Consider the following 57671-nt stretch of genomic DNA (forward strand, 5'->3'; position numbering starts at 1 on the left):
AAAACTACCTGCTGAGACTCCTACTAATTCAAAGCTCTACACGGCCACTCTGAGCCTGTCGAAGGTACAGTCGACAAGCGAGCGTAGTCGAGAAGTGTCACTTCGAGTGCCGAACGAGGTCTGCGACCGAGACCGGTGTATCGAGAAGCCTGGAAAACGACGAATATACTAACTACTAAGACTTCTCGATACGCCTGTAGCTCCGCTAGCGCTCTGCTTCAGCCACTCGAAGTGACAGTCAACTGCTGACTAATTCTAAATGTGGAGTGCAGAGTGATGAGTTAGGAGTTATTTTCTATTTCGTATTTCGTATTTCTAATTTTTTATTTTCGGCCTTCCTGAGTGATGCGACTCAAGGAGCATCGTATCGAAGGGTCTACTTCTCACCTCTCACTTAAATGACCTATTTCGTATTTCGTATTTCGTATTTCTAATTTCCCTTTGCTACTAGAAAGCTTAGGCTTAAGCTCAAAAATCAATAATAATAATAATAGAAATAATAATAAGGAATAAAAAAAGACGCCTTAGCGTCTCCTTTTATCTAATATCTGATGTCTTAAATCTAGCGTCTATTTAAAAACTTTTCTTAAACCGCTCCCACAGGGATGGTTTCTCCTGCCCGTAGGCATAGCCGTATTTATTGCCATATCCAAAATTGGCGGTTTTCACATCGTTGATCACAAAACTGACATCATGCAGTTTCCCGTCGTTTTGCGCATCAACAGCAAAATTAAGTAGTTTTTTCTCGGTATAGCCGGCACGGGTAACGTAGAGGATCAAATCGGCATATTTGCTGATCAGGAAGGTATCGGCTACCAGCATCGAAGGCGCCGTATCTACGATTACATAATCAAATTGCTCCCGCAATTCGGCAATCATCTGCCCAAATTTCTTCTGTCGCAAAAGTTCTGATGGATTGGGCGGAATACTCCCCGACAGGAATAATTTCAGCTTGGGATGAAACTTGGAATCGTGTACCAGTTTCTCGAGCGTATGATCGTTACTCACCAAATAGTCGCTTACCCCGAGTAAACTCTTCGACTGAGAATCATAGCGCTGCAACTGCGGATTGCGCAGGTCGGCCCCAATAAGCACCACTTTTTTTCCGGTATTGGCCAGCGTGACCGCCAGGTTGATCGAGGTAAAGGTTTTTCCCTCCCCTTTTACGGTTGAGGTGGTATAAATACAATAACCTTTCCCATCGGTCTCGGCATTCACCAGCAAATATTGAAGATTAGTAGTTAAAATCCGGAAGGACTCCGCCAGCACCGAACGGTCGTTTTCGGTGATCAGATCAGACTCGCCCCGCACGATACGAGGCAATTCGCCAACTATAGGAATTTGTCGGGTTACTTTTTCGATATCTTCCCGGCGTTCGATCTTATTGTTCAGCAGGCGGCGGATGTAAATCACCCCAAACGGAATGAGTAAACCGCCCAAAATAGCCCCTAACAACACACTTCGGCGGTTGGGAGAAACCACCTGAGCCCCGTAGGCCGGGTCTACCACCTTGGCTTTGGGTACATTGATGGCCTGTTTCAACGCGTTTTCTTCGCGTTTCTCCAGTAAAAACAAATACAATTCTTCCTTGATTGACTGGTTACGGGCTTTAACCCGAAACTGCCTTTCGTTGGCCGGAACCTGACGGATGTTTCCATCAATTCGTGCGGCCTGCCGGTCCAGATCGTTTTGGGTAACTCTTAGGTTATTGCGTAAATTCAGCAGGCTCTGATTGATACTTCCTCTCAGGGCTTCAATCTGATCTTCCAGGCGCATCACCACCGGGTTTTGCTCACTGCTCCCCTGCAACACCTTGTTGCGTTCCAGCACCAGGGTATTGTATTCCCCAATCAGGCTGTTTACCCCACCTTCTTCAATCCCCAGATTTACCGGCAGGGTACGGGTAGTGTCAGAATTTTGAAGATATTCTAGCATCAGGTTCACCAGTTCGAGCTGGGTGCCTACCTCCCGTTGCCGGGTCTCAAACTCCTGCGCACTGCTTAAAAACAATTCGGCCTCGCTTTCTATATTGGTAAGCCGCCGCTCTTCTTTAAAATTTTCAATATCCCCTTCTACATCATCCAGATCTTCCAGAATAATATCCAGACGCTCCTGAATAAATTCACCCGTATTTACCGCGACCAGGTTTTCATCAGCGATCGCGTCTTTATTGTACTCGACAACGAGTTGATTCAAAACATCCCGGGCCTTTTGAGGTACATTATCCTGCATACTCAACTGCAGCAGCGAGGCCTGTTTATCGGGTAATGCAATATTTAATTTAGCTCTGTAGGCATTGGCTACCGCTGCTACAGGCAGAAACTGTACCTGCAAATCAAAAGGGCTACCGCTAATTTCAGATTCCCGATAGGAGACCACCACCGTGGCAAAACCCAGATCAATAGGGCTGTCCAGACTACCGCTAACGGATGATCCGCTTAGAGGCTTCAGTACAACACCAGTTGTTCCCTCCCGGCTAACCTGAAAGCTGCGGGCTGCCGAGGATAATTTTTCCAGTTGCTCCTCATTAAGCTGCACAACACTCAGTTTTATGGGACTGTTAGTATACAACTCCACATCTTTAACACTGCCTTCAGCCGTATATTGTACGTTCAGATTCAATGCTCGCACTACATTTTCCATCAGCCGGCGTGAACTCAGGATACCTATTTCATTGGCAATGCTATTACCACCACTACCGCTTACCCCCAGTTGTTCCAAAGCAGCCAGCTCGGTAGATCCGCTTTTATCATCCTTAATTAAAATGGTGGAACTCGTACTATACACCGTGGTCGCATAGCGCAAATAGGTAAAGGCCAGTACCACCAGTAAAACTACCGAAATGATAAACCAGGGCCAATACCTCAGGTATTTATTCAATTCTTCCCGAAGATCCAGACTTTGTTCAGAAGTTGTTAAGGTGTTTTGACTCATACTTATCGGGTAAAGATTAAGGCAAGAGAGATCACTACCGAGGCTACGCCCAGATAGGTAGAGACCGTGCTAAGAAGTCCGGCACGCTGCCGCTGCCCGTTATTGGGCTCTACGTAGATCACGTCGTTTTGCTGCAAATAATAATAAGGCGATTGGGTAATCCCCGCATCGGTAAGATCTACATAATTATAGGTCATCTGCCCGTTTTCCTTACGCATAATCAGTACATTATCCCGCCTTCCGGTAATCAGCAAATCCCCGCCCAGGCTCAGGGCCTGAGGCAAACTCAACTGATAGTTTGGTGTCGTATAGGTTCCCGGCGCCCGCACTTCTCCCAATACACTCACCTGAAAATTAAGAATACGTACGGTTACCAGCGGATCTTTTAAAAAAGGTCGTAAGCGCTCTTCCAGCATCCGGGCCAACTCAATATTGGTATACCCGCTCACCGGGATACTGCCCAGTTCCGGAAATTGAATAGTACCGTCTGCGTCTACAATATAGGATTCGAGTTGCACATTAGCAGCCTGTGGCCCTTCCAGACCCGCTACCGATTGAGTCAGGTTATAGGGTGTTGCAGCATCCTGCTCGGGGGCAGACACCCGTATGGTCAGCTCGTCATTGGGCTGAATCTGAATACTCCGGGCTTCAGTAACCGGTACCGGGCTCAGGGCTTCCGCATTGTTAAAATACACCACCTCCTTCCGGGATACGCACGAACTGACTAATAAAACCAAAGCCAACAAGGTCGCTTTTGAAAGACTTCTTAATTTGATTTTCATGAATTCACATTGATTGGGCAAATATAGTATTTATTGGCAGGAAGCAAAGTCAATAGGCCTTTTCCTCCCCGCGCACGGCATTCAATATGGTCTTGATGATGATCTTCACATCCAGCCATAGCGACCATTTCTCCACATAAAAAATATCCAAACGGGTACGGTTTACAATATCGGCCTGCTCCATAATTTCGCCCCGATACCCGCGTATCTGGGCCAGACCGGTAATCCCGGGCTTTACAAAGTGGCGTACCAGATACTTATCTACCGAACTTTGGTATTGCTCGGTATGCAGTTCCATATGCGGGCGCGGCCCCACCACACTCATATCCCCCAAAAACACATTAAAAAACTGGGGCAGTTCATCAATACTGGTGCGCCGCAGTACCCGCCCCAAACGCGTCACCCGGTCGTCGTTTTTGGTCATCATCCGCCGGTCGGCATCTGCGGTAGTAATCATCGAGCGAAACTTATAACACCAAAACACCCGCTTATTTACCCCATGCCGCTTTTGCTTAAAAAACACAGGCCCGGGAGCATTAATCTGCATCAGGATGGCAATAAGTGGGCTTAACCAACTTAAAATAAACACAATAACCAATGCGGAAAAAACCACATCAAAACTGCGCTTTAAAGCCTGGGCATAAGGCCGGTCCAGCGGTAACTCCCTCAGGTTTAGCACCGGGATATTCTCATACAATTCGATGGTCATCGCCCGCGTAAAAATCTCCTTATTGTCGGGTATGATCTTGAGTTTGGTCAAATTATTATCGGCATAGGCGATCAGATTAAACAACTGGGGCTGTGACAACCGCGAAGCCATACAAAAAATTTCATGCACATCATGCTTGCGCATATAGGCAAAACACTCCTCTACCTTCCCCAGATAGGTGGGGCTGGGCGAATGCGCGTTATCAAAATAACCCAGATAGCGATAGCCCAGATCGGGCTCATCAAACACCTTGCGTATTTTCTTGAGATTGCGGTCCCGTCCGATGACCACCACATTCACGGCGTTCCCCCCTTCCTCCCGGTATTTGGAACGTGCCGCATAAAACACAACCCGATACACCAGGAGCAGACCAAACAACAAACCCAAAATGCCGAGTTGCCGCCCGGTATCCCCCTTGGGAAGATCGGCCAGGCTAAACCAGGCAAAATAAGCCAGCCCAAACAACACATACAATTGCAGGGGCTTGTGAATATTGGTAAAAAACCGCTCCTTTCGGGCGGTGGGATAATAGTTCAGCGCATAGGCTGCCATTAGCCAGCTGGCATTATACACGAGCACAGACCCGGGCATCAGATAGGTCTCCGGGCTAAACCAAAACAACACCCCGTTAATCAGGCTAAGGTGTACAAGGATCGATATGGGTACGATAAACAGCGAGCGCTTCATAACGGGTATTCGACTGCAGGCAAAGCTAAGGGCTTTTAACTAAATTTTTTAAATTTTGGAATCAGATATTGTGGGATTTTCCGGCCAATCTTGGAAAATAGCGTTAGATAGCCCGGCAACTCAAACTTTCGAATAATCTGTAAATCTTCAGCCGACTTCCGCTTTTGCAGGCTGGCCGTGGTGCTTTTACCTCCCAAACGCATCTTAACCAGCCAGGCGTTTAAAAAATAGCTATTTAAAGCAGGAGCCTTAAACCAGCGGAGCGAAATCTCATAATCACTCGCAATTCGGTAGCCTTCATCATACAGACCATAGGTATCAAAAACTTCCCTTTTGACATAAATAGTGGTATGTAAGGGAATCCATCCCCAGTTTAAATACCGCTTCTTAAAGGGCTTACTACGATAGACCCGCTTAACGGTATTAATGTCTTCCCGGTCAACGTACATCCCATTACCGTAAACCAGATCAGCCCCGCTCTGCTCAAAGGCCGCTGCCACCTGTGCCAGGGTATCCGAAGCGTAAAACAAATCATCCGAATGCAAAATGCCGATCACAGCTCCGGTGGCTTTTTGAATTCCTTTGTTAAGCGCATTATAAAGTCCCTTGTCCGGTTCAGAAACGTAGTACCCCAATCGGTCTGTATAGCGTTCAATCACTAACTGCGTGCCATCGGTAGAACCCCCGTCAATAACAAGATGTTCTACATTAGCATAGGTCTGCCCCAATACACTCTCTATACACGAAGCGATATGCTCCCGGTTGTTATAGACTATGGTAATGATGGATATTTTCACGAATTGGTTTATTTGTTAATTGTTAATTGTTATCAGGAATGTAAAATTCAGAATTCAGAGTGCTGAGTTAGAAGTTATTTCGTATTTCTAATTTTTTATTTTTCGGAACCCTGAATGATGCGACCCTAAGAGCATCGTATCGAAGGATCACTTCTCACCTCTCACCTCTTACTTTTCACTTCTTACTTCTCACCGCTCATTTGTAATTAATTATTTCAACATAAAAGTCCGCGAACTGCCCACTGAGACTGCCAACTAATTCTGAATGTAGAGTGCAGAGTTAAAAGTTATTTCGTATTTCGTATTTCGTATTTCGTATTTCGTATTTCGTATTTCGTATTTCTAATTTTTTATTTTTCGGAACCCTGAATGATGCGACCCTAAGAGCATCGTATCCAAGGGTAACCTCTCACCTCTCACCTCTTACTTTTCACTTCTTACTTTTCACCGCTCACTTATAATTACCTATTTCCATATAAAAGTCCGCGAACTGCGCACTGATACTGCTGACTAATTCTGAATGTAGAGTGCAGAGTTAAAAGTTATTTCGTATTTCGTATTTCTAATTTTTTATTTTTCGGAACCCTGAGCATCGTATCGAAGGGTCACTTCTCACTTTTTACCTCTTACTTCTAACTCCGCCTTTTTAACTGTTAACAGATAACCAGTAACTACGAAGTACGAAGTACTCCGTCAAAATAAGCAATCGTCTGCTCCAGCCCATCCCTCAGTTTCACTTTCGACTCCCAGCCGTTAAGCTTTTCATACGCCAGGGAAGTATCCGGCTTGCGTTGCTTGGGATCATCCTGAGGCAATGGCATAAATTTCAACTTAGATTTAGACCCTACCAAATCCAATACGTTTTCGGCAAGCTCCAGCATGGTAAACTCTCCCGAATTCCCGAGGTTTACAGGGCCTGTAAAGCCGGGCTCGGAAGCCATCATCCTGCAAAAGCCTTCAATCAGGTCGTCTACATACTGAAACGAACGGGTTTGGTTACCATCCCCAAAAATGGTGATATCTTCTCCCTTTAAGGCCTGTACGATAAAGTTAGAAACCACCCGCCCGTCTTCCGGGTTCATTTTAGGCCCGTAAGTATTAAAGATGCGTACGATTTTGATATCTACCCCATTTTGATTGTGATAGTCCATAAACAGGGTTTCCGCACAGCGTTTCCCTTCGTCATAACAGGAGCGTAAGCCGATGGGGTTTACATTTCCCCAATAGCTTTCGGGCTGCGGGTGTACGGCAGGATCTCCATAAACCTCAGAAGTACTGGCCTGTAAAATTCGGGCTTTTACCCGCTTGGCCAGACCCAGCATATTAATGGCTCCCATTACGGAAGTCTTGATGGTCTTGATGGGATTGTATTGATAATGTACCGGGCTGGCAGGGCAGGCCAGATTGTAGATCTCATCGACTTCGGCATAATAGGGCTCGGTCACATCATGGCGTACCAGTTCAAAATACGGGTTATCTAAAAACTCCACAATATTCTGCTTGCTCCCGGTAAAGTAATTATCGAGACAGATCACTTCGTTTCCCTCCTTTAATAAGCGCTCACACAAATGCGAACCCAAAAAACCGGCGCCGCCGGTCACTAATATTTTTTTCATGATTGTAGTTCTTTAATTTTCGTTTGTATTTGAAAGAAGTATTGGGCTTTATATTTAGAAAAATAATAGCCTTTACTCCCGTCTAAAAAACCGAGTTTCAGAAAATAATTTCCAATAAAATAGGCCATCGGCATAATTCCCCAGCTGATCAGTTGGTATTTCAGGCGCTGCCGGGAGTTCAAAGCCGCAAAACCGGTTTCCTGCAGTTTGATAAAGCGCCGGGCTTCCCAACTGCTGTAACTGTTATGCTTGGCGATATAATGCTCCAGACCCTTATAATCATTATGGTCTATATGGGTTTTAAAGGTACCTACCTGCCCTTCCAGAATGGGATGCTCATGCACCTCCATATCCAGATGGCTCCAGCTGTCTTCGGCTATACGCTCGTATTCCCCGGCAGATTTTTTAAACAACGGCAACTTTTTAAAAACATCACCGTGTTTCAATTGCTGGCCCATAAAGTAGTTGCGGAAGGGAATCCAATACCCCACATATCCCGGTCGGTTTATGGCTTCACGCAGCTCGTTAAGGAATTCGGGAGTCACATACTCATCCGCATCCAGAAACAAGACCCACTCGTTTCGCAATTCGATGTTGCGTAGCGCCCAGTTTCGCTTTTTGGGAAATTGCCCGTTCCAGTAAAATTGTGCTACCCTGGCCCCATACTGCTCTGCCAGCTTCAGGGAAGCATCGGTGCTTTGCGAATCGAGGAGGATCAACTCATCAAAATCGCTAAGTAAAGGCAGCGAGAGCTGCAGATTGCGCTCCTCATTTTTAATGGGGACTAAAACACTAACAGGTATGTTACTCATAGTCTTTAATTATACGTTTTTTGATTACCTGTGCAGGATTTCCACCAACTACGTTCCAGGCAGCTACGCTTTTAAACACCGCTGCCCGGGCTCCTACAACTGCACCATCTGCAATACGCACCCCGGGACCTATAAAGGCATCTGCGGCAACCCAGACCGAATCCCCAATTTGGATCGGCTTACAGATTAAGGGAAAATCGGCCTGCTCAAAATCATGAGTCGAGGCACAGAGATAGGATTTTTGAGAGATGATGCTGTGGTCTCCAATGCTGATTCGTCCCTGATTGTAACAATCGACTTGAGGTCCCAGAGTCGAGAAAGCTCCCAGTTTCAGATTACGGGGAGACCAGATTTTAACCGAGGCATAGATATGTGCACTGGGATGCAGTTCAGCCCCAAATAGCCGTAAAACCAGATTGCGCCATGTTTTAAATAGCCTTCCCGGAAAAGGCCGGAACAGCAACATATAGCTCACATTCCAGACCACGCGGTAGAGCTTATTCTGCAAACCAAAATCGGAAGTATACTGAGATAAATCGGTCTTATTCATGTTGTTGTAATACCTGTTTTAAATAAGCTGCGGCTTCTGCAACCCGATACCGGGTTTGATACAATTCCCGAGCGTTATGCGCATACTCCTGTTTCAGGCGGTCTTCCATAACGAGCAGGTGCTCCAGTCCTGAAGTAACCCCCTCCAAATCGTCAGCAAACACCATTCCCGCTCGGGCATCGCTAATTTCCCGCCAAATATTTACCGGCTTACTGATGGCGACCGGAGTATGGCAGGCCAGCGCTTCCACCACCGCGATCCCAAAATTCTCCTGATGGCTGGGTAAGATAAACCAGTCTGCCCCATACAGGGCGCCCCATTTGGCATCGCCCTGCAGCATCCCGGGAAAATAAATCGGCAAACCTTCGGCCAGTTTCCGCAACCCGTTACCATATGCGGTATCCATCCCCGGCCCGGCAATGACCAAAATAGGAATTTGCGGGTTTTGCTTATAATGGCTACGGTAGGCCTGTATTAAAAGATCTACTCCTTTTTTTTGATGTACCCGGCTTAAAAAAAGCCAGTAGGGCTGCGCCGCAGCCTGAGGACACTGTTCTAAAAAAGCCTGTTGATGGATTGTGGTTTTTTGGGGCGGTTCCTGTATCCCATACCCCACATTCAGTTCGGCTTTGGGATGGTATCCGGAAAAAGTGGTACGCGCCAACAGCAATTCCTGCTCGCAGGTAAATAAAACCCCGTCTACCCCATTGACTACATGTTTTTCTAACAACTGCCAGAACACCCGGTTACGCAGGGCTTTAAAACGCCGCTCGGGCGCCTTTTGAAAATAAGGATCCAACATCCCATGCGGCATAACAAAAAATTTGGGTACGGGCTTCCCGGCACCTTTAAGCTGCTTCCAGGTGCGGTAGGTACCGTAGCTGGTATACAGCCACAACCCGTGTATAATTGCATAATCGTAATCCCCCAAATGCTGCTCCAGCCATGGTTTTAATGCAGCAGTGTAGCCATAAGGAGTTTTTACCGGTCCCAGGGCGGTAATTTTAAATGCATCGCTTCCCAAAAAGGCGGCATCTGTAGGGTCTAAACAAACCACCTCGGTAGTTACCCCAAGCTCCTGCAGGGCTGGGATACTGTTACGAATGCCCTGACAGGGGCCTCCAGAGGCCGGGTTCATTGATGCTATGATACGTAGCATCCTCATAACTTTTCCTTTTCTGACCATTTCTGAGAAACGATCTGTTTATAGATTAAGGCTATATGATCTAGAGTTTTTGAAGTGTTAAAACGTTTGGCGTTTTGAAGTCCGGCTTCTACGAGGTTGAGGCGTTCCCGATCGTTCAAATCCAAAAGCATTTCCAGTCTTGCCACTCCGGTAGTAATAAACTCCTCGTGATCCTGATGCTTTCTTCTTGGGATATACCAGGCTGCTTCCCCACCTACCTCATTCATAGGTGCTGCTGCCGTTGTGATGACCGGGCAACCACTGGCCTGAGCCTCAGCAATAGGCCAGCCAAAACCCTCTTCAAGCGAAGGATAGAGCAAAACCAGTGCACCCTGATAAGCCATACGCACCTGTTCATCTGAAAATCCGGTACAGAAATGTACCCGGGCTTTAGAATGCATCGTTTTTCGATAGGCAAGCAGATTTTCATTAGGAGCGGTACCTACCAGCAATAGTGGTGCGGCATCGGGGTTTTGAGCGCTGTAGGCTTCATAAAGCTCCAGCACACCGAGCCGGTTTTTATAAAACTGATTGCCCCCCACGTGTAAAATATAGCCTGTATTTAAATCTAAATTCAAAGCCAGTCCTAAATCTTTTCGAACCTCAACCGGATTGTTGGGTTTAAACTCCTGATTAAACCCATTATACACTACTTCTGAAATTTGGGGCGTATGCTTTAAAAAAGCTTGTAAATCCTGTCGGGTTTTTTCAGAGATACAAATAAAACAATTTCCCTGCCGGTATCCCCATCTGATAAATTGCTGATACCAGCGCCCGGTAGTGCCTACGGCTTGTTCCGGAAAGGCTCCTTCCGCTGCCCGTTGGGCCAAAAAATCATGACAATGAATCACATGGGCCTTTTTCTTTACCAGCGGTACCCAGGGGCCTAAAGCCTGATCGGCAAACACATACAAATCCGGTTCAGCTTGCCTGCGCAGCTTAAAAGCGAGGGGAAAAACAAGGTATTGATCCAGATAGCCCAGCCATTTTTTAAAAAATTTTGGAGCGGGAGTTTTATAAAAAAAAGCCCTGGCCGTACGCACGCTTACGTTGTGACCTCGCTCCCGCATGCCTTGCTCCAGCATGCGTGCATACCGCGGCATACTGTTTGAATTCAAAAATGCAGGATGGGTAAATAAAACGATGCGCATAGTTAATGGAGTACTGGTTTTAACCCCAAGTAAATGGCTTCAAAATTATACTCATCAACCAGTTCCAGAGAAGTGATTCCATCTGCTGCCAGAGCATTCCCGTACAATACCGCCTGCAGACTATCAGTCAGGGCGGCTACATCCCCGGTTTTAAATATAAGCCCATTAGCTCCCGGTCTCACCAGATCAGAGGCACACCCGGTCAAATCAGATAGCACCAGATTTAAATTAAAGTTCATAGCCTCATTAACCGAAAGCCCCCAGTTTTCGCCCTGCCCTGAGCACATGACAAAAACATCCCCCAAAGCATACCAGTTGGGAATTTCAGATTGGTTGACAAAGCCGGTAAGAATAACCTGCTTTATTTGGTGAGTCTTAATATAGGCTTCCAGCTCCCCGCGCAATTCCCCGTCTCCTACAAGCACAAGCCAGCAATCTGCCCGGTTAAGCTGCCTAAAAGCCTGCAATAAATCGAGAGGACGCTTTTTAGGAATGTATTTGGCACTAAAAACAATAACCTTATCACCTTCGGCAATACCGTATTTCAAACGAAGTGCCTTGGGATTGGTTTGTATCCTGCGAAAACGCGCATTATCAATGGCATAGGGCACATGGAGAATTTGGGCATCGGGTATTCCATAGGATTTATAAAAGGCTTTATTCTCCTTCCCTACTGCACAGAAATAATCGATTCGCGGGAACAGAATAGCTTTAAGACCAAAACGCTTGATTTTTTGTTTAAATCCGGTTTTTAGCAGTTCATGACTATATGGCATATCATTGCGAATGCAAATGGTATGCCCGGCCAGCCTCCCAAGCATCAGCACCAAAAAATGAGTCAGGTAATTCCATCCGTGTACCACGATCACCGCCGGCTCTATTTGAAAAAGCCGGTAGACCAGTCTGGGATTGATCAGACCAAAAAAGCGACTGCTGTCTTCTTCTTTAAACCCGTAATTTTTAAAGAAGTGATAGGCATAGCCTTCCAGCAGGGGAATATCCCATTTTATGTTGACGCCAAATTCCCGATCCATTCTACCCTTGATGGATTTATCGGAACAATACCAGGCTTCACACTGCACACCTCGCGTATTCAAATAGGCATATAAGGGAGCAAAATATTGGATGGGATGCGAATTGATAAAGATGAGTTTTTTAGGCATAATACGCTATAGTATTAGGTATTTGAAGAATCCAGTTGAAAACGGGCATCGTAATGCTGTAAAAGAATGACAATTCCTATCGCGCCCCACCAATAGATACTAACAGGGGGTTGAATACTTAAGGTTCCTACCAGTCCGGTAACCAGTATATAGCCCAGAAAAAAAGCGGCACACATAGAAAGCCCCCGATCGCGAATCCTTCTCCAGCGCTGCCAGCAATATAAAAACATATAGATTCGAAATCCATACCAAACCACTATCAGATAAAGCCCCCCCTCCCAGGCTGTAGTGGCAAAATCGGTTTCCGTCCAGATATTAGCCCGGATTCGGGCGGCATAACGGCTTATTTGATCGACCCCATTGGTCATGACGCCTAGGCCCTTTCCAAAAACAAATGCGATGGGATTATCTTCCTGCAATATATTCTTGAAACCTCCGGTAAACGATCCCAACACCCGTCCTTGAATCTCCTCAGTATTGCTTTGCCCATTATAACCCGATGACCGCTGGGTATAGGCGGCAAAGGCATCCGGTTTAAAAACAGGCAGTAAAAGCAGTAAGGCCAAGAGACCCAATATAGGCACAACAGACTTTTTAAGCACAAAACTCTGGTTTTTAAATAGGGAAAAAATTAAACCCAAAGCAAAGACCGAACCGGCACCAAAAACTGCCGTCCGCCCCCCGGTCACAAAAACTCCAAGGATCAGACATCCCAAATATAAAACAGGCAGAAACTTAGTAAATGTGCTTCGTTTTACTCCACTGGAAGCCCGCAATTCCGGAAAATACAACAGACTAAAGACCACAGCACTGATAAAATGTAAAAAAAAAGAAAATTGCCCTGTAAATGAAAAGCTAGAAGATACCCTTAAAAAACCGGCTGCTGCAAAACCCGATAAATTGCCCCCATCTACAGCCCGGTTTAACCAGTGTGTTGCAGGCAATTGCAGTTGAATCAGAGCGATGATTACTGTTGGAATAATAAAAAAACTGAGCGTTTTAAAAAACCTTACAAAGCGTTCAAAATCCCCATCTATAAAAGCGCTAATCAGTAGACTCCCGGTAATCGCGTAAAAGACATACTGCTTCAAACCCCAGGGTACCAGTACCGGGTCGTAAAACGCGTGAATAACAAGAAGCGGTATAAAAAGCGCCAGCAATATCCGTACAACACGATTATACTTATTCGATTCCAAACTCACCTGTTTGATCCTGAGCAATTGCACAAGCGCATAGGCCAGTATAATATCCTTTCCAAAAAAAATTAGGGTGCTCACCAACCCGGGCACGAGTTTGCGTAACAACCCCTCTACAATTAAAAGAATAAAGAGACTGTAACACAACCGTTGCAGGAGAATAGGATAACGTCTTAAATCACTCATCTTGGCTTTTTAATTGGAGACATGCTTTTAAAACCGCTGTTAACCGGCTTAGGCTTTCTGCCCAGCCGTCTAAAGCGCTTGCCTGTTCAAAAGCCTTTCTAGACATCGTATCCCGCAACGCTGTATCGGTTGCCAAAATCCGTAATTTTTCAGCTATGGCCTCGGCTGATTGAATGGGAACTATAAACCCCTCTTCTCCGTCGGTAAGTAAATCCATACCTCCCGAATTGGTAGTCGTGATTACCGGAAGCCCGTAAGATAGAGCCTCTCCTAAAACAAGCCCAAAGCCATCCTCCAGAGTAGGCAGGCAAAATACATCTGCACCCCGGTAAGCCTGTTCCAATGCCTCTCCTTTCAAAACCCCGGTAAATTGTACATTATCGGGCAACTGCAAATCGGCAATCCCCGACACCTTTGCCTGTGGTCCTACCAGTTTAAGTCGTATCGGTAAATCCTGGAGCAGGCTAAGTGCCTGTATAAGATAACGAAGGCCCTTTCGCACCGATATACTCCCTACGTATAATACCTCTATAACGGAGTCAGAACCCCGTTTTACTGGTCTTACTTCGGGCAGGGAAAATCCATAGGGCACCTTTAGCAGTTTTGATTCCGGGAATCCTTTTTCTAAAAAACTCTGGCGTACAAATTCAGAAGGTACGAGTATATAGTCAGCTAAATCATATTCAGCAATGCGGCGCTTCACTTCCCGTTTGGGAGAGCCCTGCCAGGTTAACCTCAGACGTTTATACTCTTCCTGAAGCAATTCTTCCTGATAGGCAATATGAGAGTTTACGACTTCCACTACACTCACCACACCCAGTTTTCGGGCTCTTTGCAAACTTCTTAAGCCGCAGCCATTGTAAAACAGGATCAAATCGCTCCCGGGTACATACCGGCTTAAAACCACATCCTGCTCCAGCTTGGCCCAGTAGGCCAATTGCCGTTGAAAACGATAACCTACGGGTAAACGCAGGCTCAATACATATAAGCTCTGCAACAAATCGGCCTTAATCATCGGAAATCCGGGTTCCGTTATAGGAGAACGTTTACTCAACCGGGAAAAACCACTGATAAATTTATACAGCCCCCCCCGTTGAAACAGGCCTTTAGCGTAAATATAATGATGGGCGCGATTGGGAGCTGAATAAAGTATTTTCATAAAAACCGAGTCACAATTGAGCTATGAGCTCAAGATATTGGGAACTTATAGCACTGGCAGTATGCGCTTTTAAATGCGCAGGCATTTGAGATTTAAGTTTATTTTGGAGTTCAACATCATCGAGTAGGACTTTGGTTTTATATACCAGATCCTCCAGATCATTTCGTTTAAAAGCGATACCGGCATTGCCTATAGCATCCTCTAGTCCACAATCATCAGAAACAATGGGAATACATCCACAGGCCATACCCTCAAGAGCAATAATCCCAAAGGGTTCTTTCCAACGCGAAGGCGCCAACAAAAACCGATGATCATTAAGCAGGTCTACAATTTCTGCACCGCGTTTGGCTCCCACGAGATGTACGCTATCTTCCAAATGATACTTAACAATTAAGCGCTCTATGCGTTCTTTATCTTCGCCAGTACCAATGATGGTTAAAGAATAATTCTGCTTAGATGCTCCCGCGTTATTCAAACGGGAAATAAGCTCAACAGCAAGATCTGCTCCTTTATCACTAACCAGCCTGCCCAGGAATACAAAATCGCGATGCCGCTCAAGATGTTTATCGTAAAACAGCTCAGATTTATAGGGATTGTGAATGACCACAGCATTGGGATAGATTCCATCTTGTATACTTTCACTTACAGCACATACCTGCTCGGCTTGTTTCAACCACAATTTTTTAAGGTAGGATTTAAAGGATGCCTTTTTCTTTAGATCGTAAAACCAGGTTTGTAAAATAATGACATGCTTTTTTCGAATAAACAGAAGCGGCCACGAAAGCTGGAGGCAGGGATTATGTTCTACAACACAATCTGCCCATAATAGCGTTTTCAGAAGTTGTGAAATTCCAGGTTTTCGTATTACTTTATAATCAAAAGGCTCCTGATCTTGGTACGTTGTCCAGGTAATTACCTTAACCCGGTTACCCTTATTTTGAAATTCGTCCGCAAATATTTCCGAAATAATTTCTATCCCACCTATTGCAGGGTAGAAGCTATGTGTGAGAATTACTATATTCATACGATTAAATTCTACTGAATTTTATACGTTTATCTGAAATCGAATGAAATTTAGACGTTCTCAGAATTGCTTTGAAGTAAATTAATAAAAGGGGAAAGCCTATCAGGTCGTGCTAGTTTACTTGCTTGGGACTGCGCAAACAAGAATTGATCAAAGTTAGCTTCACTAAATACGGAATTATTATAAGCATCATTAAAAAAACCTTCTAACTCTATTTCTCCTTCATTAACCGGGCAGGCTACAGGTATGTGGTGCTCGAGAAAAGCGTGTACGCTTCCGCTTTTACCTAATAAATGTCTTGGAACACTAGTTACTCCCAGATCGGCAAGATGAAATTCTTTTGATAATGCTAAATGATCTAAAAAACCCATTAATTTGATTTCAGTATCATCCTGCAATACTTTTTGAAGTTCTAATTTAAATTGCTCCTGTTTTGAACGTCCCCCACCCAGTAATACAAATTCAGGCATTAATTTGTTGCCCCTTAAAATTTCGATAAATCTGACCAGGAATAAAATCAAAGCAGGTTTAGGCTCCATTTGACTGAATAATACTATTCTAAATTGTGCCTTATTATTGGGTTTTAGTATATCTGAACCGGAAGGATAAATATTTGAAAATATAGATAGGGGTAATACTTTACGACCAAAATGATTTAATTTATTTTGATAAAATGGAATTTGAGTAGTGATTAGTTTAGGATCTAGTTTAACTATTAAGTTCCTAATAATTGCTCTTTGTAAAAATTGTACCAAATGCTGTTTAAAATTCAAGGGGTAAATCCACAATTCGTGAAACATGATATGCAACTTAATGGAGGTATCTTTTAGTAAAAGTATCTTATATAAGTTTAATGGAAGACCTTTTTTTTGGTATGCATAAGGTACAAATTGCAAACTTATCCATTGAGGTTGAAACGTTTCAAGCAGCTGAAGATAGGATTTTCTACGAATTCCAAAAGATTCGGTTTTGGATATACGTAAACACGGCACCAGCACTTTATTAACCTTCTGATTCTCCTGCACTATCCCGTTAACAGTTTTATCATAGAGCGAAAGAATAAAGATCTTCTGTTCTTTTTTAAGGAATTCACCCGCCAAGATTCGGGAATAATCCCCAACTCCATCCTTACCTGGTTCCAAGGAACCACAGATGAATAAAATTCTAGATTCGCTCACCAATTTTTCTAGCGGGTATACCAGCCCATATTTCGTTAACTCCTATAGATTTTGTTACTACAGCACCAGCAGCAACAATTGCGCCTGCTTGAATCGCCACGCCCTTAAGAACTATAACGTTAGCACCAAGCCAGACATTATCTTCAATCATAATTGCTTCAGAGGGACATTGCTGATTTCTCATCAGGTCATCTAAAGAAGTACCATGATTGTGGTCTATAAATTTACAACCGGAAGCAATGAGACAATCATTACCAATTTTAATGCTACAGGTTATATTGAATTCAGTATTTCTTCCAAGAAAAACATTATTCCCAATTTGAATACCTGTTCCTAGTTTATATATACCATCAAATTTAAAAACTACATTTTCTTCAATATCCACATTAGCACCTAATCTTACTTGATGAGGCCAGGTAACTGTAGTTTTATTCAAATAAGTTCCTTGACCTATCTTCATTCCAAGAAACTTGTAGAGGATCGTATTTATTAAATTTGAAGATCGCTTAAATACTTTAAATCTAATTTTAAAAAATATCCTTGAGCATAATGATTTAAAAAACATATGAAACTAAATATAAAATCATACTTTGAAAGTAGAACGATATCAGATATCAGTAAGTATCAATAAACAATTAATTCTATAATATAAACTTATAAACAATTATTTTAAATCTAAATTGATGCAAAAAATATAATAATCATTAAAGTACAAGATGTCAGATCATAATTGGTTTTTTTGGACAAAAAAACTCTTTTAATTAATAATATTATACCCCGTAATTTTAAATTCGTTATGTCCATATTTTGAGAATTATGATTTACTTGAATAGTCTTATATAAGATGCATCATAATTATAAGATGGTAATCTTTGTTTAATAATTTTAGCAGGTATACCTGCAACTACTTTTAATTCAGGAACACTTTTAGAAACTAAACAACCAGCTGCTGCCACTACACCTTTAGATAAAGATACTTTAGGCAAAATTATTACGGAAGTTCCAATCCAAACGTAGTCATCAATATTAACAGGAAAACACCTTCCTTTCATATCATCATCCATGTCATGATCCGCGGTTAGTATGGTAACATTTGAAGATATCGATACATTATTTCCAATAGTCACTTTTCCACGAGTATCTATTCTACAATTTTCATTTATTATGGAATTTTCTCCAATGGTGAGATTTCTAGCAGCATCAAAAGTACAACCAAGGTTTATTGCACTTCCCCTTCCTATTTTAAATCCCATTATTTTTTTATAATAAAATTTTCTTACAAAATGCGAAGGTATCTTGTTTATTACATGATTAGCAAAATATAGTCTTAGCTCCGATAATATTCTCTTCATAAAGATGGATTTATTTAGGAGTTTAAAAAACTTTCTAATTCCATTCTTTCAAATTCTTCTAAATAGCCACCATCAGTTGCATTTACAATTAAACGACCTCTATCTTCAAAAGCGATTCTGGCATCTCTGAAATTCATATCAAGAAGGAGTTTATCAGTATTTTGAGTTCTGCTACCTGCTTTATGATAATCCTTATGAAAATGTAGTTCATCAGCTCCCTCATTTAAAACAAACTCACGAGGTTTAATATCTGGAAAATTATGATCAGCACCTATTAAAGCTACTTTCTCAAAACCCATATGATAGGCGAGCTGTATAGCCATAAAAGTTGTATTTGCTCGATCAATAAAGCCTTTACTAACATTATATGTAAATGCATTGGCTAGTGGAAGGTTATAGCCGTATATTAAATCTTTTCTCTGAATCCTTAAGTCGCTATACGATTTATAGCTTAAAATTTTCAGGATATCCTTATTAGATTTAAAAAAATCCATATTTTCTTGATTTAATACCTTATCAAAAGCACATATTATATTTGGGCGGAAATCTATATTTTCTTGGAAAAGTAAATTTATTTTGTTCAGTCCAAAGGTAAAAGTCTCACTCAATTGCGAAAAATCAGTTTTTAGCAGTGATGGTCCATTACAAAGAATGACCGCTTTTTCACCTTTATGGCTATCCTTTAATTCATTTAAAACATTCTTACTATTTTTTGACACCTTTTTTAGATCCCATAAAAACTTATCCAGAATTATGTTAAAAAGAGATCGTTTTATCTGCCCAAAACCAAATTTGTAAACATTAAGTTGTTCGTGGATTATCATAGTTTCAAAATTTTTAAACCTTTAAGTGAATCAGCTATCTTTAAAAAACCTGTAGAAACAACAGGAAATATTGAGAAAAGAACTATATGGTATATATTACTGAAATCTAGAAGAATGACTCCTAGAATTATAGCCGCTGTTGAGAGAGGAATAGCAAACTTGGAATTATATCTCACCCAAGCCTTTGCATTATTCAACATTCCTATAGTTGAGAATAAAAAAGTCACACAACTAGTTGCTGTTAAAACCATCAATAATTTCTCAAGACCTTGATACTTTTCACCAAATATATCGAGGATAAAAGATTGTAATAAAAACACTACAAAATATGTAAATACACAAACCAGCATAGAAACTGCAATTATATTTAAATACGTCTTTCTTAATTTATTAATTTCCCTTTTCCTGCTAAATTCGGTTGCAAAAACATTTAGTATTACAACATTAAATACATTAAAAACAATACTAATTTTACCAATAGCTCCATAATCTGCTACTCCATCTGAATTTTGAAAAAATACCAATAAAAATAATATAAGTTGGCTCTGAATTATATAGTAAATCGAATTGGGGAGCAATTCTTTATACTTTTTAAACATGAGATTTGTATAAAGATATCTACTCTCAGTTTTAGGGTCATAATGTTTTAAGGCTTTAGATCTTGTGTAAAATAATGCCAAAATACTTGCCAAAATATAAGACGCAAGAAGAACTTCTACTTGATTTATTATCAAAATAATTAATCCAAATATTAATTTACAGGCATTGAGTAAATTTTCACTGAGTTGTACTTTACCAATTTGCATTTGGGAGCGTAAAATCTCCAAATACATTGATCTTTTAACTTCTATAATTACGAGAACTCCTAAAAGGAAAATCCAAAGTATTACTTCAAATGCAAATCCTGTTTGTCTGACAATCAAAATTGTAGCGATAATTAATGATACAGGTACTACTACAAAAAGTAATTTGTTTCTCAGGTAGAGAAGAGAAGCAACTATTGAAGAAAAGAAACTAGATCGATCCCAGAAGGAACCTGATAACCTCTTAAATGTTGGAGTAATACCTGAACTGGTCATAACTGCGACCATACCCAAGATCTGAAAGCATACTGTGAAAATGGCATAATCTTCTTTAGTTAATTCTCGTATTATAATAATACTTGTTCCAAACGTGATCAAAAATGACGTCAACTGAAGAAAAACTACTCCTCCTATCATTTTAGTTTTAGCCAAAGATGTCATTGGGCCATACAATTTAGAGATTCAAGTGTATTAAGAGAAATCAGTAAAACTGGAAATATACCGCTCATTTAATTTTTGTAAACTGGGATTGTTATAACCAAAAAACGCAATATCATTTAACTTTGCAGCTTCATAATCATTTATTGAATCTCCAATTAAACAGCAGTTGTCATGATCATAGGAGTTACTTATAAGAACATCTGAAACTAACTCTTTCTTAGGAGTGGGTGACCCGTGAATACTCAGGAAATATGAACTTAAATTAAGTTCTACACATAAGAATCTCAATTCATTTTGATCTGAGCCAGAAACAATATGAAAGTTATAGCTGGTATGGTTTTGTTTGATAAAATTTACTGCGTCTAATATTAAATTTTTGGGATTGGTCAATTCTTGCTTCATTAATACCGAGAAACGTTCTGCATATTTTAATACTTCTGCTTCCGTAATTTGTCTATTAAGGATTTCTTCATAGAAATAACGAATTTTAACATAGCGGGATAGCCCGCCATTAGCACGGTGGTAAATGATTAAATCTTCAACCTGGTTTGGTGTAAACTCTTTAAAGATTTCACGAAATCCCCAGTCTCTTACAGCCATGGAATCTAAAATAACCCCGTCAAAATCCCAAAAAATGGTCTTTAGTATCATGACTGACCTTTTAAATACCGTTCTACATTAGCAACGTCCTCTATCACATCTACAGCTAAAGAATTTCGAGATGTTTCTACCATTTTTATAGGTATATTAAAATCAAAAAAACGTAGAATCTCAATATCCTCAAACTTTTCATATTCCGCCTTACCATTGGCTTCCCCGTAAGCTTTTAAATCATTATACGAAAATGCATAAATACAAACCTGTTTTTTGTATTTAGGTAAATCGGTAGTTTGCTCTTTTTTTCCGGGTATTGCAAGCCTTGACATATAAATCAATTCATTATTTCTATTAACCAATACCTTAGGTATATTTATATTATTGGGATCCTCATTAGATCCAATATCAATCATTCCGTTTATGACATAATCCGGAAAGTTCACCTTCTCTTCAGCAATTTTCAAAATGTCTCTCGGGTCTAAAACAGGTTCATCCCCTTGAATATTTATATATATATCGGCTTTAATCTGTTTTGCTACTTCCCAAACACGATCAGTACCCGTTAAACAATTTTCCGAAGTCATAACAACCTGAAAATCATAAGACTCTACTAATTTCTTAATTCGATTATCTTCAGTAGCTATTATTGTATTCTCCTTACCCAATGCATCCGCAACGATGTTAGCAACTCGTATAATCATTGGTATGCCCAATATTTCAATTAAAGGCTTTCCCGGAAAACGAGATGATTTATATCGTGCAGGAATGATACCTAATTTTCTCATATCAAACTATAAATTGAATTCAATTTCAAATTCTCATACTTTGTAGGGGTGAGCGAACAAATATTTAAATGCTTCTTATAAGCTATTAAATCATTTATGATTTTTTGGTTTTCGTTGGCGATTACAAACTGATTTTGATTGATATTCACATCATAGCCATCAAAACCGATAAAGTATATATCGTCTACTCCAAGATTTAATGCCGTTTGAATAGCAATAGCCATCGGAGAATCGGTATCTACCTCAGTAAATTGGAGTTCAGCTAATTCATAAGCTTGTGCCGTGATATTATCAGGTATAGAAACGCCCATCTTTCTGGGAAATGGCGGATATACAAAATACTTAGAATCTATTTGATTTGAATCAATTACTTGAAAAACATCTTGAGGTTCAAAACCTACTAATCCATAGTATTGCAAATTATTAATTGTAGTATAATTAATAATATTACGAACACCTGCATGAATAAGGCAAAATTCATCCTTGTGTAATTCAAGAATCTTCTTTATGGCATCTTGATGAATCTGACTCGTTGGCCCCCCCCCTAAAACAAGTGCACTTTTAAATTTTGAAACATTTTCAAATACCGGCAGTTTGATATTATCTTCAATAGCTATTTTCTGATTATTTAATGCATTCAAAATGCTACCTAATGGGTACCTATTTAAACCAACCCATTCCATAACTTGTTTTTGAGGAAGCGAATGTGCCCCAGAAAACATATACGGCAAACTTGTACCCCAATTGTAATCTAATTTTAAATTTTCAAAAGAATTTACCGTAGCACTTAAATTGTCAAAAGACACCTCTATTTTGCCTTCACGCTCTAGATAAGTTAACAATAATTCTGTTTTCAAATTACCTGCACCACGACCCATTCCTGTAATTGTCGCGTCTACAATCGCACAACCTTCTTGCATTGCAGTAATAGTATTAGCCAACGCCATTTCTAAATTATTATGGCCGTGAAAACCGATTGGGATTTTTATTTTGCTGCGCACAGTACGTATAATGTCGATTATATCCTTAGGCATCACGCCCCCATATGAATCAACCATATAGAAATAATCTATAGTATTTTCTAAACCATCGAGAAGATTCAAAAACGAATCATCCTTTTTCCAGTCAGACATATACATTACATTAAATCCTACCTCAAACCCCAGTTTTTTCACCTCTTTGGCAAGAAGTATAGCTCGCACCATATTACCAGGATCTATTGCGATGCGTACTAAGGTAATATAGGGTATGCAAGGTTCTAATAATTCTTCAACATGCTCTGGACGAATGTCTTTTTCGTTAAGAATGACTACTAACTTCTTTGAAGGCATCCACTGTTTTAATTCCTCTAATACATAAATTGGACAATAGAAGTACTTACCTAAATACCCATTTAAGGTTATGCTTCGATATCCTACTTCTACGTAATCAACAGGTAATTGCTCAATAGATTTTGCATATTCTTCTACAAGTTTTTTATCAAAATCCCAATGGGTATAATACCCTCCATCTCGCAACGTACAATCTAAAATTTTTATCTTATTCATACCAATTATAAATTTTTTCAAGTCCTTTCTCAAGTGAAACCTTAAACTGCCAGCCCAACTTTTTCAATTTCGACACATCTGTTAATTTTTTCAAGGTTCCATCAGGTTTATCCCTATTAAAATACAACTCCCCTTGAAAGCCTACTGTTTCTTTGATCATCTCCGCAAGATCTTTAATACTAATATCTTCCCCGGTACCGATGTTGATGTGGGTATTGCGCACCTCCCCAATATTAGCATGTTGCCCCTCGACTGCGCTCGGGGTAACGTCACTAAAATCCCGGTTTTCCATAATAAAGACACAGGCATCGGCCATATCTTCACTCCACAAAAACTCCCGCATAGGTTTTCCGCTGCCCCAGATTTCCACTTGCACTGTATCCCCCTCCTGACCTCCCCCATTGGGGGATTTGGAGTTGGCAGTATCAGCAGGCAGTCTGCGGCTTATACCATACTTCTTAAGAATGCCAAGAATCGCATCTTCAGAGGCACTGCCATCCACCCCTTCAATAGGTAATTTATCTAAATCGGCCCTTACGGCCTCCCAGTTGTTTTGCTCCAGGGCTTTCCCGAGATGCATCTTACGAATCAGGGCCGGCAATACATGAGATTTTTCGAGATCAAAATTATCATTAGGCCCGTAGAGGTTGGTAGGCATCACCGAGATAAAATTGGTCCCGTATTGTAAATTATAGCTCTCGCACAATTTAATCCCGGCAATCTTGGCTATGGCATAGGGCTCATTGGTATATTCCAGTACATCGGTAAGCAAATACTCCTCTTTCATAGGCTGCGGGCAGTTTTTGGGATAAATACAGGTACTTCCCAAAAACAACAATTTCTTGACCCCATGCACATACGCCTGATGCACCACGTTGTTCTGAATCATCAGATTCTCGTAGATAAAATCAGCCCGGTAGGTGTTGTTGGCTACAATCCCCCCCACTTTTGCTGCGGCCAGAAACACATATTCCGGCTGTTCTTCCTTAAAAAAAGCAGCTACCTGCACGGCATCCCGCAAATCCAGTTCGCTACTCGTCCGCACCACCAGATTGGTATAGCCCTTTTCGGTCAAATTTTTCACCAATGCCGACCCTACCAAACCCCGGTGTCCCGCCACATAAATTATAGAATCCTTTTTCATTATTTTTAATATAATCTCATTCTGCAAGCATTCTTCTCCAAATTAATTGTTTAATCAATACGAAATACCCTGTCTTGGGAACATCCTGACAAATGGATATCGTATTGTATCAAATTAAAGGCTTCGGTTGAGGACAACTCAGCCTTTATTATACGCTGCCACTAGATTATAGCAGAATAATATGATAGATTAACTTTTTCCATTTTATTAGAGAACTGTTTATCTTTTACTTATAAAAATATATAACTACGGCTATCGTGTTGAAAACACATTTTCAGTTTTTTGATTTTAATTCAAGCTTGCGCTTATAGCCAACTATATGCACACGCAAATAGTTATAAATAATTACTTCTATTAAATAGGAAAAAGCCATACAAAGCAATAGATATAAGAGTGTTCTAACCCATAGATTGGTAATATAATCATCAAGATAGGTCGCTTTGATAACCAAAAACCAATGGGAAATATACAGGCAATACGATATAGGTGCTAAGCGATAAAAGGGTAAGAAGGTATATTGAAAGAATTTCCAGTTTGCTTTGTGCCAGAAAAGAGCTATCGCCACGGCTAGTATTGCAAATACAAAATGCCGGAATTCTAAAACCGGATGCACGCCTATTTGAGCAAATATTTCTCCAATTGAGCAATAGCCTTGCATAAAAATATTCACCAGAAGTATTCCGGAAATTAAAATCATTACAAGAAAGTATCTCTTAAGGTTATTAAAATATATTTTTTCATTCTTTAGAAATAAATCTGCAATTAGTAAACCTCCCCACCAGATTACAAGATACATCAATAGTCGGTTGATAAAATTGGGATAAAATAAATAACTCACAGCAGACAAAACGCCGAGTATGTAAACCAGTTTTGTAGCACGATCTTCTTTTAAAAAAAATAGTGCAAAAAACAACATATAAAACCACCACTCATAAGATAATGACCACAATGGGGTATTACCTAGAAATGGATTAACAACAACATTAGGCTTTAAGCTACCTACATCCTGCAGCATAAAAAAATTCCCGGCTAGCTGAGCAAAATCAATAGGTAACCAGATTTGTTCTTGATAGCTAATCAAAAGATAATTAGCGGCAAACACCAAAATGAGCGGTATATAAATTCTCAGAAAACGTTTCTCAAAATAGGTGGAAAAAGATTTATCCGAAGCTCTTTCGTGTGAATACTTAATTACAAATCCGGAAAGCACAAAAAATAAAATCACGGCTTCCTGCCCAAACCGAAAAGCTGTATTTATAATAAAACTGGAAGATTGAATAATCCCGGTTAAAAACAGGTGATAAATAACAACATACAGAGCTGCAAATCCGCGTATAGCTTCAAGTTTAATCAGTTTTCCCTTTACAGTAGGCATACTCCAGTTAAAAAGTTTTTTGTTTAATACACACCATTAAAACATCGCCGTTTCTAATTACGGTTTTTGAGACCTCGAAGCAGAAATATAATACCCCATTGTCCCGCAACATATATTTTAGAATCTTTTCTCGTGTATTTGATGTCACTGTTAAGGTTCGTTACACAGATTTATCCGGATTATCACAAATAGCAGGCGTATTGATCAGACGCTTCCAGGTTAGACTCTTCGCTCCGAAATTAATTAACAAACCCAATTCAAAACGACTTGCTTTCAGGTAATTAATAGTTTGTGCGATCATGGATTCGGCAAGCAATGCCGTGGCTTTAAGCTCAACCACTATATGTTCATAGCATATAAAATCAGCTTTAAAGAATTTCTTCAGTTTCTGATCTTCGTAAAATACTTCTAGCTTTTCCTGAGACCTAAACGGAACGTTCCGGTTTATAAACTCACGCGAAAGAGCCTCTTGATAAACCGATTCCAGAAATCCAGCTCCTAAAGTCTTATGCACCTGCATACAGGCACCTAGAATTGCGTAGCTCTCTTCTTCATAAATCAACTTCCCCATACTACCTAATCAATCAATCCGTGTAATCCTTAATAATCCGTGGAATCTCAAAAAATCAGCGAAATCCGTGTTCACACAATCCGTGCTTATTCGAAGTAATTCAGGATTCTATACCCCCCATCCTTCAGATACTGATCTTTTTTCATCAGTTTCAGATCGCTTTGCATCATATCGTTTACCAGGTCTTTCAGATCGTATTCCGGTACCCAGCCCAGTTTTTCTTTGGCTTTGGTGGCATCTCCTATAAGCAAATCCACTTCGGTGGGTCTGAAGTATTTGGGATCTACCGCCAGTACTTCTTTCCCGATTTCCAGTTGATAATTAGGATTGGTACAGGCGGTTACATACGCCTTCTCCTCAACCCCTTCGCCTTTAAACTCCAGCTCAATCCCGGCATGACCAAAAGCCATACGCACAAACTCGCGTACCGGCGTGGTCTTATTGGTAGCGATCACCCAATCTTCCGCCTCATCAGCCTGAAGAATCATCCACATCATCCGTACATAATCTTTGGCATGACCCCAGTCGCGTTTGGCATCCAGATTCCCCAGATAGAATTTATCCTGCAGACCCAAAGCGATTCGGGCTGCTGCACGGGTAATTTTTCGGGTTACAAAAGTCTCCCCGCGTATAGGCGATTCATGATTAAACAAAATCCCGTTGCAGGCAAACATTCCGTAAGCCTCCCGGTAATTTACCGTGATCCAGTAGGCATACATCTTAGCCACCGCGTAAGGCGATCGGGGATAAAACGGCGTGGTCTCGGTCTGCGGCACTTCCTGTACTTTCCCGTACAATTCAGAAGTAGAGGCCTGATAAATACGCGTCTTTTCCGACAAACCCAGTAAACGCACCGCATCCAGAATACGCAGCGTACCCAGACCATCGGCATTTCCGGTATATTCCGGCGTTTCAAAAGAAACCTGCACATGACTCATCGCGGCCAGGTTATAGATTTCATCCGGCTGTATCTCCTGAATCAGACGAATCAGGTTGGTACTGTCAGTCATATCCCCGTAATGCAGTATAAAATTACGACGATCTTCGTGTGGATCCTGATACAGATGATCTATACGATCGGTATTAAATAAAGACGAGCGGCGCTTGAGTCCGTGTACCTCGTACCCCTTCTTCAACAGAAACTCACTAAGGTAAGCCCCGTCCTGTCCGGTTACCCCGGTGATTAATGCTACTTTCATAATGTGGTTTTAGTATTCGGTATTAAATCTAAGAGCCGATGGCATAAAATTCAAAGCCTTTTGCTTTCAAGGCTTCCTTGTCTAACAGGCGACGCCCGTCAAACAAAAAGGCCGGTTTCAGCATGGCATTGTAGATTTGATCCCAGTCCAATGCAACAAACTCGTCCCATTCGGTCATAACGGCCACGGCATGCGCCTCTTCTGTAGCCTCATAAGCCGAATTGACTACGGTAATCAGGTCTCGATTTTCAGCTTCGCTACGGGTACCCAGATAATCTAAATCAGCAAGAATCTGCTCCTTGCTCACTTTAGGATCATACACCACAACCTCCGCACGCTCGTTCAATAAATAATCTGCCACATAGATAGCGGCAGACTCACGGGTGTCATTGGTATCTTTTTTAAAAGCCCAGCCCAGCATCGCAATTTTCTTGCCGCTTACCGTATTGTAAAGCGTACGCACGATATTCTCTGCAAAGCGACGCTTCTGATGATCGTTCATAATAATCACCTGCTCCCAGTAATCAGCCACTTCCTTAAGGCCAAAAGATTGCGCGATATACACCAGGTTTAAAATATCTTTTTGAAAGCACGAACCCCCAAAACCTACCGAGGCCTTTAAAAACTTGGGTCCTATCCGGCTATCCTGCCCTATGGCTTTAGCCACTTCATTAACATCAGCTCCGGTTTTCTCGCACAACTCAGACAAGGCGTTGATCGAAGATACCCGTTGTGCTAAAAAAGCGTTTGCAGTAAGCTTACTCAGCTCCGACGACCACACATTAGTAGTCAGTATATTTTCCTGAGGCACCCAGTGCGCATAGACGTCTACTAAAGCCTGTATGGCGGCCTTTCCTTCCTCGGTATCCGGGTCTCCCCCTATTAGTACGCGATCCGGAGCATGCAGATCTTCCACCGCGGTTCCTTCTGCCAGAAACTCCGGGTTAGAGAGGATCTGAAACTTGACCCCGTTTCCGGTATTTTCCAGAATACTCTTTAAAGCCTCTGCGGTACGTACCGGCAGGGTTGATTTCTCCACAACTATTTTATCAGTGGTAGACACCCGGGCGATTTGCCGCGCGCACAATTCAATCCATTTCAAATCGGCCGCCATGCCTTTCCCGATTCCGTAGGTTTTGGTAGGCGTGTTTACCGAAATAAAAATCATATCGGCTTCAGCAATGGCTTCGTCTACCTGAGTTGAAAAAAAGAGATTCCGTCCGCGAGCCTCACCCACCACAGCGTCAAGTCCCGGCTCGTACACCGGTAGTTTAGACAGGTCTGCATCATTCCATGCCGCGATGCGCTTTTCGTTGATATCTACTACCGTGACCTTGATCCCGGGAGCTTTCTGGGCGATCACCGCCATCGTAGGCCCACCTACATAACCTGCACCTATACAGCAGATGTTTTTAATTTGTGTCATGCTTTACAATTTAAATCAGAAATATACCGGTTTTCCATGGCTTCGCCACGTGAGTCCCATTTAGAGTCCCACCGGGAATAAAAAATAAAGACCGGCAGCTTCAGAAGCTCCGGCTATAATCTATCAGCATCAGGATACCAGATCCCGGTAGCTGGCCTCGACGATTACGCCAAGGTGTTTAAGTATTAAACGTACTTTTCGCGAACCGGTTTGATCAACGACTGCGCTTTGCCCTTTAAAAACCCCGCCTTTAATTTCAACACGATCCCCGGGGCTAAACTGCCTCACCTGCACTTCTTCTACCAGCTCATCGGCCAGCCACTTCTTAACGGTTTCCAGCTCCTCATCCCGTACAACTGCGGGCTTGCCCAGCCAAAATAAATACCGCACTACACTATGCACAACAAAAACCTGCTGCCGCTCTTCCTCTGACAACCGCACAAAAACATAGGATTTGAATAAGGGGACTTTCACCTTTTTCTTGCGATCACTCCACTGTCGTACTTCGGTCTTTGTAGGACAAAACACTTCAAGCCCCATCCGCTCCAAAGCCGTTGCGGTTTTTTTTTCAGTTTGTGACTTAACGTAGAGTACGTACCAGTTCATTGAAATTGGGCGCTTTACAACCAAACTTAAACGTTTAGTCTTTTAACATTTTGGAAAGGCGAAAATAAGTAAAAACAGTCGCTAAACAAGGATAATATAGCATTAAATTTCCGGGAACAGACAAATTAAAACACCAGCCAAAACCCCGAAAACGTTTGAAAATCAACCCCTAAACAGGAAACAACACGCTAGCCCATTGACCCCTAGCGATATAGATTGCTAAAACCTATATACGTATAAGTTAAACAAATAATCACCTTCTTTCCCGCGCGATTCCATCGCGTGCTTAAACAAGATATCTTGTAAAACAAAAAATAGAATTTCTAAGCCCTCCCTTGGTTCAGAATAGCTCTTTTTAAATGAGGAGTTAAGAATGCAAAGCGATAAGTTTCTGATCTTCTAGACAAATACTTAGAGCAACAATCTAAAGTAAACAGTCATTTCGAAGGAGTTTTTTACGAGTGAGAAATCGCATCCCAATGATTTCACATATGTTTCCCGCACGATTGTATCGCGTGCCTGAACGAAACACCTTATAGAACTAAAATACGATTCTTTAGCCCTCCCTCGGTTCAGAATAGACGCTGGCAGCTCCGAGATTCAGGAGCGATAGCGACGCGGAGCTGACAAGGCGGTTTTCGCCCTCAAGGCGAAAAATTCCTAAGCGAGGGGGCTCTTTTCTTTTAGTTCGCCTGCCCTGAGCGCTAGCCGAAGGGTTTCTTTGGAGAAGTAAATCGACGACAGGAGATTCACGAGCTCCAAAACCAATAAGCAATAGCGAGCTAAACCGAGGTACGAGGTTCACGAGCTCCAAAACCAATAAGCAATAGCGAGCTAAAGAAAATGAACGAAACAACCTTTAAAAACTAAAATATCTTATTGTTACCACGCAATTCCATCGCGTGCTGGAACAAAAAAATCTATAGTACCTATAGCCTCCAATCCTGCTCCTTTTTCTTTGCTCTTTGCTCTTTATTCTCTGTTCTCTGTTCTCTGATCTCCCTTTAAGTAAACCCTTTCCAAAATAAAACTAAAAATAAGCTTTCAAAAAAGCCTGTGCATTTAATCCCATAATGCGGTCTACGATAGCCCCGGTATCCAGTTTGTTGAAGTCATGCTTAATTCGGTCCTTTTGCAAATAGTTATAGGCATGACGTTCCAGAAAATCACTGAAATAGGGAAGTTCTTCCGCTGTCCAAAATGCGTTTAAGGGGTCTATAATTCCATCATAATCTGAACCTATAGCCATACAATCCCAGGCGAATAAGCCCTCAGCATCCAATACTTCCAGTATATGCTGTATCTGATTCCACAGCAGTTCAGAGCGGTAGTGCATAATTTTGTGACGCTGGGTAGCGTGCCGGGTGGTTTTCAGGGTTTGTTCGCTGGCAACCCGGCGCTCATCGAGCTGCAACCCAATAATCCCTTTGCTTTTAGCCAGCAGTATTAATTCGTCATCATAAAAATTAATGGAGGTAGACTGTAGTTTTTGAGCAGTTTCCGGATAAGCCATCACCGGTTCTTGAGGTGACTTCAATCCGTTTGCAGCGCCATGGCTAATGATGATGGGCAGGTGCCTGTACGCATCATGAGTTTCTAAATATTCATAATACTCATAGCGCCCCTTTACGCTCATATGCTTGACATCGATTAAAATGGACCTGCCTTCTTGTGAGTCGAGCAGCAATTGCATCACTTCCCGCCCTAAGGGCGTAAATCCCAAACCGAGGCCATAACTTTGATCGGCCTGCTTTTTAATTAGACCGCTAAAACTTTCTTCGTGTCCGCACAGGTGATTCCAGAAGTGATGGGCCATGGTCACGAAAAAGGGAGGATGCTCCCAGTTTTTCAGGATTTTGAGGTTTTGAAGTACCTCCTGCCGGTCAGGATCGGGAGACAAACCGGTATTCAGCACGTGCATCCCTTCAATCGTGATAATGACACAAATACTAATAATACCATCTTTTGCCTCTTCCGCCTTTAGGATTTCGATCTCGTTGTATGAATTCACAATGCGATACCTAAACTTCCCTTCCTTAAGTTGAATCACTTTTCCGTCCAGCTGTTTGTAAAAATCATACTCCGCCTCAAGGTCTTTAAAATACTCCGTAAAACCCTGTATATGATCTATACGCTTCTTACCTAAACCTGTGGCGAAATTGGCTGCAAGATCAAGCAGCAATTCATTAGTAACCTTATTGCGTACAAACCACTTTTCCATCGGATAAAGCGACACACAGACCACACCGACTCCTCCATAAGACAAAGCAGTAAAATTAGACTGCGAAAACTTGGTCAGACCGGTTAGATAATTAAGCACCTTATCAAAAATGGAAGGGGGATCGTAATGCCAGATCGAATGTTTAGAACTACGCCGTGCCGTATTCTTGCCTGCAGGCTTCTTATTAAAACTTTTTCCAAAAGGTTTGAGCGCAGGATGACAATGCAGATCTACGTAAAAATGAGAAGTATTCATAACTTGAGTTTAGTTGTACTCAGGGGTCATAAATGATTAAGGGAGTGTAATTTACTCATTTACATTGAGATAACACAGAGTGTAGAATGTAGAGTGCTGAGTGCTGAGTTTCGTAATTCAAATAACTCAACAATAAATCAGAAATACAAAATTAGAAATGCAGAACATAAGGTGTAACATTGAAAATACTCAACCAGAAGGTCATATAAGATATAAGCACTAATGAGCTCCCTTCTCTGTGGGAGAANCAATAAATCAGAAATACAAAATTAGAAATGCAGAACATAAGGTGTAACATTGAAAATACTCAACCAGAAGGTCATATAAGATATAAGCACTAATGAGCTCCCTTCTCTGTGGGAGAAGGGCGGGGGGATGAGGCCAGAATTCAGAGTGCAGAATGTAGAGTGCTGAGTGCTGAGTGCTGAGTTTCGTAATTCAAATAACTCAATAATAAATTATAAATGCAGAACACCAGGTGTAACATTGAAAATACTCAACCAGAAGATCATATAAGATATTAGCACTAATGAGCTCCCTTCTCTGTGGGAGAAGGGCGGGGGGATGAGGCCAGAATTCAGAGTGCAGAATGTAGAGTGCTGAGTGCTGAGTTCTGAGTTTCGTAATTCAAATAACTCAATAATAAATTATAAATGCAGAACACCAGGTGTAACATTGAAAATACTCAACCAGAAGATCATATAAGATATTAGCACTAATGAGCTCCCTTCTCTGTGGGAGAAGGGCGGGGGGATGAGGCCAGAATTCAGAGTGCAGAATGTAGAGTGCTGAGTGCTGAGTTTCGTAATTCAAATAACCCAATAACTTTTTAGCTTAATAACCCATTTAACAATTAACCAAACATCAGCTAGCGCGCGATTGGATCGCGTGCGGAGCCTTATAAGTATATAACAAAAAAGAGCCCAAAGGCTCTTTTGTAATTCACGCAATATCAACAGACTTAATCCTCAGGATAAGCAACATCACCATCCCATTCCATAAAACCACCCATCAGATTATAGGTTGTTTCAAATCCCAGCTGATCCATCAATTGCGCAGCTTGTCCACTTCGGTTACCTGAACGGCAATACACGTAATAATTTTTAGTTTTATCGAGCTCATTTACCTTATCAATAAATCCCTGGCCTTCGTAGATATCAATATTATGCGAATCGGGAATAATCCCTTCATCCACTTCATTTTGCGTACGCACATCCAGAATAAAAGCATTATCGTCAGCAGCCAGTTTTCGGCGCCATTCTTCTTGTGATAAATTTTTCATGTTTTCAGTTTCAGGTTGAAATTCAAAGTTAAGGTTTTAGCCTAATACTTCCGAATTATTTTAAGCTAGACCTTTATAGAACAACCTATAGCTTTAGTGCTGTTTGGCGTTACCGGCTCACCGTTTAGAAGTGCCTGTACCGCATCCTGAACAAAATGTTTTGTTGCAGTTGAAGCATCACGGGCACTGTCATCTATCGCCCCTGTATATTTCACAATCAATTGCCCTTGATCTTTTTGCAAAATATAAACATGCGGAGTTTTGGTTGCTCCGTATTGCGGATAAATCTCCTGCCCTTCATCAAAAAGATAGGGGAAGGTAAAACCTTTCTCCAAGGCACGCTCTTGCATAGCTTCAAAACTGTCACCGGGCTGTACTTCCGGATTATTGGGATTGATAGCAATTACCGGATAGCCTTCAGATTTAAATTGCTTATCTAAAGCAAGGATGCGATCTTCGTTAGCTATTGCAAACGGACACGTATTACACGTAAAAACCACAATAAAGCCTTTAGCTTCTTCGAAATCGGATAGCGAAACGTACTTGCCGCTTACATCCTTAAGTTTGAAGTCGGTAGCCACATCACCCACTTCATACCCACTCTCAAAGCTATCAATCTGGGTAAATGCAAATGCGGAAACAACCAGCAATAAGGTTAATACAACAAGAATTTTTAGGGATTTCATTTCAATTAATTTAATCAGTTAAGTCACTTTTTATAGAAAGCAATTCATGTTCCAGCGCCGGATATTGAAAAGAGCGCTCATAAAATCGGTATTCTTCGGCAGTTATGAATAGAGTTGCGGGTATGGCCCCACTCCAGTCTTCCGAAACCTGGGGAATCCAAACATCCCCGTGCGGATCATCCAGAAAGAGCACTTTAGACTTGAGTTCCTTTTTGAGAACAAAAGGTATCAAACGGCTCCTGACCTGATCGGGAAAATCAAGACTCACCAGGATAACTTCAACCTTTTTATCCTGATACTTCGCTTGTAATTCTTCAAAAGCCGGCAGCTCGGCCAGACAGGGCTTGCACCAGGTTGCCCAAAAGTTTATCACCCGCACCACATCGGTATCTGCTACCTTCAAAAAAGGCTTAAAATGCTCATAATCATAAACCGGTAACTCATAATTCTGATCGTTTATTACCTTCAGCGGTTTTGGCAACTCCTGCCCTGTGGTCGCATCGGTACATCCCAAAGCCAAAAAGGCGAACGTAAAAAATAAATAAAGTCTCAAAAAATCGGTTTAAAGCGGCTAAAGCTAGAGTAAATCAGGTGTTTTCACACAGCCTTTAAGATTTGTATAACATTTAAACCTTGTAATTGCATAAGAATCGACAAGTCTCTTAATAATGCGTTAAACTCTTCTGCTCCGCTTGCAGGAAACCAACTTTAGCATACATTTGTACATACAAATATTGTATAGACGACAATGACCATTGAAGAAGCCTTACATATAAGCGCAAAATTGGATCTGGAATCCAAAACAGCAATAAACCTGCAATACACTTCCCGTATTTTGGAAGAAAAGTTTGCGGGCTTATTAAAGGAGTATGATTTAACCACTCCGCAATTTAATGTGCTGCGCATTCTAAGAGGGCAAAAAGGAAAGCCTGCGAGTTTGGCCTGCATTCAGGATCGAATGGTTGACCGCAATAGCAATACCACGCGTCTCGTTGATAAACTCATTAAAAAAGACTGGGTAAAGCGAAGGGTATGTCCAGATAACCGAAGAATGGTAGAGATTGAAATCACACCAGACGGTCTTAAAGTTCTGGAACAACTAGATCCCCTCACCCGAGAGCTTAATGCCAAAAACGTGGCTCCTTTAACGCAAGATGAATTACTAACCTTAAATAAACTTTTAGATAAATTAAAAACCCATGACTAAATACGTAGAAGATTTAAACTGGCGCTATGCCACCAAAAAATTTGACGCAAGTAAGAAAATTGCTTCAGATGATCTAGAAACCCTTAAAAAAGCAGTACAGCTTTCTGCAAGTTCATACGGCTTACAACCGTATAAAATTCTTGTTGTACAGGATGATGCCGTTAAAGCAAAGCTGAAAGAAGCCGGGTACAATCAAACTCAGTTTACCGATGCATCAGAGATTTTTGTATTTGCACATCAAACCGATTTTGGTGCAGAATTGGTAGACTCCTACATCGAGATTGCTGCTGAAGCAAACGGAGTGAAGCCTGAAGCCATGCAGGACTATGCTAATTTGATGAAGAATTCACTGCTCAATCTTCCACAGGAAGCCAAAGCAGGCTGGACAGCCAGACAAGCCTATATCGCAATTGGTAATTTATTAAGTGCAGCTGCCGCTCATAAGATTGATGCCTGCCCAATGGAAGGTTTCAATGCAGAGGCATTTGATGAAATCCTAAATCTTAAAGGAACCAATTTACACGCAGTTGCAGTGGTTGCTGTAGGATACCGTAGCGAAGAAGACAGTCACCAGCACGATCCTAAAGTAAGAAGACCTCAGGAAAGCCTGTTTGAAACAATCTAAAATTTTTTAATTCAACTCTTGTATATACAAATAAATTTCTAAACCCATGAAAACAGTAAAATCAATTTTAATTCTGGCAGTAGCTGTAGGCACTGCATCATTCACAACAAAAGCTATTATGGAAAAAGTAAGCGTAAAAACCAGCTCTATCACATGGACCGGTAAAAAAGTAACCGGCAAACACGTGGGAACCATCGATCTTAAAGACGGTTTCTTTACAATGGAAGGGGACAATATCACTGGTGGTGAATTTCACATCGATATGGCCAGCATCAATTGCACAGATCTTTCCGGAGACAGCAAAGGTCAGTTAGAAGGGCACTTAAAGAGCGATGACTTTTTTGGTGTTGACAATTACCCAACTGCAAAACTGGTTATAACCAATTCAGTAAAACAGGGAAATACCTATAAAGTAACCGGAGATCTCACGATTAAGAAAACCACAGAGCCGGTAACTTTTGAATTGGAGCGTGCCGGTAACAACTTCAGCACCGTTCTTACAATTGACAGAAGTAAGTATGATGTACGTTACGGTTCTGGTAGTTTCTTCGACAACTTAGGGGATAAAACCATCTATGATGATTTCACCCTGGACATCAACCTGTCTATCTAATTTTTTTTCAGAACTAAATGTAGATTTTGTTTGTTAACTAAGAAGCTATTTTTATCTTTGAGCCACTTATGAAAAACAGAATCGCAAATACCTGGTGGTGGATCTCGCAACTTTAATGTCGTGATGCAACCTCGTATTTGATAAATACATATTTAAAGGCCTGTCTCACGACAGGTCTTTTTTGTTTTACGCAAAGCGGAAAGACAACATAAAATGAATTTAGGTAGTCAAAGCCATAAAAGATGAAATTTACCTTAAAGACACACAGCAAAAAAATTCTGGCAGATACCATTACCCCGGTATCAGTTTATCTGCGTTTGCGCGATAAATTCCCCAACAGCCTGTTACTGGAGAGTAGCGATTACCGTGCAAACGATAATACCTTCAGTTACATTTGCTGCAACCCCATCGCCTCCATTTCGGTACAAAACGAGCAGATTAAAGAAGTGTTTCCTGACGGAAGCATGCAGCAAACAAACATCAGTGCAGACACCGATGTCGTGGGGATTATTGAGGGTTTTGCCCAAAAGTTTGAAACCCAAAACAACGACCGCAAGTTCATTCAAAACGGACTTTTTGGCTATATGAGTTATGACGCGGTTCGCTATTTTGAAGATATTGAGATTGCTAAAAAGGAAGGCAGCCTTCAGATCCCCGATATTTATTATGCGGTATATCAAAACATCATCGCCATCAACCATTTCAATAACGAGGCCTATATTTTTTCGCATACCTATGAAGGCGAAAACAACCTCGATCAAATCGCACAACTGCTTACCGTAAAGAGCTTTTCAGAATACAACTTTAAGCTGGAAGGGGAGCGCAAGTCGGTAATGACCGATGCAGAATATGTAGAGCTGGTCAAAACCTGTAAAAAGCATTGTCAGCGTGGCGATGTGTTTCAGATCGTACCTTCCAAGCGTTTTTCGCAAGGCTTTAGCGGCGATGAGTTTAACGTGTACCGAAGTCTGCGCAGCGTTAACCCATCTCCCTACCTCTTCTATTTTGACTACGGCAACTTCAAGATTTTTGGCAGTTCGCCTGAGGCTCAATTGATCGTTCAGGATGGCAAAGCCGAAATCCACCCCATCGCCGGAACCTTTAAACGTACCGGTAACGATGAGCAGGACGCTGCTTTGGCTAAAAAACTATCGGAAGATGCCAAAGAAAACAGCGAGCACGTGATGCTGGTTGATCTTGCGCGTAACGACCTGAGCCGCAATGGCAGCAATGTAAAGGTTGAAACCTACCGCGAAGTGCAGTTTTTCTCGCACGTGATTCACCTGGTAAGTAAAGTTACAGGAACCAAACACCCCGAGACCTCAACAATGCGGGTGGTAGCAGATACCTTCCCCGCAGGAACTTTAAGCGGCGCACCCAAACACAACGCGATGAAACTGCTGGAGAAATACGAACCCATCAACCGGGATTTTTACGGCGGCGCCATCGGTTTTATGGACTTTAACGGCAACTTCAACCATGCCATTATCATCCGTTCGTTCCTGAGTAAAAACCATCAATTGCACTATCAGGCCGGTGCGGGTGTGGTAAGCGACAGCGTACCCGAAAAAGAACTCGAAGAAGTGTATAACAAACTGGGAGCCCTTTCTAAAGCCCTCAAACTGGCAGAAGAAATTTAGCCTCACAATAAAATAAGAATAGTAAATAGCAATAATAATGGCGCAGCCAATCAAAATATTAGTCATCGACAACTACGACAGTTTTGTGTACAACCTGGTGCATTACCTGGAAGATCTGGACTGTGAAGTTACCGTAAAACGAAACGATCAGCTTACGCTGGAGGAAGTACAGGATTACGATAAAATTTTGCTCTCTCCGGGACCAGGTATACCCGATGAAGCCGGACTTTTGAAAGCCATCATAAAAGAATATGCGCCTATCAAGAGTATGTTTGGCGTATGTTTGGGTCAGCAGGCTATTGGTGAGGTTTTCGGCGGAAGCCTGATCAATCTGGATACCGTTTTTCACGGAGTAGCCACCAAAGCGAAACAGACCGTAAAAGACGAAACGCTCTTTAAAGACATTCCGGAAGAATTTGAAATAGGTCGCTATCACTCGTGGGTCGTAGCGCCGGAAGAATTTCCGGAAGAACTGGAAATCACCTCGGTAGACGATAACGGACAAATCATGTCGTTGCGTCATAAAACATACGACGTGCGTGGCGTACAATTCCATCCGGAATCGGTACTCACTCCCGAAGGCAAAAAAATGATCAAAAATTGGTTGAATAAATAGCAATTTATCATTTCCGCGAAGGCGGAAATCGCTGCCTACAAACTAAAGTGCGAAGGCGGAAATCTCAATTAAAGCATTTTTTACATTTCCGCGTAGGCGGAAATCTTACAAACATCAAAAAAAGTTCTCTCCCCTGGGGAGAGATGGCCGAAGGGCAGAGAAGGAAATGAAAACACTTTTAAACAGACTCATCAACCACGAGCAACTCAATAAATCAGAGGCACGTGACGTGCTGGTCAATATTTCGGAAGGCAAGTACAACACCAGCCAGATTGCGGCATTTATGACCGTGTATATGATGCGCAGCATCACCGTTGAAGAACTGGCCGGCTTTAGGGATGCGCTTTTAGACTTGTGCATCGCCGTTCCTTTTGAAGGCTATAATGCCATTGACCTCTGCGGAACCGGTGGCGATGGCAAGGATACCTTCAACATTTCGACCCTGTCGTCCTTTGTAGCTGCCGGAGCTGGAATCAACGTAACCAAGCATGGCAATTACGGGGTTTCTTCGGTAAGTGGGAGTAGCAACGTGATGGAACATCTAGGTATTACATTCAGCAATGATAAAGACTTTTTAAAGCGTTGCCTGGACGAGGCCGGGATTTGCGTGCTGCATGCGCCCCTCTTCCACCCTGCTATGAAGAATGTAGGCCCCATACGGCGCGAACTGGGCGTCAAAACCTTTTTCAATATGTTAGGCCCTATGGTAAATCCGGCTTTTCCCGACAATCAGTTGGTGGGGGTTTTCAATCTGGAATTGGCCCGTATGTATGGCTACCTCTATCAGAAAACCGATAAGAATTTTACAATTCTACACAGCATAGACGGTTACGACGAGATTTCCCTCACCGGCGAGACTAAAGCTATTCGTAACACCAGTGAGCGTATGCTTACCGCTGAAGATTTTGGTGTGGAAACGATAAGACAGGAACAGATTTACGGTGGGGACAGCATCGAGTCTTCTGCTGCGATATTTAAAAAAGTTATCAGCGGCCAGGGCACTGAAGCTCAGAACAATGTGGTCGCCGCAAATGCCGGTATGGCCATAGCTACGGTAAAAGGCCTGGAACCCAAAGAAGGATTTGACATCGCAAAAGAAACCCTCCTCAGCGGAAAAGCTCAGGACCGCCTTAACAAACTCATTGATCTCAGTTCAAGAATTTCTTGAAAAAAATCTCCCAAAGGGCAGAGAGGGCAAATAAGTACCGACTTTGATTTAAATAACAATAGCAATAGTTTTGAACATTTTAGATAAAATAATCGCAGACAAACGAAAGGAAGTAGCCTTACGTAAGCAATTAATTCCCGTGAGCCAATTAGAACAATCCGTTCTTTTTGATCGCAAATCGCCTTCACTAGCTCAGGCTTTACGAGATAGTGACACCGGCATCATCGCCGAGCATAAACGCCGTTCACCCAGCAAGCAGGTAATCAATCACAACCTCAACGTACAGGATGTCGCAACCGGTTATGAAAGTGCCGGTGCCTGCGGTATGAGCGTTCTTACAGACGGTAAATACTTTGGCGGTTCGCTGGACGATTTGCTTTTAGCCCGTGCTTCAAGTAGTTTTCCGCTATTGCGAAAAGAGTTTATGATTGATGAATATCAAATTCTGGAAGCCAAAGCCTATGGTGCAGACGTTATTTTATTGATCGCTGCGGTGCTTTCGCAAAGCGAAATCAAAAGCCTGTCTGAATTCGCAAAAACGCAGGGAATGGATGTCCTGCTGGAGGTGCACAATCTTGAAGAATTGCAAAAATCGATTATGCCTTCCCTCGACATGCTGGGGGTCAACAACCGAAACTTAAAAACCTTTGAGGTTAGCCTCGATATCAGTAAAACGCTCTCTGAAGAAATCCCTGACGAATTTGTAAAAGTCTCCGAAAGCGGAATCAGTACTATTGAAGCAATCAAAGAGTTACGACCTTTTGGCTATCAGGGCTTTTTAATTGGTGAAAACTTTATGAAAACCGATAATCCTGGCCGCAGCGCGGAAGCTTTTATCAAAGAACTCAAATAAAAAGCTCCCCTTCTTTCCAAGGAGGGGAACGTTTCAGCTTTGCTGAAACAGGGGTGGTTCTACTGCCCCCGGATTGGAAATAATCTAAAATGAAAAATAAAGACACACATAAAAAAGAAACTCCCGCTCTCCCGACCACCTTGGGGATGGAGAGGGCTGGGGTGAGGACGAAAGTCTGTGGGATGAAATACAACACCGCAGCCGTTGCAGCCTTGCAACCCGATTATCTGGGGTTTATTTTTTATGAGAAGAGTCCGCGCAATTATGATTTAGAAGAAATTCCTTCTTTACCACTCGGAATCAAGAAAGTAGGGGTATTTGTCAACGCCAGTTTGGATTTTGTTCTTGAAAAAGTACAGCAATTTGGTTTTGACATCCTCCAGTTGCACGGTAACGAGTCACCGGAATATTGTTCAGAACTGCGAAAGCTCAATGCTGAACTTGTTTCAGCATCTTATCTTGATAATGAAGCACCCGCACTGAGTGAAATCGAAGTGCCTGCACTGAGCCCAGTGGAACAGCCTGTACCGAGCTCAGTCGAGGTATGGAAAGTGTTTAGCATAAAAGACGCATTTGATTTTTCAGTCTTAGGAGCCTATGAACCCTATGTAGATGCGTTTTTATTCGATACTAAAGGCAAAGAGAAAGGAGGCAACGGCTATACCTTTGACTGGGAAGTTTTAAAAGACTATCCCTCTAAAAAACCCTTCGTACTGAGTGGAGGTATTGGTTTGGACGAACTCGACTCCGTCAAAAATATGCTGAAGACTGATTTACCGCTGTTTGCCATTGATGTAAACAGTAAATTTGAAGACCAGCCCGGATTAAAAAATACAAGCGATTTAGAGAAGTTATTGTGCTTTTTTAGAAATCCTGATAGTGCGAAATAAAAAATAGAAATAAGAATACTAAGAGATTTCCGTCGAAATCTATCCTGAGCGATAGCCGAAGGGCGGAAATGAAAATATAGAATAGAAAATGAACTACAACGTAAACGAAAACGGATATTACGGCGATTTTGGAGGAGCATACATCCCCGAGATGCTGTATCCCAATGTAGAAGAACTGCGCCAGAATTACATCAAGGTCATGCAGGAACCTGAATTTCAGGAGGAATTTCACGAACTGCTGCGCGAGTACGTAGGTCGCCCTACCCCGCTTTATTTCGCGAAGCGCTTTTCTGAAAAGTACGGGACTAAAGTCTACCTGAAACGCGAAGACCTCTGCCATACCGGGGCGCACAAGGTTAACAATACCATCGGGCAGATTTTGATGGCTAAACGTTTAGGCAAAACCCGCATCATCGCAGAGACCGGTGCCGGGCAGCACGGGGTGGCCACTGCTACCGTTTGTGCTTTGATGGGACTCGAGTGCATCGTCTATATGGGTGCTGTTGATATCAAACGCCAGGCGCCAAACGTTGCCCGTATGAAAATGCTGGGCGCCAAAGTCGTTCCGGCAGAATCAGGAAGTAAAACCCTGAAGGACGCCACAAACGAGGCCATTCGCGACTGGATCAACAATCCTACCGATACGCACTACATCATAGGTAGCGTCGTGGGACCACATCCCTATCCCGATATGGTTGCGCGTTTTCAAAGCGTGATTTCCGAAGAGGTTAAAAAACAACTGGTGGAGAAAGAGGGGCGTGAAAATCCCGATTATGTAGTGGCCTGCGTAGGCGGCGGCAGCAATGCTGCGGGTATTTACTACCACTATCTTGACAATCCGAATGTGGGTATCATCGCGGTTGAAGCTGCCGGTAAGGGTATTGACAGCGGCGAGAGCGCAGCCACCTCAGCACTGGGCAAAGAAGGTATCATTCACGGCAGTAAAACCCTGCTTATGCAAACGCCAGACGGTCAGATCACCGAGCCCTATTCCATTTCAGCCGGTTTGGATTATCCCGGAGTTGGACCTATGCACGCGCACCTGTTTCGCAGCGGACGTGGCGAATTCATCAGCATAACCGATGATGCTGCTATGCAGGCCGGTCTGGAACTCAGCAAACTCGAAGGCATCATCCCGGCGATTGAAACCTCACACGCCTTAGCCATTTTCAAAGACCGAAAATTTAAAAAAGACGATGTGGTAGTGATTAATTTAAGCGGTAGAGGGGACAAGGATTTGAATACATACATAGAATATTTCAACCTTGCCTAGGCAAGTTGAAGCTTTTTTCATTTCCGCGAAGGCGGAAATCTTATGATCCAAACCCCAATGCTCAATGGAAGAATTGTTTTACACCTATATTCTTACCAATAAAAACCACACCGTTCTTTACATTGGGGTAACCGCAGATTTGAAAAAACGCTTAAGACAACATACACAAAAAAGTAATAAAGGATTTACGGGAAAATACAATGTAGAAAAACTGGTCTATTTTGAATCAACGCCCTATGTGAATAATGCGATACACAGGGAGAAGCAACTCAAAAAATGGAATCGGGAATGGAAAGAAAATCTAATAAGCGACATGAATCCGGATTGGAATGATTTGAGTTGGATGCTTGAGTGAAAATATTCCGGATTAAATAAAGGGTTTTAAATAAAAATAACGATACGATTGAAGAGGTTTCCGCAGGAACTAAGCTAAAATAAGGATACGATTGAAGAGATTTCCGCAGGAACCAAACTAAAACAAGGATACGATTGAAGAGATTTCCGTCTTCACGGAAATGACTAAAAAAGAATTTATAATGAACAGAATCAATAAAAAACTACAGGAAGATAAAAAACTGCTTTCCATCTATTTTACGGCAGGTTATCCAAAGCTTGAGGATACCACGACCGTTATTCACGAACTGGTAAAAGCAGGCGTCGATATGATCGAAATTGGCTTGCCGTTTAGCGATCCGCTGGCAGATGGGCCTACCATTCAGGAGAGTTCGACCGCAGCCCTTAAAAACGGGATGACCACCGCTACCCTTTTTGAGCAAATCAAAGACATCAGAAAAACTGTGGATATTCCACTCATCGTGATGGGCTATTTCAATCCAATGCTTCAGTATGGCGTGGAAGAATTCTGCGCTAAATGTGCCGAGATAGGTATTGACGGCCTCATTATGCCCGACCTTCCGCTGGCTGAATACGAAATGCATTATAAAGCCATTTTTGAGAAGTATGACCTTAAGATGATTTTCCTCATTACCCCACAAACGGCAGATGCCCGCATCCGCCAGATTGATGCTGCCAGCGACGCGTTTATCTATATGGTAAGCAGTGCTAGTACCACCGGTAAAACTTCAGGCTTCAGCACGGTACAAACCGATTATTTTGAGCGCATTGCAAAGCTTCAGCTTAAAAACCCACAGATTGTAGGCTTCGGTATTAAGGATGAAGAGACCTTTAAAGCCGCCACTCAAACAGCCAAAGGAGCCATAATTGGCTCGGCATTTATTAAAGCCTTAACCGCAGATGGTATAGAAGGCATTGGCAATTTCATTTCAAAAATTCGACCCTAAAATCAACAAGTGGTTGATTGCGAAGTCTTTTTGCATATTTTAACGGGATCTTAATACTGCATTATCAGTATTTAACACGCGCCGTAAGTATCTTGAAGAAAATTTAAAAGATAGTATTATGGCAAAGAAATTTGAAAGAAGTGTAGACCAAAAAGACAGTGACCCTACAAGTAGTATTGGGGACCGTAAAAAACAGACTAATAAAGTTGATATTGATGAGAAAACCATCAAAGATCAACAGAATAAAAAATAAGATTTACGTAATGTAAATTCCATTTTCGCCCAACTTTGTAGAATGGAAGCCGGTGCACTTAGGTGTACCGGCATTTTTTTTGGCATAGAATCAACGAGACTTAGAATACCAGTTTCCCCAGCAAAACAGGATTGGTAATATCCTCCGCATTCAGTTCGTACTGCCTCAATTCACTGGCTCCAATAACCAGCAAATGATTGTCTCTGATGATGACATCAAAAGCGTCGATCTCAATGCCACCCAGCAAATCGGGCTCTGCAGGATTGGTCACGTCAAAAATACGCACCGTACCTGCATCTGTCACCAGCAGGTAGTTTTGGTAAAGGCCAAGGCCTATGGGACGATCCATTTCTACTGTGGTGAGCAATACCGGTTCCCGAGGATTTTTAGTATCATACACCTGAAGCTGATTGATATTACCCAAACACACCGCGTTGGTATGCAGGGTCACGTAGGTATAATCGCCGCTCGATACCACAGGATCACAACTGCGTACGTGCTGCACTTCAGAAAGCTTCAACGGAAACTTGGGATCTGAAATATCGTAGATAAACATACCCAGCCTGCTTCCCATAAACAAATACTCATCAAGCGCGTAAAGCGTTTCGATATCAAAACCAATGTATTTATCACCGGTCTTAACGGGTTTATCAGGATCTGTAATATCAAAAATATTCAAGGCCTGATCGTCTACCGTATAGAGGTAGTCTCCCACCAGAGCAAAACGGGCCAGGGAGCCACCCTGACCATCCCCACCGGCAGCGTCATTGGTTACCGCACTGGTATCACCCTCGCACGAAGTAAGGATCAAAACAAAAAGCAACAACGTGTATCCTATATTTTTCATGATCTAGTCTTCTTTTAGTTTATACCCCACGACAATCAACTCCTCTTCTACGCCATAATTTTCAGGACTTAAACCTTCGGGAGATATCAAAGCCGGAAACGCGTTCTGCTCCCGGTGTAGCAGCTTCAATTCATCAGCACCTCTTTCATAGCGAAAAGCGACAAGATCAATTAAATGATGCGAGTACATCGCGTTCCCCCGTATGGCCAGATCGGTACTCCCCGGAATGCTGATAAAAGCCAAAGATTGCGGATCGTCAGGATTGGTATTATCGAAGATGTGAAAACCTTCCTGCTTTTCATTGATGTACATCATGGCATCTTTGATGTAAATCTTTCCCGCCTTTTGTACGGGGCGCGAAGGCATCAGTTTTATAGTTTCTTCAAAATCGGCGCGGGTTTGCGTAATGGGCTCGTAGGCTATATAATAGGGATCTACAAGCTGATCCCCATCATCATCTGTTGTGTACCAGCAGGACTGCAACAGCAAGGCTACTCCAAAAAAAAGGAAGTACATGTGTTTCATAATGGATTGGTTTAGTTTAACTTATTTATTCAGAAGATGAGTTTTTATGCAAAAGGTTGCGTTTCAAAACTAAATAGCTAGGTATTTTAATCGAGAGGCCTGTAGCCGTTAAACTTATACTAATCTGCTTCTTGAAAAACCCGAAGGATATGAAAAACTTTAATTTCGTAAAAAACTACCTATGCGTAAATTATTCTACACACTAGCATTAGCAGTCGCTTTTACAGCCTGTAAAAATGATAGAAAGGTTTCTGAAGAGACCAAAGAAGATCTTGCCGACAACGGCAGCGTCACGGTTGAAACTACTGTGGGTCCTTTAGAACTTCCTGCTCCCTTTGCTTCCGAATCGGTTGCCAAAGAAAGCAAGGTGGTCGCCTGGCCCGAAGGCAAGACTCCCGTAGCCCCTGAAGGTTTTACAGTAACCCGCTTTGCAGATGAACTGCAACACCCACGATGGACCTACGTTGCGCCCAATAACGACATCTTCGTAGCCGAATCAAATACCCGTAATAGCGCCAATCAAATCACCCTGCTTCGCGATACCAACAGCGACGGAAGCGTTGATGAACGTTTTGTGTTTAAAGACGGACTCAATCAGAATTTTGGGATGCTGGTACTAGGTGACTATTTCTACATCGCCAATACAGACGGACTATACCGTTACCCGTATACCGAAGGTCAAACCAAACTGGAAGGCGAGGGCGAGAAAATCGTTGAACTTTCGGCCAGCGGTTACAACAACCATTGGACGCGTAACATCATCACCAACGAAGCTCAAGACAAAATATACATTTCGGTAGGTTCTGCCAGTAACGTAGGGGAACAGGGAATGGAGAAAGAGGAGCGTCGTGCGGTAATTTTAGAAGTAAACCCCGACGGAAGCGGCGAAATCACCTATGCCTCAGGATTGAGAAATCCCGTGGGAATGGACTGGAACCCCGTTACCGGCGAACTTTGGACCGCCGTAAACGAACGGGATGAATTGGGAAACAATCTGGTTCCTGATTACGCAACCAGTGTCAAAAAAGGCGGCTGGTACGGATGGCCGTACAGCTACTATGGCCAGATTAATGATCCACGCTGGGAAGAAGACCCGCATCAGGATTTGGTTGACAAGGCCATTGTTCCCGATGTACCTTTAGGTCCACACACTGCCTCTTTAGGATTTACCTTTTACACCGCAAATCAGTTTCCGGCTGAATATCAAAACGGAGCTTTTGTAGGTCAGCATGGTTCCTGGAATCGCGAACCCTTCTCGGGCTATAAAGTGGTTTTCATTCCCTTTGAAAACGGAAAGCCAAAACCGGCTGTTGATTTCCTTACCGGTTTTATCCCCGATGAAAACGGAAACGAAGTTTATGGTCGCCCGGTTGCAACTACCGTTGCTCCTGATGGCTCCTTGCTGGTTAACGATGACGACAGCGGTATAATCTGGAAGGTTTCAGCAAACTAGATGAAAAACCTCCTGCTGCTCTGTACCTTATTGCTTACGTCCCTTGGCTTTTCTCAGGAAGAAACAGCGACCGACTCGTTGACTCAACGCAATACCTTAGGCGAAATCCTGATTACCGCTACTCCGGTTCAAAACCAACTGCAGCGCGTTCCGGCGGCAGTGGCTGTAATCACCGCCCAAAATTTAGAGCGGGGTGATCAGCTTTCGGTGGCTAATGAGATCAATAAGATCCCCGGAATACAGATACAGCAGGGTGCGCTGAACACCAGCCGCATCAGCATTCGCGGTCTGGGTGCACGCAGTCAGTACTCCACAAACCGGGTAAAAGCGTATCTCGAGGGTATTCCACTTACTACCGGCGAGGGAGAAACGACTCTTGAAGATTTAGATCTCAGCCTCATCCAAAACATAGAAATCATCAAAGGTCCCGCGAGCAGCAGCTACGGTGCCGGTCTGGGAGGCGCAATGCTGCTTTCGGTTATAAAACCCAAAAAATCGGGTTTTGCGGTGCGTTCAAATGCTCTGGCAGGTTCGTACGGACTTTTTAAGACGGGGGTATCGGGCTTATATGCAGATGAGCAAACGCAAGGGCTTGTAAGCTACAACCACCTGGAACGCGACGGTTTTAGGGATAACAGCGGGTATAACCGCAACAGTCTTACGGCTTATGCCAAAACCCAGCTTAACGAAGTTTCAAGCCTTAGTTTTTTCGGGAATTACATTCGTCTCAAAGCCTACATTCCCAGTTCGATAAACGCAAATGACTTTAGAGAAACTCCGCAAAAGGCAGCCTTTACCTGGGCTCAGGCACGGGGTTATGAATCTTACGATAAAGTATTGGCAGGTCTGTCTTACGACTGGCAAATCAACGCTCAAAACCGCTGGACCACCAGTGTATTTACCAATACCCGCGACGGCTATGAGCCAAGACCTTTTGATATTCTGGACGAAAGCAGCCTTGCTTTCGGTATACGCAGCAATCTGAATTCTGAATTTTCGATTTTTCAGCTAAACGCGAAAAGCAGCGTTGGCGTAGAATATTTTGATGAACACTATAAAGCCGAATTGTTTGAGAATAACTACGAAAGCAATCCGGGTAACGGAAGCATTCAGGGAAACCGCTTTGCTGATCAGGAACAGGACCGAAAATACCTGAATCTTTTCGCCCAAATACAACTGCAATTTACAGAGCGGCTTACGGGCGATTTCGGCCTTAATTACAACCACAGCCGTTATATTCTGGAGGATATTTTAAACGAAAACGGCACAGACAATTCGGGCACCTATACCTATCCCCGCATATTTTTACCTCAGGCGGGACTGACCTACGAGGCTTTTACCGATAAGTTTATCTACGCGACCGTCGCCCGCGGGTTTTCACTGCCCACAGTTGCCGAAACCCTGACACCCGAAGGCGCCATCAATCCCGAAATCAAACCGGAAACCGGCGTAAATTATGAGCTCGGTTTTAAAGGGCAATGGTTACAAAAACGGCTCTATACCGAAGTAGCATTCTACACGGTGCAGGTTGACAATCTGCTGGTGGCAGAACGTGTGGGCAACGACCAGTATGTAGGCCGCAACGCCGGAAAAACCGATCACAACGGTTTAGAATTTTTCGCACAATACCGGGATTATGTAGGTGAAAACCTGATGCTTCAGCCCTACGCATCTGTAGCGCTAAACGACTATTCCTTCGAAAAGTTTACAGACCGGGACGTCGATTACAGCGGCAATGAGCTTACCGGCGTCGCAGACCGGGTGATTAATCTGGGCTTTGATGTGTCGTGGAAAAGCTGGAGCTTCAATACCAACTACCGCCACACCGGAAGTATTCCGCTTGACGATGCAAATAGTATTTACAGCGATTCGTATAATGTGGTGAATCTGCGTAGCGATTATGCCTTTGAGTTAGGCAAAATTTTAGACCTGAATGTATTTGGAGGCATCAACAACCTGTTTGACACAGACTACGCCGCTCAGATTTTACCCAACGCGACTGGCTTCGGAGGTAGTTTACCCCGATATTACTATCCCGGCGAACCGATTAATTTTTACCTGGGACTGAATTTTCAATTCTAAATTCAGAATTCAGAATTCAGAATTATTGAATAACCTAATAATCAATAACTTCAATTACTCCCGGGTTTCGCCAGCCCCTCTTGCTTATACTTTTTAATTTCGGCATTAAAGCTTTCACTAAGGGCAAGAAGTTCTTTCAACAGATCGAGTTGGTGCTCGGTTTCGAGCAGGATTCCATCCAGATTTACCGCGCCCACATATTCAAAAAAGAGATTTTGATATTCGGCTTCGATCTTAAGTTGTTCCCTTAAAAACTTCTGATCAAAATAGGCGTCAGTAGCAAATAACTGCTGAATGCGCTCATACGAGATCACTCCGTAATCCTTCTCCTTTTTCGAAGGATCTTTCTTAAACAAGCTTGCAAAGCGTTTGGCCAACATTATAAAATCGATACCCTGAGAAGTGTATTGCGGCCGGTAAGCCTGTGGATTGAGCTCATAATCCCTTTTGACAAGGTCATTAACCTTGGCTGTATATTCTTCCTGATTGAATTCTTTGGGCTTCGGCGCTTCGGTCAGGCGTACTTCGTCAAGTTCGTTGAGATTTTCATTCAATGCAACCACCCAGCGTTGCTCGAGTTGCTCTTGTTCCACAATAAAAACCTGAGTTTCCATAAAAGGCGCGCTAAACACGAGCGAATCATTCAGGCGGGCTGCGATACTAAAATCGCCCGCATCGGTAGTAACGGTCGACTTGTTCTGGGTACGGTTTTCCACCAAAACACCCGGCACACGCTTATCGCCGGCATAAACCTTACCCGAGGTATTTTGCGCTTTCGCGGCTGCGAAAATCAAAAAAGCAACAAAAAAAATAAGGTTTCTGATCATAAACAAGATGTAGACTTACTCTAAAGACCTGACTAGCGGACTTGCGTTGCAGTTTTCTAAATACGCACAGCATCAGGTACCAGCCCGGTGTAATCCCCACCATTACGAATAACGTCGCGCACAATTGAGGACGAAATATAACTCTTGCCTGAAGAGGTGAGTAAAAACACAGTCTCAATCTGCGCCAGTTTTCGGTTGGTATGGGCAATGGCCTTTTCAAACTCAAAATCCGCCGGATTGCGCAGACCCCGCAGAATAAAGCCGGAGTCGGTTTTGTTACAAAAATCTACGGTAAGCCCCTCGTAGGTCATCACCTTAATGCGGGATTCGTCTTTAAACGATTCCTTTAAAAAGTGTTCGCGTTGCTCAAGCGTAAACATGTATTTCTTTTCGGCATTAACCCCGATGGCGAGAATGATCTCATCAAAAAGCTTGAGCCCACGCTCAATGATGTCGTAATGCCCTAAGGTAAGGGGGTCAAATGATCCTGGAAATACTGCGCGTTTCATAAATAGGAATTCAAAATTCAAGGTTGAATATTAAAAGTACAAAAACAAGTGCGTTTAAAATCTGTTTACGGTTTGAGGTTTACGGTTACTTCAAGCTTGAAAACAGTTAAACCTTGGAAAACTTTAATCTTTTAGGTATTTTAAACACCTTACTCTTAACTCTGTGATACTAATTCTGAACCAATAAGTCTAAAATAAAAAACTGCATACTGAGACTGCCTGCTGAGACTACCTTCTGTTAATCGCCTGTTGAATAACATTATCAAATAAATCTGGGAGCGAAATCCCCGCAACCTTTGCCTGCTGTGGGATGATACTCGCCGGGCTAAGGCCCGGAGTGGTGTTCACTTCCAGAAAATGCGGTTCGCCGTGATGGAAAATAAATTCAGCTCGTGTAAGTCCCTTCAGCTTTAAAATTTTAAACACGCGTTCTGCTTCGCGCTGTACGGCTTCGGTCTGCTCTGGTGAAATGCGTGCCGGTGTGATCTCCTGAGACTTTCCGGCATATTTGGCCTCGTAATCAAAAAAATCATTCTCGCTCACAATTTCGGTGACCGGCAGGGCCGTGATTTTTCCGTTATAATTAATCACACCCACCGAAACTTCGGTCCCTTCCAAAAAGGATTCGATAATGATCTCGTCGTCTTCCTTAAACGAATTTTCTAACGCTGCTTCCAGATCTTCCACAGCATAAACCTTTGAAACCCCAAAGCTGCTCCCCGCTTTATTCGCTTTTACAAAACACGGCAAGCCCACCTTGCTGATGATTTCTTCGACATTGATGGCATCGCCCTGATTGATAAAATAATTGGTTGCTGTTTTAATTCCGTAAGCCCTAAGCACACTGATACAATCGCGTTTGTTAAAGGTTAACGCAGCTTCATAATAATTGCAGGCCGTCTGCGGAATATTAAGCAGACCTAAATACGCCTGAATACGCCCGTCTTCCCCGGGAGTACCGTGAATGGTATTGAATACACAGTCAAACTTGATTTTTGTCCCATCAAGAGTTATCGAAAAATCACTTTTATCTACCGGAATGGGTTTATGATCGGGGTGCGTACAATGCCATCCGTCTTTTAAAATGGAAATAGGATAAACGGTATATTTTGAAGGGTCGAGGTGTTTGCAAACGGTATTCCCGCTCATTTGTGAGATTGCGGCTTCACTTGAATAACCACCCATCAGGACCGCAATAGTTAACTTAGACATAGTAAAACGAAAGCTTAACGTTAGGTATTCTTTACGGCCCCAAAGAACGCCAATTTTAGAATAAATAGGCAAAAAAAATGATTGTAATTGAGCTTCAGCTTAAATTAAGTTAAGTTTGCAAACGCATTCAGACTCCCTAAATAAGGCACGCATACGTTTTAGAAGAGGTTGTCGTTTTAAACTAAATCAAAGGGCTTTAAGAAGCACAGTTATATGGGATTTTTTAAATTTTTATTCAGTAAAACCTTTTTAAAACAACTGCTTTTCGCAGTACTTGTTTTAGTCGTTTTAGGTTTTGGCGTGGTATTTTGGTTAGACAGTTCAACCAATCACGACCAGCGTATTGCGGTACCTGACCTCAGCAAAATGACGTTAAGCCTTGTGGAACAGGAACTCGAGAATGCAGATTTACGCTATGTGGTCATAGACTCCTCAAACTTTAATCCCGACTACCCCAGATATTCGGTAATCGAACAAAACCCGGCGCCGGGTAAATTTGTAAAGGAGGACCGAAAGATCTATCTCGTGCTCAACCCATCGGGCTATCGTGAGATTACGCTACCCCAATTGGTAGGCCGTACCCAGCGCCAGGTAGAACCTACGCTTTTGGCTTTAGGTTTTAAGATTGGCAAAATAGATTTACGTGATCACATTTCTGAAGATGAAGTGCTGGAGCTGCGCCACGACGGTAAAACCTTAAAAGAAGGTGATGCCCTGCGTAAAACCTCGGTAATTGATTTGGTTGTAGGGAACGGGAAGGGGCGTTATATTCCGGAAGATAGCGGGTCTATGGACAATTATGATGGGGATTACGTTCCTGAAGATGAATTTATGGATGAGGAAGCTACAGACGATGCAGGAATTTAAAACCGAAGATCCCGAAGAAGGAGACGACGACCTGTATGAGCATTACAGCTTTACTGCCGGAAAAGGACAGGAACCGCTGCGTGTAGATAAATTTCTGATGAATTTTATCGAAAAAGCCACGCGAAATAAAATACAGCAGGCCGCCAAAAATGGAAACATTGAAGTTAATGGCGCTGTGGTTAAACAAAATTATAAGGTAAAAGCCGGCGATGTTGTACGGGTTTTGTTTGAACACCCGCCCTACGAGTTTTTACTAACGCCCGAAAACATTGCGCTTGACATTGTTTATGAAGATGACACTTTGTTAGTTGTAAACAAGCCGGCAGGAATGGTGGTACACCCCGGTCACGGAAACTACAGCGGTACGCTTATCAATGCACTGATTTATCATTTCGAAAATTTACCCGAAAACAGCAGCGGCCGCCCCGGCCTGGTGCATCGTATTGATAAGGACACCAGTGGTCTGCTTGTAGTAGCCAAGACCGAAGAAGGCATGACCCATCTGGCCAAGCAGTTTTTTGATAAGACCAGTGAACGCGAGTACATCGCTTTGGTTTGGGGAAATGTAGAAGCAGACAGCGGTACAGTGGAAGGGCATATAGGTCGTCATCCCAAAAACCGCCTGCAGAACACAGTTTATGAAGATGGTTCGCAGGGTAAAGAAGCCGTAACCCATTATAAAGTCATAGAGCGCCTGGGTTATGTCACTTTAATAAGCTGCAAGCTGGAGACCGGTAGAACACACCAGATCCGGGTGCATATGAAGTATATAGGTCATACCCTATTTAACGATGCGCGTTATGGTGGTGATGCGATACTTAAGGGAACGACCTTTAGCAAATACAAGCAGTTTGTAGAAAATTGCTTCACGGCTTTACCCAGACAGGCCCTACACGCAAAAACATTAGGCTTTGAACATCCTAAAACCGGCGAATGGCTGCGCTTTGACAGTGTAATACCCGAAGATATGGTCGCCTGTATAGAGAAATGGCGTACCTATTCAAAGCACGCGCTCGAGTAAGCAAATCTGTTTCAATACCTTTGTGTTATGTTTGATTTTATACCCGAAAGTTTACAACCTATTCTGATCATCGTTATCCTTGCGGTGCTGTTTTTTGTCGTGATGGCAAATAACCGTAAAAACCAAAGCAAGCTGCGCGAACACAAGAAACGTAACTTTAGAGCAGATTATCAAAGACGCAAAGCAGAGCGCGAAAAATCCCGCGAAGACTAAGCTAAAAAACACACCCGTGAAAATTTATACTAAAACAGGAGATGATGGCACCACCGCCCTTTTTGGCGGCACCCGCGTTTCTAAACATCACATACGCATAGACAGTTATGGTACGCTTGACGAACTCAATTCGCACCTGGGTTTATTACGCGATCAGGAAATTGATCAACACAGCAAGGCGATACTTTTAAAAATTCAGGAAAAGCTTTTTGTGATTGGAGCTATTTTGGCCACAGATCCTGAAAAGGAAATGCTGAAAAATGGCAAAAAACGTCTGGATATTAAACGTATCTCTGACGAAGACGTCAATATATTAGAAAGCGAAATGGACGCGATGGATGAAACCCTCCCTCCTATGACGCATTTCATTTTACCGGGCGGACATCAAACCGTGTCATTCTGTCACGTAGCGAGATCGGTTTGTCGCAGAGCAGAGCGCTTAGCCACAGCACTTTATCAGCACAGCCCTTTTGAGGCAAATGCCTTAAAGTACCTAAACCGCCTATCTGACTATCTATTTGTGCTGGCACGTTTCTTGTCAAAACAGGTACAGGCAGAAGAAATTAAATGGATTCCTGAAAAGGAGATTTAATCATTTGATATTCAACAAAAAAAAGTCTTTAACGCCAATAATTACAGGTAGTTATAAACGTTCTTAAAAATAGTTTTGAAATAATTGATAATTTACTTGGTTATTACGTTAATAAATTTATTTTTGCAAAAAATTAAACACGTTAACTTATGTACTGGACATTAGAACTAGCTTCTCACCTGAGTGACGCACCCTGGCCTGCAACCAAAGATGAATTGATTGATTATGCGATTAGAACAGGAGCACCCCTGGAGGTTGTAGAAAACTTGCAGTCTATGGAAGATGAAGGTGACTCGTATGATTCTATCGATGAGATATGGCCAGACTATCCGTCTGATGACGACTACCTCTGGAATGAGGATGAATATTAATAGTTACCACAGGTAAACCTAATAAAAGTCTCGCTTTGAGGCTTTTTTTTTGCTTAAATTTGAACCCGTTTTCACAGGAAATAAGCCTGTTTAAACACCTTAAAATTGTAAACTCACATCAAAATCTAGTTAGGTTTTGAGTACAACATAAAGCCTGCTCCGTCAGGCATACTGAAATTAATCAACCGGGCAAAACCGCATACACAGCGCTATTGCTTCGGAAAAAATGCAAACCAGTTATGGGATTATTAGATAAAGTTTTAAAGGTTTTTGTAGGAGACAAATCAAAACAGGATGTCGCTTCCATTCAGCCTATTGTAGATAAAATCAAAAGTTTTGAAGCCGAGCTTGAAAAACTTTCACACGATGAACTTAGAGCCAAGACTACAGCTTTTAAAGCTAAAATAGCTGATGCCCTTGCAGACAATAATGCGGAGCGCCTAAAACTGGAAGCTGAGGCTGATGAGACTGAAGACATCGACCGTAAAGAAGAGATTTATACGCAGGTTGACAAGCTCAAAGACGAAGCTTACGAAATCAGTGAAAACATCTTAAATGAAATTCTCCCCGAAGCATTTGCAGTCGTTAAAGAAACCGCCAAACGCTTTTTCCACAATGAAACCATAACCGTTACCGCCAGCGCCTTTGATCGCGAACTGAGCGCAGAAAAGGATTTTGTTACCCTTGAAGGCGACAATGCCCTTTGGTCTAACAGCTGGGATGCCGCAGGAAAACCCATCACCTGGGATATGATTCACTACGATGTGCAGCTCATAGGTGGTGTGGCAATGCACCAGGGTAAAATCGCAGAGATGCAAACGGGTGAAGGTAAAACCCTTGTGGCTACGCTTCCGGTGTATTTAAATGCACTTACCGGAAAAGGAGTTCACCTCGTAACTGTAAACGACTATCTTGCCAAGCGTGATAGCGCCTGGATGGCACCGCTGTTCAACTTCCACGGACTTACCGTTGACTGTATTGATTATCACAGACCCAATTCCGCAGCACGACGCAAAGCGTACGCCGCAGACATCACCTACGGTACCAATAATGAATTTGGTTTTGACTACCTGCGTGATAATATGGCGCACGCGCCAAACGATCTGGTACAACGCGAGCACAACTACGCCATCGTCGATGAGGTCGACTCGGTATTAGTTGATGATGCCCGTACGCCGCTTATTATTTCAGGACCGGTACCTAAAGGCGATCAGCACGAGTTTGATGCCTTAAAACCTAAGATTGAAAGTCTGGTTAACCTACAGCGTCAAAACCTCACCGGGGTATTGGCAGAGGCTAAAAAATTAATCGCCGCCGGAGATACCAAAGAAGGAGCGATCTTATTGCTTCGCGTATATCGCGGTCTTCCGAAAAACAAAGCGCTTATCAAGTATTTGAGTGAAGAGGGAATCCGTCAGTTGCTTCAGAAAACTGAAAATCATTATATGCAGGACAACAATCGCGAAATGCACGTGATTGATGCCGAATTATACTTCACGATTGATGAGAAAAACAATCAAATAGAACTTACTGATAAAGGTATCGAACACCTTTCCGGAAAAGACGATCCTAATTTCTTCGTCATGCCCGAAATGGGAATGGAAATCAGTAAGATCGAAAACGCCAATCTCACTCCTGAAGAAGAGGCTCAGAAAAAAGAAGAACTGTTCCGTGAGTTCAGCATCAAGAGTGAGCGTATTCACACGATGAACCAGTTGCTTAAAGCCTATACCCTGTTTGAAAAAGACACCGAGTATGTGGTGATTGACAACAAGGTGAAAATCGTTGATGAGCAAACCGGTCGTATTATGGACGGGCGTCGTTATAGCGATGGTCTGCACCAGGCGATTGAAGCTAAAGAAAATGTAAAGATTGAAGATGCTACTCAGACTTTTGCAACCGTAACCCTTCAAAATTACTTTAGAATGTACCGCAAACTCAGCGGTATGACCGGTACTGCGGTAACTGAAGCCGGTGAATTCTGGGAAATCTACAAGCTCGATGTGGTAGAAATCCCAACCAACCGTCCTATTGCCCGTGATGATAAAGACGACAAGGTTTACAAGACCAAACGCGAAAAATACAATGCGGTAATTGATGAAGTACAGAATCTGGTAGAGCAAAACAGACCGGTACTTATTGGTACCACTTCGGTAGAAATATCGGAATTGCTAAGCCGTATGCTTTCGCTTCGCAAAATCAGCCACAACGTATTGAACGCGAAACTGCATAAAAAAGAGGCCGACATTGTTGCTGACGCAGGTAACTCGGGTCAGGTAACCATCGCCACAAACATGGCCGGTCGGGGTACCGATATTAAACTAAGTAAGGCGGTAAAAGAAGCCGGTGGTCTGGCCATCATAGGTACAGAACGTCACGACTCCCGCCGCGTTGACCGCCAGTTGCGTGGTCGTTCGGGACGTCAGGGAGATCCCGGTAGTTCACAATTCTACGTATCGCTTGAAGATA

Annotated in this window: 56 protein-coding genes (1 of these 56 running past the window's edge); 20 read left to right on the plus strand and 36 right to left on the minus strand. The window is 42.5% G+C overall.

Annotated features, from left to right (window positions below):
• Nucleotides 1-573 precede the first annotated feature (573 nt).
• From CJ305_RS15675 to CJ305_RS15825, 31 genes are all read right to left on the minus strand, one after another.
• On the minus strand, nucleotides 574-2934 hold the full coding sequence (locus CJ305_RS15675) for a GumC family protein (protein WP_099647245.1): 2361 nt from the start codon (nucleotides 2932-2934) through the stop codon (nucleotides 574-576).
• A gap of 2 nt (nucleotides 2935-2936) precedes the next feature.
• A complete protein-coding gene (locus CJ305_RS15680) occupies nucleotides 2937-3716 on the minus strand; it encodes a polysaccharide biosynthesis/export family protein (RefSeq protein WP_099647246.1) in 780 nt (259 codons plus the stop codon).
• Between the two features lie 49 nt (nucleotides 3717-3765).
• A complete protein-coding gene (locus tag CJ305_RS15685) occupies nucleotides 3766-5112 on the minus strand; it encodes an exopolysaccharide biosynthesis polyprenyl glycosylphosphotransferase (protein ID WP_099647247.1) in 1347 nt (448 codons plus the stop codon).
• Nucleotides 5113-5147: 35 nt separating this feature from the next.
• Entirely contained in the window at nucleotides 5148-5909 is a 762-nt protein-coding gene (locus tag CJ305_RS15690; RefSeq protein ID WP_099647248.1) for a glycosyltransferase family 2 protein, read from the minus strand.
• Nucleotides 5910-6580: 671 nt separating this feature from the next.
• Complete coding sequence (locus CJ305_RS15695) at nucleotides 6581-7525, minus strand: UDP-glucuronic acid decarboxylase family protein (RefSeq protein WP_099647249.1); 945 nt, start codon at nucleotides 7523-7525, stop codon at nucleotides 6581-6583.
• On the minus strand, nucleotides 7522-8337 hold the full coding sequence (locus CJ305_RS15700) for a glycosyltransferase family 2 protein (RefSeq protein WP_099647250.1): 816 nt from the start codon (nucleotides 8335-8337) through the stop codon (nucleotides 7522-7524). The genes CJ305_RS15695 and CJ305_RS15700 overlap by 4 nt, the downstream gene beginning before the upstream one ends.
• Nucleotides 8330-8887, minus strand: coding sequence for an LbetaH domain-containing protein (locus CJ305_RS15705; protein WP_099647251.1), 558 nt, complete (start codon nucleotides 8885-8887; stop codon nucleotides 8330-8332). The genes CJ305_RS15700 and CJ305_RS15705 overlap by 8 nt, the downstream gene beginning before the upstream one ends.
• The gene (locus tag CJ305_RS15710) at nucleotides 8880-10046 is read right to left on the minus strand and encodes a glycosyltransferase (protein WP_223248895.1); all 1167 of its coding nucleotides are present in this window, start codon (nucleotides 10044-10046) and stop codon (nucleotides 8880-8882) included. The genes CJ305_RS15705 and CJ305_RS15710 overlap by 8 nt, the downstream gene beginning before the upstream one ends.
• A gap of 2 nt (nucleotides 10047-10048) precedes the next feature.
• A complete protein-coding gene (locus CJ305_RS15715; protein WP_099647252.1) occupies nucleotides 10049-11224 on the minus strand; it encodes a glycosyltransferase family 4 protein in 1176 nt (391 codons plus the stop codon).
• Between the two features lie 2 nt (nucleotides 11225-11226).
• Nucleotides 11227-12387, minus strand: coding sequence for a glycosyltransferase family 4 protein (locus CJ305_RS15720; RefSeq protein ID WP_099647253.1), 1161 nt, complete (start codon nucleotides 12385-12387; stop codon nucleotides 11227-11229).
• Between the two features lie 14 nt (nucleotides 12388-12401).
• Nucleotides 12402-13769, minus strand: coding sequence for a hypothetical protein (locus CJ305_RS15725; protein ID WP_099647254.1), 1368 nt, complete (start codon nucleotides 13767-13769; stop codon nucleotides 12402-12404).
• Entirely contained in the window at nucleotides 13762-14928 is a 1167-nt protein-coding gene (locus CJ305_RS15730) for a glycosyltransferase family 4 protein (protein WP_099647255.1), read from the minus strand. The genes CJ305_RS15725 and CJ305_RS15730 overlap by 8 nt, the downstream gene beginning before the upstream one ends.
• Nucleotides 14929-14938: 10 nt before the next feature.
• Nucleotides 14939-15952 (minus strand): glycosyltransferase family 4 protein, encoded by a 1014-nt coding sequence (locus CJ305_RS15735; RefSeq protein WP_099647256.1) that lies wholly within the window; start codon nucleotides 15950-15952, stop codon nucleotides 14939-14941.
• A 50-nt stretch (nucleotides 15953-16002) separates the two neighbouring features.
• A complete protein-coding gene (locus tag CJ305_RS15740; protein ID WP_143469399.1) occupies nucleotides 16003-17130 on the minus strand; it encodes a glycosyltransferase family protein in 1128 nt (375 codons plus the stop codon).
• Nucleotides 17117-17590 (minus strand): acyltransferase, encoded by a 474-nt coding sequence (locus CJ305_RS15745; RefSeq protein WP_099647258.1) that lies wholly within the window; start codon nucleotides 17588-17590, stop codon nucleotides 17117-17119. Before CJ305_RS15745 ends, CJ305_RS15740 begins: the two co-directional genes overlap by 14 nt.
• 361 nt (nucleotides 17591-17951) lie before the next feature.
• Complete coding sequence (locus CJ305_RS15750) at nucleotides 17952-18482, minus strand: acyltransferase (RefSeq protein ID WP_099647259.1); 531 nt, start codon at nucleotides 18480-18482, stop codon at nucleotides 17952-17954.
• 14 nt (nucleotides 18483-18496) lie between these two features.
• Entirely contained in the window at nucleotides 18497-19306 is an 810-nt protein-coding gene (locus CJ305_RS15755) for a 6-hydroxymethylpterin diphosphokinase MptE-like protein (protein ID WP_099647260.1), read from the minus strand.
• Nucleotides 19303-20550: a lipopolysaccharide biosynthesis protein gene (locus CJ305_RS15760; protein WP_099647261.1), complete on the minus strand. Its 1248-nt coding sequence runs from the start codon at nucleotides 20548-20550 to the stop codon at nucleotides 19303-19305. Before CJ305_RS15760 ends, CJ305_RS15755 begins: the two co-directional genes overlap by 4 nt.
• 30 nt (nucleotides 20551-20580) lie before the next feature.
• On the minus strand, nucleotides 20581-21201 hold the full coding sequence (locus tag CJ305_RS15765; RefSeq protein WP_099647262.1) for an HAD family hydrolase: 621 nt from the start codon (nucleotides 21199-21201) through the stop codon (nucleotides 20581-20583).
• A complete protein-coding gene (locus CJ305_RS15770; RefSeq protein ID WP_099647263.1) occupies nucleotides 21198-21932 on the minus strand; it encodes a 3-deoxy-manno-octulosonate cytidylyltransferase in 735 nt (244 codons plus the stop codon). The genes CJ305_RS15765 and CJ305_RS15770 overlap by 4 nt, the downstream gene beginning before the upstream one ends.
• On the minus strand, nucleotides 21929-23479 hold the full coding sequence (locus CJ305_RS15775; protein WP_099647264.1) for an aldolase catalytic domain-containing protein: 1551 nt from the start codon (nucleotides 23477-23479) through the stop codon (nucleotides 21929-21931). The genes CJ305_RS15770 and CJ305_RS15775 overlap by 4 nt, the downstream gene beginning before the upstream one ends.
• Complete coding sequence (locus CJ305_RS15780; protein ID WP_099647265.1) at nucleotides 23472-24623, minus strand: GDP-L-fucose synthase family protein; 1152 nt, start codon at nucleotides 24621-24623, stop codon at nucleotides 23472-23474. Before CJ305_RS15780 ends, CJ305_RS15775 begins: the two co-directional genes overlap by 8 nt.
• A 274-nt stretch (nucleotides 24624-24897) precedes the next feature.
• Entirely contained in the window at nucleotides 24898-25998 is a 1101-nt protein-coding gene (locus tag CJ305_RS15785) for an acyltransferase family protein (RefSeq protein ID WP_099647266.1), read from the minus strand.
• A 160-nt stretch (nucleotides 25999-26158) separates the two neighbouring features.
• Complete coding sequence (locus CJ305_RS15790; protein ID WP_099647267.1) at nucleotides 26159-26569, minus strand: GxxExxY protein; 411 nt, start codon at nucleotides 26567-26569, stop codon at nucleotides 26159-26161.
• An 86-nt stretch (nucleotides 26570-26655) separates the two neighbouring features.
• Nucleotides 26656-27768, minus strand: a complete 1113-nt coding sequence (gene gmd / locus CJ305_RS15795; RefSeq protein ID WP_099647268.1) for a GDP-mannose 4,6-dehydratase — start codon at nucleotides 27766-27768, stop codon at nucleotides 26656-26658.
• 28 nt (nucleotides 27769-27796) lie between these two features.
• Nucleotides 27797-29194 carry a nucleotide sugar dehydrogenase gene (locus CJ305_RS15800; protein ID WP_099647269.1) on the minus strand — a complete coding sequence of 466 codons (1398 nt, stop codon included), beginning with the start codon at nucleotides 29192-29194 and terminating at the stop codon, nucleotides 27797-27799.
• Between the two features lie 129 nt (nucleotides 29195-29323).
• Nucleotides 29324-29800 (minus strand): UpxY family transcription antiterminator, encoded by a 477-nt coding sequence (locus CJ305_RS15805; RefSeq protein WP_099647270.1) that lies wholly within the window; start codon nucleotides 29798-29800, stop codon nucleotides 29324-29326.
• A 1030-nt stretch (nucleotides 29801-30830) separates the two neighbouring features.
• Nucleotides 30831-32276, minus strand: a complete 1446-nt coding sequence (locus CJ305_RS15810) for a membrane dipeptidase (protein WP_099647271.1) — start codon at nucleotides 32274-32276, stop codon at nucleotides 30831-30833.
• A gap of 961 nt (nucleotides 32277-33237) precedes the next feature.
• Nucleotides 33238-33558 (minus strand): rhodanese-like domain-containing protein, encoded by a 321-nt coding sequence (locus tag CJ305_RS15815; protein ID WP_099647272.1) that lies wholly within the window; start codon nucleotides 33556-33558, stop codon nucleotides 33238-33240.
• Nucleotides 33559-33623: 65 nt separating this feature from the next.
• Nucleotides 33624-34244 (minus strand): thioredoxin family protein, encoded by a 621-nt coding sequence (locus CJ305_RS15820; RefSeq protein WP_099647273.1) that lies wholly within the window; start codon nucleotides 34242-34244, stop codon nucleotides 33624-33626.
• Between the two features lie 10 nt (nucleotides 34245-34254).
• On the minus strand, nucleotides 34255-34797 hold the full coding sequence (locus tag CJ305_RS15825) for a TlpA disulfide reductase family protein (protein WP_223248896.1): 543 nt from the start codon (nucleotides 34795-34797) through the stop codon (nucleotides 34255-34257).
• A 195-nt stretch (nucleotides 34798-34992) separates the two neighbouring features.
• Here CJ305_RS15825 and CJ305_RS15830 point away from each other — a divergent pair, with 195 nt between their 5' ends.
• The 12 genes from CJ305_RS15830 (at nucleotide 34993) to CJ305_RS19755 (ending at nucleotide 44683) form a co-directional block, all read left to right on the plus strand.
• Nucleotides 34993-35451 (plus strand): MarR family winged helix-turn-helix transcriptional regulator, encoded by a 459-nt coding sequence (locus CJ305_RS15830; RefSeq protein WP_099647274.1) that lies wholly within the window; start codon nucleotides 34993-34995, stop codon nucleotides 35449-35451.
• Nucleotides 35444-36076, plus strand: a complete 633-nt coding sequence (locus tag CJ305_RS15835; RefSeq protein ID WP_099647275.1) for an NAD(P)H-dependent oxidoreductase — start codon at nucleotides 35444-35446, stop codon at nucleotides 36074-36076. Before CJ305_RS15830 ends, CJ305_RS15835 begins: the two co-directional genes overlap by 8 nt.
• Nucleotides 36077-36122: 46 nt before the next feature.
• The gene (locus CJ305_RS15840; RefSeq protein ID WP_099647276.1) at nucleotides 36123-36689 is read left to right on the plus strand and encodes a YceI family protein; all 567 of its coding nucleotides are present in this window, start codon (nucleotides 36123-36125) and stop codon (nucleotides 36687-36689) included.
• Between the two features lie 242 nt (nucleotides 36690-36931).
• Complete coding sequence (locus CJ305_RS15845; RefSeq protein ID WP_099647277.1) at nucleotides 36932-38329, plus strand: anthranilate synthase component I family protein; 1398 nt, start codon at nucleotides 36932-36934, stop codon at nucleotides 38327-38329.
• Between the two features lie 37 nt (nucleotides 38330-38366).
• Nucleotides 38367-38945 (plus strand): anthranilate synthase component II, encoded by a 579-nt coding sequence (locus CJ305_RS15850; RefSeq protein WP_099647278.1) that lies wholly within the window; start codon nucleotides 38367-38369, stop codon nucleotides 38943-38945.
• Between the two features lie 166 nt (nucleotides 38946-39111).
• Nucleotides 39112-40113, plus strand: a complete 1002-nt coding sequence (trpD, locus tag CJ305_RS15855; RefSeq protein WP_099647279.1) for an anthranilate phosphoribosyltransferase — start codon at nucleotides 39112-39114, stop codon at nucleotides 40111-40113.
• 70 nt (nucleotides 40114-40183) lie between these two features.
• A complete protein-coding gene (gene trpC, locus CJ305_RS15860) occupies nucleotides 40184-40966 on the plus strand; it encodes an indole-3-glycerol phosphate synthase TrpC (RefSeq protein WP_099647280.1) in 783 nt (260 codons plus the stop codon).
• A gap of 89 nt (nucleotides 40967-41055) precedes the next feature.
• Nucleotides 41056-41856, plus strand: coding sequence for a phosphoribosylanthranilate isomerase (locus tag CJ305_RS15865; protein WP_449543897.1), 801 nt, complete (start codon nucleotides 41056-41058; stop codon nucleotides 41854-41856).
• 88 nt (nucleotides 41857-41944) lie between these two features.
• A complete protein-coding gene (gene trpB / locus CJ305_RS15870) occupies nucleotides 41945-43129 on the plus strand; it encodes a tryptophan synthase subunit beta (protein ID WP_099647282.1) in 1185 nt (394 codons plus the stop codon).
• 64 nt (nucleotides 43130-43193) lie between these two features.
• Nucleotides 43194-43484 carry a GIY-YIG nuclease family protein gene (locus CJ305_RS15875; protein ID WP_099647283.1) on the plus strand — a complete coding sequence of 97 codons (291 nt, stop codon included), beginning with the start codon at nucleotides 43194-43196 and terminating at the stop codon, nucleotides 43482-43484.
• A gap of 181 nt (nucleotides 43485-43665) precedes the next feature.
• The gene (gene trpA, locus CJ305_RS15880) at nucleotides 43666-44430 is read left to right on the plus strand and encodes a tryptophan synthase subunit alpha (RefSeq protein ID WP_099647284.1); all 765 of its coding nucleotides are present in this window, start codon (nucleotides 43666-43668) and stop codon (nucleotides 44428-44430) included.
• 118 nt (nucleotides 44431-44548) lie between these two features.
• A complete protein-coding gene (locus CJ305_RS19755; protein ID WP_262490586.1) occupies nucleotides 44549-44683 on the plus strand; it encodes a hypothetical protein in 135 nt (44 codons plus the stop codon).
• Between the two features lie 100 nt (nucleotides 44684-44783).
• Here CJ305_RS19755 and CJ305_RS15885 read toward each other — a convergent pair whose 3' ends face one another.
• Together CJ305_RS15885 and CJ305_RS15890 are read right to left on the minus strand one after the other, a co-directional pair.
• Nucleotides 44784-45530 (minus strand): LVIVD repeat-containing protein, encoded by a 747-nt coding sequence (locus CJ305_RS15885; protein WP_099647285.1) that lies wholly within the window; start codon nucleotides 45528-45530, stop codon nucleotides 44784-44786.
• A 3-nt stretch (nucleotides 45531-45533) separates the two neighbouring features.
• On the minus strand, nucleotides 45534-46055 hold the full coding sequence (locus CJ305_RS15890) for a hypothetical protein (protein WP_099647286.1): 522 nt from the start codon (nucleotides 46053-46055) through the stop codon (nucleotides 45534-45536).
• Nucleotides 46056-46236: 181 nt separating this feature from the next.
• Between CJ305_RS15890 and CJ305_RS15895 the strand changes: the two genes are divergently transcribed.
• Both CJ305_RS15895 and CJ305_RS15900 read left to right on the plus strand, forming a co-directional pair.
• Entirely contained in the window at nucleotides 46237-47508 is a 1272-nt protein-coding gene (locus CJ305_RS15895) for a PQQ-dependent sugar dehydrogenase (RefSeq protein WP_099647287.1), read from the plus strand.
• Nucleotides 47509-49590 carry a TonB-dependent receptor family protein gene (locus tag CJ305_RS15900; protein ID WP_099647288.1) on the plus strand — a complete coding sequence of 694 codons (2082 nt, stop codon included), beginning with the start codon at nucleotides 47509-47511 and terminating at the stop codon, nucleotides 49588-49590. It begins immediately after the preceding gene.
• A 50-nt stretch (nucleotides 49591-49640) separates the two neighbouring features.
• Here CJ305_RS15900 and CJ305_RS15905 read toward each other — a convergent pair whose 3' ends face one another.
• The 3 genes from CJ305_RS15905 to CJ305_RS15915 all read right to left on the minus strand — a co-directional run bounded on the left by CJ305_RS15905 (nucleotide 49641) and on the right by CJ305_RS15915 (nucleotide 52138).
• Entirely contained in the window at nucleotides 49641-50417 is a 777-nt protein-coding gene (locus CJ305_RS15905; protein ID WP_099647289.1) for a hypothetical protein, read from the minus strand.
• Nucleotides 50418-50473: 56 nt separating this feature from the next.
• Nucleotides 50474-50926, minus strand: coding sequence for a pantetheine-phosphate adenylyltransferase (coaD, locus tag CJ305_RS15910; protein WP_099647290.1), 453 nt, complete (start codon nucleotides 50924-50926; stop codon nucleotides 50474-50476).
• A gap of 228 nt (nucleotides 50927-51154) precedes the next feature.
• Nucleotides 51155-52138 carry a D-alanine--D-alanine ligase gene (locus tag CJ305_RS15915; protein ID WP_099647291.1) on the minus strand — a complete coding sequence of 328 codons (984 nt, stop codon included), beginning with the start codon at nucleotides 52136-52138 and terminating at the stop codon, nucleotides 51155-51157.
• A gap of 213 nt (nucleotides 52139-52351) precedes the next feature.
• Between CJ305_RS15915 and CJ305_RS15920 the strand changes: the two genes are divergently transcribed.
• The 6 genes from CJ305_RS15920 to secA form a co-directional block, all read left to right on the plus strand.
• Entirely contained in the window at nucleotides 52352-53005 is a 654-nt protein-coding gene (locus CJ305_RS15920; RefSeq protein WP_099647292.1) for a PASTA domain-containing protein, read from the plus strand.
• On the plus strand, nucleotides 52974-54026 hold the full coding sequence (locus CJ305_RS15925; RefSeq protein WP_394340054.1) for an RluA family pseudouridine synthase: 1053 nt from the start codon (nucleotides 52974-52976) through the stop codon (nucleotides 54024-54026). The genes CJ305_RS15920 and CJ305_RS15925 overlap by 32 nt, the downstream gene beginning before the upstream one ends.
• Before the next feature lie 27 nt (nucleotides 54027-54053).
• Nucleotides 54054-54239, plus strand: a complete 186-nt coding sequence (locus CJ305_RS15930; protein WP_099647294.1) for a hypothetical protein — start codon at nucleotides 54054-54056, stop codon at nucleotides 54237-54239.
• A 16-nt stretch (nucleotides 54240-54255) separates the two neighbouring features.
• Nucleotides 54256-54831 (plus strand): cob(I)yrinic acid a,c-diamide adenosyltransferase, encoded by a 576-nt coding sequence (locus tag CJ305_RS15935; protein WP_099647295.1) that lies wholly within the window; start codon nucleotides 54256-54258, stop codon nucleotides 54829-54831.
• Nucleotides 54832-54980: 149 nt separating this feature from the next.
• A complete protein-coding gene (locus CJ305_RS15940; protein ID WP_028374482.1) occupies nucleotides 54981-55202 on the plus strand; it encodes a DUF2795 domain-containing protein in 222 nt (73 codons plus the stop codon).
• A gap of 239 nt (nucleotides 55203-55441) precedes the next feature.
• Nucleotides 55442-57671: the 5' portion of a preprotein translocase subunit SecA gene (gene secA / locus CJ305_RS15945; protein ID WP_099647296.1), read on the plus strand. 1133 nt of this gene lie beyond the right edge of the window; the window shows 2230 of its 3363 coding nt (coding positions 1-2230); it begins with the start codon at nucleotides 55442-55444; its stop codon lies beyond the right edge, outside the window.

Origin of the sequence: Leeuwenhoekiella nanhaiensis, from assembly GCF_002744755.1 — a bacterium.
GTDB lineage: Bacteria > Bacteroidota > Bacteroidia > Flavobacteriales > Flavobacteriaceae > Leeuwenhoekiella > Leeuwenhoekiella nanhaiensis.

What these genes read in the sequence shown, in the direction of transcription:
- CJ305_RS15675 (WP_099647245.1), bottom strand. Translation starts at nt 2,934, where the DNA reads ATGAGTCAAAACACCTTAACAACTTCTGAACAAAGTCTGGATCTTCGG.
- CJ305_RS15680 (WP_099647246.1), bottom strand. Translation starts at nt 3,716, where the DNA reads ATGAAAATCAAATTAAGAAGTCTTTCAAAAGCGACCTTGTTGGCTTTG.
- CJ305_RS15685 (WP_099647247.1), bottom strand. Translation starts at nt 5,112, where the DNA reads ATGAAGCGCTCGCTGTTTATCGTACCCATATCGATCCTTGTACACCTT.
- CJ305_RS15695 (WP_099647249.1), bottom strand. Translation starts at nt 7,525, where the DNA reads ATGAAAAAAATATTAGTGACCGGCGGCGCCGGTTTTTTGGGTTCGCAT.
- CJ305_RS15700 (WP_099647250.1), bottom strand. Translation starts at nt 8,337, where the DNA reads ATGAGTAACATACCTGTTAGTGTTTTAGTCCCCATTAAAAATGAGGAG.
- CJ305_RS15705 (WP_099647251.1), bottom strand. Translation starts at nt 8,887, where the DNA reads ATGAATAAGACCGATTTATCTCAGTATACTTCCGATTTTGGTTTGCAG.
- CJ305_RS15710 (WP_223248895.1), bottom strand. Translation starts at nt 10,046, where the DNA reads ATGCTACGTATCATAGCATCAATGAACCCGGCCTCTGGAGGCCCCTGT.
- CJ305_RS15715 (WP_099647252.1), bottom strand. Translation starts at nt 11,224, where the DNA reads ATGCGCATCGTTTTATTTACCCATCCTGCATTTTTGAATTCAAACAGT.
- CJ305_RS15720 (WP_099647253.1), bottom strand. Translation starts at nt 12,387, where the DNA reads ATGCCTAAAAAACTCATCTTTATCAATTCGCATCCCATCCAATATTTT.
- CJ305_RS15725 (WP_099647254.1), bottom strand. Translation starts at nt 13,769, where the DNA reads ATGAGTGATTTAAGACGTTATCCTATTCTCCTGCAACGGTTGTGTTAC.
- CJ305_RS15730 (WP_099647255.1), bottom strand. Translation starts at nt 14,928, where the DNA reads ATGAAAATACTTTATTCAGCTCCCAATCGCGCCCATCATTATATTTAC.
- CJ305_RS15735 (WP_099647256.1), bottom strand. Translation starts at nt 15,952, where the DNA reads ATGAATATAGTAATTCTCACACATAGCTTCTACCCTGCAATAGGTGGG.
- CJ305_RS15745 (WP_099647258.1), bottom strand. Translation starts at nt 17,590, where the DNA reads ATGAAGATAGGTCAAGGAACTTATTTGAATAAAACTACAGTTACCTGG.
- CJ305_RS15750 (WP_099647259.1), bottom strand. Translation starts at nt 18,482, where the DNA reads ATGAAGAGAATATTATCGGAGCTAAGACTATATTTTGCTAATCATGTA.
- CJ305_RS15755 (WP_099647260.1), bottom strand. Translation starts at nt 19,306, where the DNA reads ATGATAATCCACGAACAACTTAATGTTTACAAATTTGGTTTTGGGCAG.
- CJ305_RS15760 (WP_099647261.1), bottom strand. Translation starts at nt 20,550, where the DNA reads ATGACATCTTTGGCTAAAACTAAAATGATAGGAGGAGTAGTTTTTCTT.
- CJ305_RS15765 (WP_099647262.1), bottom strand. Translation starts at nt 21,201, where the DNA reads ATGATACTAAAGACCATTTTTTGGGATTTTGACGGGGTTATTTTAGAT.
- CJ305_RS15770 (WP_099647263.1), bottom strand. Translation starts at nt 21,932, where the DNA reads ATGAGAAAATTAGGTATCATTCCTGCACGATATAAATCATCTCGTTTT.
- CJ305_RS15775 (WP_099647264.1), bottom strand. Translation starts at nt 23,479, where the DNA reads ATGAATAAGATAAAAATTTTAGATTGTACGTTGCGAGATGGAGGGTAT.
- CJ305_RS15780 (WP_099647265.1), bottom strand. Translation starts at nt 24,623, where the DNA reads ATGAAAAAGGATTCTATAATTTATGTGGCGGGACACCGGGGTTTGGTA.
- CJ305_RS15785 (WP_099647266.1), bottom strand. Translation starts at nt 25,998, where the DNA reads ATGCCTACTGTAAAGGGAAAACTGATTAAACTTGAAGCTATACGCGGA.
- CJ305_RS15790 (WP_099647267.1), bottom strand. Translation starts at nt 26,569, where the DNA reads ATGGGGAAGTTGATTTATGAAGAAGAGAGCTACGCAATTCTAGGTGCC.
- gmd (WP_099647268.1), bottom strand. Translation starts at nt 27,768, where the DNA reads ATGAAAGTAGCATTAATCACCGGGGTAACCGGACAGGACGGGGCTTAC.
- CJ305_RS15800 (WP_099647269.1), bottom strand. Translation starts at nt 29,194, where the DNA reads ATGACACAAATTAAAAACATCTGCTGTATAGGTGCAGGTTATGTAGGT.
- CJ305_RS15805 (WP_099647270.1), bottom strand. Translation starts at nt 29,800, where the DNA reads ATGAACTGGTACGTACTCTACGTTAAGTCACAAACTGAAAAAAAAACC.
- CJ305_RS15810 (WP_099647271.1), bottom strand. Translation starts at nt 32,276, where the DNA reads ATGAATACTTCTCATTTTTACGTAGATCTGCATTGTCATCCTGCGCTC.
- CJ305_RS15815 (WP_099647272.1), bottom strand. Translation starts at nt 33,558, where the DNA reads ATGAAAAATTTATCACAAGAAGAATGGCGCCGAAAACTGGCTGCTGAC.
- CJ305_RS15820 (WP_099647273.1), bottom strand. Translation starts at nt 34,244, where the DNA reads ATGAAATCCCTAAAAATTCTTGTTGTATTAACCTTATTGCTGGTTGTT.
- CJ305_RS15830 (WP_099647274.1), top strand. Translation starts at nt 34,993, where the DNA reads ATGACCATTGAAGAAGCCTTACATATAAGCGCAAAATTGGATCTGGAA.
- CJ305_RS15835 (WP_099647275.1), top strand. Translation starts at nt 35,444, where the DNA reads ATGACTAAATACGTAGAAGATTTAAACTGGCGCTATGCCACCAAAAAA.
- CJ305_RS15840 (WP_099647276.1), top strand. Translation starts at nt 36,123, where the DNA reads ATGAAAACAGTAAAATCAATTTTAATTCTGGCAGTAGCTGTAGGCACT.
- CJ305_RS15845 (WP_099647277.1), top strand. Translation starts at nt 36,932, where the DNA reads ATGAAATTTACCTTAAAGACACACAGCAAAAAAATTCTGGCAGATACC.
- CJ305_RS15850 (WP_099647278.1), top strand. Translation starts at nt 38,367, where the DNA reads ATGGCGCAGCCAATCAAAATATTAGTCATCGACAACTACGACAGTTTT.
- trpD (WP_099647279.1), top strand. Translation starts at nt 39,112, where the DNA reads ATGAAAACACTTTTAAACAGACTCATCAACCACGAGCAACTCAATAAA.
- CJ305_RS15865 (WP_449543897.1), top strand. Translation starts at nt 41,056, where the DNA reads ATGAAAAATAAAGACACACATAAAAAAGAAACTCCCGCTCTCCCGACC.
- trpB (WP_099647282.1), top strand. Translation starts at nt 41,945, where the DNA reads ATGAACTACAACGTAAACGAAAACGGATATTACGGCGATTTTGGAGGA.
- CJ305_RS15875 (WP_099647283.1), top strand. Translation starts at nt 43,194, where the DNA reads ATGGAAGAATTGTTTTACACCTATATTCTTACCAATAAAAACCACACC.
- trpA (WP_099647284.1), top strand. Translation starts at nt 43,666, where the DNA reads ATGAACAGAATCAATAAAAAACTACAGGAAGATAAAAAACTGCTTTCC.
- CJ305_RS19755 (WP_262490586.1), top strand. Translation starts at nt 44,549, where the DNA reads ATGGCAAAGAAATTTGAAAGAAGTGTAGACCAAAAAGACAGTGACCCT.
- CJ305_RS15885 (WP_099647285.1), bottom strand. Translation starts at nt 45,530, where the DNA reads ATGAAAAATATAGGATACACGTTGTTGCTTTTTGTTTTGATCCTTACT.
- CJ305_RS15890 (WP_099647286.1), bottom strand. Translation starts at nt 46,055, where the DNA reads ATGAAACACATGTACTTCCTTTTTTTTGGAGTAGCCTTGCTGTTGCAG.
- CJ305_RS15895 (WP_099647287.1), top strand. Translation starts at nt 46,237, where the DNA reads ATGCGTAAATTATTCTACACACTAGCATTAGCAGTCGCTTTTACAGCC.
- CJ305_RS15900 (WP_099647288.1), top strand. Translation starts at nt 47,509, where the DNA reads ATGAAAAACCTCCTGCTGCTCTGTACCTTATTGCTTACGTCCCTTGGC.
- CJ305_RS15905 (WP_099647289.1), bottom strand. Translation starts at nt 50,417, where the DNA reads ATGATCAGAAACCTTATTTTTTTTGTTGCTTTTTTGATTTTCGCAGCC.
- coaD (WP_099647290.1), bottom strand. Translation starts at nt 50,926, where the DNA reads ATGAAACGCGCAGTATTTCCAGGATCATTTGACCCCCTTACCTTAGGG.
- CJ305_RS15915 (WP_099647291.1), bottom strand. Translation starts at nt 52,138, where the DNA reads ATGTCTAAGTTAACTATTGCGGTCCTGATGGGTGGTTATTCAAGTGAA.
- CJ305_RS15920 (WP_099647292.1), top strand. Translation starts at nt 52,352, where the DNA reads ATGGGATTTTTTAAATTTTTATTCAGTAAAACCTTTTTAAAACAACTG.
- CJ305_RS15925 (WP_394340054.1), top strand. Translation starts at nt 52,974, where the DNA reads ATGAGGAAGCTACAGACGATGCAGGAATTTAAAACCGAAGATCCCGAA.
- CJ305_RS15930 (WP_099647294.1), top strand. Translation starts at nt 54,054, where the DNA reads ATGTTTGATTTTATACCCGAAAGTTTACAACCTATTCTGATCATCGTT.
- CJ305_RS15940 (WP_028374482.1), top strand. Translation starts at nt 54,981, where the DNA reads ATGTACTGGACATTAGAACTAGCTTCTCACCTGAGTGACGCACCCTGG.